We start from the raw sequence: 55,770 nt of genomic DNA on the forward strand, positions 1-55,770 counted from the left end.
GCCGCGCCGGAGCGCGGACACGATGCCGGTACCGACACCGGTGATCAGCCAGATGAACGCCGCACCACCCGCCAGCGAGGCGGTGACCGGTATTCGCGCGACCAGGTCCGGCCACACCGGCTGCTGGGTCAGGAACGAGTACCCGAAGCAGGGCGCCGGGCAGTGCTCGGTCGACGGCCCGTAGTTGTACTCCTGCCCCACGACCAGGCCCTTCACGAAGCGGCCGTACTGGACGTAGAGCGGGTCGGTGAAGCCGAGACGCTCCGCCGTCTGGTGAATCTGCTCCTGCCCGGCGCTCTTGCCGACGTAGCGCGAGGCCAGGTCGTCGGCGGACGCACCGCCCAGCTTGGGAACCAGGAAGAAGATCGAGAACGTCACGGCCGTGACGATGAAGAGCAGGATCACTGCTCCGATCACCCGGCGGACCAGATATGCGAACACGTGCTCGGCGGTGGTGGCCGGTGATCATCGCTGATCACCGGCCACCGTCAGCCTTCACCTACCTCTGCTGGCGAATGATGGTTGTTCAGGGCAACCGACTGCTACTTCTGCGCGAGCCCGATGCTGGCGTAGTCGTACATGTTCTGGCCGTCGTTGGAGAAGACGTTGGCCAGGGTGTCCGGACGGTACAGCAGGCCCTTGGCCCAGGTGCCCGGCAGCGCGCCGGCCTGCTCCATGACCTTCTTGTCGATGTCGACCCAGAGCTGGTTGCGCTTGGCCTCGTCGGTCTCGGCCAGCGCCTTGTCGATCATCGTGTCGACCTCGGGGATCCGGATCCCGAGGTTGGTGTTGCCACCGGTGGCCCGGATGGTCCGGGAGTCGACGATCTGGCTCAGGAAGCCGAAGCCGTCGGTCCAGTCCGCGCCCCAGCTGTAGACGATCAGGCCGAGCTTGTTCGCCTTGGCGAAGTCCGGCTTGCCGGCGTACAGCTTGGTGTAGTCACCGGTCGGGTACGGCTTGGTGGTCAGGTTGATGCCGACCTTCTTCAGCGACTGCTGCAGCGTCTCGGCGACCGCCTTCTCCTTGGCCCGGTCGGCCCGGTAGGAGATGTTGATGTTGAAGCCGTTCGGCTGACCGCACTTGGCCAGCGACTCCTTGGCCTTGGCGACGTCACCGTTCTTGTTGGCCTCGAAGCCGTAGTCGTCGAACTTCTCGGCACCGGTGACCAGCGGCGGCATCATGTTGGTGGCGATGTCGCCACCGATCGGGCCGCCGTACGCACGCTGGTAGCCCTCGTGGTCGGCGGCGTACAGGATCGCCTTGCGGCAGTCCAGGTTGTTCAGCGGCGGGACCTCGGTGTTCAGCACGGTGAAGTTGAGTCGCGGCGCGGCCACGTTGTCCGCGTGCGCCTTCAGCTTCGGGTCGGCCAGGATCTTGGCCTGGGTCTCCGGCTGGACGCCGGTACCCGCGATGTCGACGTCGAGGTCACCGGCGATCAGCCGGTTGTCGATGTCGGTGCCGTTCACGTTGAACGCGACGTTGATCTTGTCCGGCAGCGCCTTGCGGCCCGACTCCGGGTCGGTCGCCGGGTCGTACTGGTCGTTGCGGGTCAGCGTCAGGCCCTTGTTCGCGTCGAAGCTCTCGAACTTGTACGGGCCGGTCGCGATCGGGTGCTCCTGGTACTTCGTACCGGTGTCCTTGGCCTGCGGCACCGGGGCCGTCGACGGGAGCTGGGCGAAGTAGTCGAAGCCGGCGAACGACTTGTTCAGGTTGAACACGATGGTGTTCGCGTCGGGGGTCTCGATCGCCTTGGCGACGCCGGCCATCGACGGGTCCTTGTAGACGCTGTAGCCCTTCGGCACGTCCAGCAGGAAGTCGTTGAAGTACGTCGGGCCGCTGGGCAGCGTCGCCTTGTCGAGCGAGCGCGCGACGGCGTACTTGACGTCCTTCGAGGTGACCTCGGTGCCGTCCTCGAACTTGACGCCCTTGCGGATCTTGTAGGTCCACGTCTTGGCGTCGTTGCTCGGCACACCCGGCGCCTCGGCCAGGTCCGGCACCGGCTTGGCGCCCTCGGCGCCCGGCGCCGACTTGAAGACCATCAGCGGCCGGACGTAGTTGCGGACCAGGTTCCAGGACAGGCCGTAGTAGGTGTCACCGGGGTCGGTGGAGTCCCACTTCTCGGTGATCGCCATCCGCAAGGTGCCACCCTTTTTGTCGCTCGGGTTGAACACCTTGTTGTTGGCCGCGTCGAACGCGGCGGTGGCCCCGCCCGCCGAGCTGCCCCCACCGGGAGTGGCCTTGGGTCCCCCACCGCAAGCCACCAGGCTCATGGCGACGGCCGCAGCGACGGCGGTAGCCGTCGTGATGCGATTCCATCTCATCTGTTGTTGCACCCCTTTTTTCGTGAGAGCCAGGCTCCCTGGTTGGCGAGAAGTCGTTTTACCGCGAGCGTGGGTCGAGCGCGTCCCGCAGGCCGTCACCGAACAGGTTGAAGGCGAGCACCGTGACGAAGATGGCCAGACCGGGCCAGAGCATGTACGTCGGGTTGACCTGGTACCAGTTCGCGGCGATCGAGAGCATGTCGCCCCAGCTGGCCGTCGGCGGGCGGACGCCGACGCCGAGGTAGGACAGGCCGGCCTCGAACAGCACGTTGGTCGGGATCAGCAGCGTCGCGTAGACCAGGATCGGCGCGATCAGGTTCGGCAGCAGCTCGGTGAACAGGATGTACGGCCGGCGGGCGCCGAGGCTGCGGGCCGCGTCGACGAACTCACGCTCGCGCAGCGACAGCGTCTGGCCGCGGATGATCCGGCCGATGTAGGGCCAGCTGAAGAAGCCGATGATGAAGACGATCAGCGCCACCCGCAGCGCGTCGCCCTGCAGGCCGAGGATCGAGTCCGGCACCGCGCCGACCAGCGCCAGTGCGAACAGCACCAGCGGGAAGGCCAGGAAGATGTCCATCAGCCGGCTGATCAGGGTGTCGATCCAGCCACCGAAGTAGCCGGCCATGATGCCCATCGCGACCCCGATGACCACCGAGAGCAGCGTGGCCAGGAAGGCGATCAGCAGCGAGATCCGGGCGCCGTACACGATCCGGGCGAAGATGTCGCGGCCGTTGACCGGCTCGACGCCGAACGGGTGGTCGGCGCTCATCCCGCCGAGCTTGCCGATCGGGGTCTGCAGCGAGGGGTCGACCAGGTCCTGGTGGAAGTCGTTCGGGGTGACCCCGACGATCTTGCAGATCAGCGGCGCGAAGATCGCGACCACGATCAGCAGCAGCACGATGATGCCGCCGGCGATCGCGACCTTGTCGCGCTTCAGCCGCATCCACGAGATCTGCCACAGTGAGCGGCCCTCGATCTTGCGGACGCCCTCGAGAACGGCCTCCGGCTGTGCCGACGAAGATCCCGGCTCGACCTCGAGTGGCGTGCTCACGCGTTGTGTTCCCCTGCCTCGTTGTGGTGACCGACCGAAACCGGACATGGCTGCCGCCTTAACCTGCCGCCGAAACGGGCCGTAGTCAAACGGCGGAAGTGCTGCGTTGCCCGATCGTGATGACGTGGAGATCGTCCCGTATTGTGGACAGATCGCAGGGTCGCACGGAGCTTCCGGACAGTTACTTCCGTAACGTCGAGAAGGTCAGGTAGGACAGCGGGTTGAGGATACTGGTTGGATTTTTGATCTCTTTACCGGCCACCACTGTCAGCCGTGCCTGCCACACCGGGATCAGCGGAGCGTCGTGGGCGATCACCGACTGTGCCTGCTCCAGGACCTGCTCGCGCTTCAGCTGGTTCTGCTCCGCGACCTCCTGGTCGAGCAGCTTGTTCGCGGTCTGCGACCGGTAGCCGTTCTGGTAGATCGCGCCCTCACGGACGAACGGCACCAGGTAGTCGTCGGGGTCCGGGTAGTCCGGCAGCCAGCCCGAGTGGTACAGGTCGAACGCGCCGCTGCGCGCGAGCTGCTGGTACCGCGGCCACTCGACGCTGCGCAACGTGACCCGGAACAGACCGGACGCGTCCAGCTGGCGCTTCAGCTCGGTCACCTCGGCCTTCGCGCCGGCGCCGTACCGGGTCGGGGTCCAGCCGAGCGTCAGCGGGACCGGAGTGGTGACGCCGCCCTCGCGCAGGATCGCGGCCGCGGCGGCCTTGTTCGGGTCCTTGTACTCGGCGCGGAACGCGTCGACGTGACCACCGGCACCCGGCGGTACGACGGAGTACAGCGGGGTCACCTGGTCGCCGTACGCCTTCTTGGCGATCGCGCTGCGGTCGATCAGCTGCGCCACCGCACGCCGTACGGCGGGACGTCGCGACACCGCGGATTTGAAGTGGAACGAGAAGTAGCGGATCTCCGCCGACGGTGCGTCGACGACCTGGACCTTGTCACCGGCGCGCAGCTTGTCGAGATCGGTCGCACCGAAACCGTGGAAGGCGATGTCGGCCTTGCCGGACGTCACCGCGCTGCTCAGGGCGGCGGAGTCCGGCAGCAGCGTCAGGTCGATGCCGTCGTTCTGCGCGGCCCGCGGGCCCTTGTAGCCCTTGAACTTCGTCAGCGACGCGCTCGCCCCCGGCTTGTACGCCGTCAGCTCGTACGGGCCGCTGCCGACCGCCTTCGCCGGCATCAGCTTCGTCGCCGGGTAGACCTCTTCGTCGACGATCGAGGCGGCGGTGGTGGTCAGCAGGTACGGGATGCGGGCGTCCGGCTTCTTCAGCGTGAACACCGCGGTCAGGCTGTCCGGCGTACTGATCGAGGCGATCGAGCCGAACAGCCCGGCGATCCCGCCCGGTGTCTTCAGCTTGAGCAACCGGTCGAAGCTGAACTTCACGTCCGACGAGGTCAGCTCGTGCCCGTTCGGGAAGGTCAGACCGCTCTTCAGGCTGCACGTGTACGTCGTCGGCGCGTCGAACTGGCAGTCGGCCGCGTCCGGGACCGGCGTCGGTTTGTCGGACGTGATCGTCAGCAGGGTCTGGAAGAGGTTCGCCTGCAGGGTGCGGGAACCGATCTCGTACGGACCGGCCGGGTCGAGCGACGTCACGGTGTCGGTGGTGGCGACCTTGAAGGTGAGCTGCCGTGGCGGCTCACCGGTCTGCTGCGGCGCCGAACCGCCCGTCTTGTCCCCGCACGACGCCAGCGATCCCGCCAGAACGCCGGCGACGGCCGCAGCCATCACCCGGCGCGAGTACACCTTCACCACATCCACCCTCTCGTCCCCAGACACGCCCCCGCGGGCACCCAAAGACGGTACTGCCTCAGCGGAGCAGCGCGCGCAGCGACTCCGGCGTCAGCGGCTCCAGCGACTTGACCACCAGCCGCCGCGGCGCGTCCTCGATCTCCACCCACTGCGGTACGGCGACGACGAACGCGCCGGCCGCCGTACCGGCCGCGGTGCCGCCCGGGGAGTCCTCGATCACGACGCAGGACGCCGGGTCGACCCCGAGCGCCTTCGCGGCGGTCAGGTACGGCTCCGGGTGCGGCTTGCCGTGCTCGACCTCGTCACCGGCGACGACCGTCGCGAACAGGCCGTCCGGGAAGTGCCCGAGCACGGCGTCGATCATCACCCGGTACGACGCCGAGACCAGCGCGCACGGGATCTCCTCCTTCACACACGCCTGCAGCAGCTCCAGCGCGCCCGGCCGGAACTCCACCTCGCGGCGCAGCGTCTCCACGACCTCGGTGAACATCCGCTCGGCCAGCTCCTCAGCGGTGATCGCACCGGCCGGGATCCGCGCCATCCAGGCGGTGACCGCGTCGCGCAGGTCGGAGCCGACCAGGGCGACGCAGTCCTCCACGGTCCACTCGGCGCCGAGCTCGGCGAGCAGCGCGATCTGCACCCGCGCCCAGACCGGTTCGGAGTCGACCAGCGTGCCGTCCATGTCCCACAGCACCGCTTGCAACGTCAAGGGAGAGCTCCTCAGCTGGTCGTCCGGGATCGAGGGGTCGTAAGAATTTTACAAGGTCGGTCCGACACGTTCCGCTGGGCGTGAAACCGGACGCACGGCGGACAGCGGAGACGTAGGCTGGCAGTCCGGTACGAACCTCGTACCGGGAGACGAGTAGGACAGGGGGTGGCGAGTGGTCGACCTCGCGAACCTGCGGGACCCGGTCGTGATCGCCGCGTTCGAGGGCTGGAACGACGCGGCCGACGCCGCCACCGGGGCGGTGGACCACCTGATCGAGCAGTGGGACGCCGAACTGGTCACCGCGATCGACCCCGAGGACTACTACGACTTCCAGGTGAACCGCCCGACCGTCGCCTTCGACGACGACGGGCAGCGCCGGCTGACCTGGCCGACCACCCGGGTGTTCCTGGCCCGGCCCGAGGACACCGACCGCGACGTGCTGCTGATCCGCGGCATCGAGCCGAACATGCGCTGGCGCACCTTCTGCCGCGAGTTGCTCGCGGTGGTCGACGAGTCGAACGCGCAACTGGTCGTCGTCCTGGGTGCCCTGCTGGCCGACTCGCCGCACACGCGCCCGATCCCGGTCAGCGCCTCGTCCTCGGACCCGGAGCTGACCGCGTCCTGGAGCCTCGAGCCGTCGACGTACGAGGGACCCACCGGCATCTCCGGCGTCTTCGCCGACCTGTGCGGAACTCTCGGCGTACCGGCGGTGTCGATCTGGTCGGCGATCCCCCACTACATCGCCGGCACCCCTTGTCCGAAGGCGTCCCTCGCCCTCCTCGGCAAGGTCGAGGCCCTGCTCGACCTCCCGATCCCCGAGGGCGACCTCCCCGAGCTGGCCCGCGCCTGGCAACGCGGCGCCGACGAGCTCTCCGAGGAGGACCCGGAGGTCGCCGAGTACGTCGCGACCCTCGAGGAGCAGCGCGACACCACCGACCTCCCCGAAGCCTCCGGCGACGCCATCGCCGCGGAGTTCGAGCGCTACCTGCGACGGCGCAACAAGAACCATCCGGACTGACGCCGACGCAGAGTGACTGTTGCGGCTTTGTGACCCGCGATTTCGATCGTTCCAGTAACGCTGAGCGAGCATCCTGCGATGTAGGGGTCAACCACCCGGCCGCAGGGCCGGCCCGATCCCGACGGATCGGCAGGGTGTTGGCCGGCGTACGACGGAGCCGCAGTGGGGGGAACCGGGACGGGCCGTCCCGGCCGCCGCGGTGCCGTCGCCGTGCGACGCCCTGGTGATCTGTTCGCGTCCCGCGTGGACGCGGGCGCTTCATCAATCAGGGGGGCACGATGTCTCAGCAGTACCCGCAGTACCAGCAGTTCCCGGGGCAGCCGCAGCAGCCGTTCCAGCCACCGGTCCCGCCGCAGGCACCGAAGAAGAAGCACACCGTGCGGAACGTGTTCCTCGCGATCGGCGGGACATTCGTGCTGCTCGTCGGTGGTTGTACTGCCGCGGTGGTCGCGGCCGGTGGTGGGGACGAGCCGGCCAAGCAGACCGCGTCGGGCGGGGCCTCGACAGCGCCGGTCAGTGCGCCGGCGACCAGTGGGCCACCCGCCGCCGTGGAGACTCCGTCGGCCGCACAGTCCAGTGCGAGCTCCGATGTTGCCAAGGTCGGAGCCACCGAGTGGTTCGACTACACCGACGGGCTGCAGGTCCAGGTCACGAAGATGACCCGGTTCAAGATCTCGTCGTACGCCGCCGGCGGGCAGCCGGGCGATGTCGGCGTCGCGGTGACGGTGACGATCAAGAACGGCAGCAGCGAGACATTCGACGCCGCGCTGGCCAGCGTGAACCTCGCCGCCGGGCCGAACGGCGACGAGGCCGACAAGGTCTACGACTCCGGTAACAACGTCGGCGGCGGGTTCGAGGGAAGCATCCCGAAGGGCCGGTCGAAGACCGCCCGGTTCGGGTTCGCCGTCCCGAAGGCGCAGTTGTCGAAGCTGGTCGCCGAGGTCGCGCCGAGCTGGGACCACGACGGCTCGTTCTTCGAGGGTGCGGTCAAGTAGTGGTTCCTACGAAGGGCGACGACGCGGGCCGTCGTCGCCCTTCGGGCCGTAGTCAAATGGGGTGCGTACTGTGGCGTAACTTGTCGGATCGTTCTATCGTCAGGCGGACGACGGCGGTTGGTCGAGTGACGGGGACGTTGGGGCATGGCGCGGGAGCAGCGGGGTGGTGGGTCGGTGGCGGCGGTGGCCGTGCTGGCTGTGCTGGGGATCGCGGGGGCTGTCGCGTTGCTGGACGACGGGACGCCGGATGTTGATCTGAGCACGCTCGCGGCTTCGTCTACGCACGCGACGATCAGTACGGCGCCGTTGGACACGCAGCCGTTCTCTGGGACCGACGGGGTGGTCGTGCATCCGCGGGTGGAGACGGCGGTGTTCTCGGCGCCGGACGCGGAGCCGTTCGCGAAGGTCGGGCCGGAGCAGTTCGGGGCGACCTGGTTGCCGGTGGTGGAGCGGGTCGACGGGTGGGTGCGGGTGCTGCTGCCGTCGAAGCCCAATCGCTCGACGGGGTGGCTGGTCGATGAGGACCTGGATCACGCGTCGTCGGCGTACGTCATTCGCGTGCACACCGGGTCGCGGACGCTGGAGCTCTTCGAGAGCGGGAAGCGGCTCGGGAAGTGGAAGGCCGGTGTCGGGGCGCAGAAGACGCCGACGCCGTCGGGGCGGACGTTCCTGCTCGGGTCGATCATCGACCCGAAGCGGTCGGCGTCGCCCGTCGTGCTGCCGCTGGGTGCGCACAGCCCGACGCTCGACACGTTCGGCGGCGGGCCGGGCACGGTCGCGATCCACGGGTGGCCACGGCCCGACGTGTTCGGTGCGGCGGTCAGCGCCGGCTGCGTCCGGGTCCCGCAGACCGCGCTCGACCGGCTGCAACGCGTCCCGCTGGGGACGCTCGTTCTGATCGACAGCAAATGAGGGTGAGACTGATGCGACGACACATCGTTCCGGCGGTCACGACGGCCGCGTCCGTCACCGGGGTCGTGGTGCTGACCCTCGTCACCGCCGCCGCACCCGGCAACGCGACCGACCGGCCCTCGTCGGCGTACGCGATCGGGGCGGACGGTCAGGTCCCGGTCGACCGTACGCCGTACGTCGAGTCGCGCGACGGCCGCGAGCGCAGCTCGTCGGCGCTCGAGCTGCCGAAGAACCCGTTGCTCTCGGCCCGCACCGCGACGGTCACCGCGGGGAACGACAAGGCGTCGGTCGAGCTGCTCGACGTGACGCTCGGCAAGGGCGCGCTCGACGCCGTCCAGCTCCCGCCGGACCTGAAGAAGTCGTGCGCCTCGCTCCCGCCGACCGGCGCCGGCGACCTGCCGATCCCGGATCTCCCGCTGCCCGACCTCGGGCTGCCGCTGCCTGACTTGAGCACCGCCGACCTGCCGGTGAAGAACCTGCCGGAGCTGTGCGACCTGCTGCTCACCCCGCCGAGCTCGGTCCTCGGGATCGACGCGGTCAACGTCTGGTGCGCGGGCGACAAGGGCGGTGTCGACATCGGGTCGGTGACGCTGCTCGGACAGAAGATCCAGGTCCCGGAGACGAAGCAGGGCGCGGTCATCCCAGCGGCGCCGCTGGCGACGATCACGGTCAACCAGCAGTCGCAGCAGGCTGACGGGTCGTTCACCGTCACGGGTCTGACGATCAACCTCGGCGACGGTGCTCAGGTGATCCGGCTGGCCTCGGCGACCTGCGCGAAGCCTGCCGCGAAGGCCACGCCGAAGCCTCAGCCGACGCGTCCTCAGCCGGTTCCGGGGACCGACGTCGGCCGTCCTCCGGCCGCGCCCGTCCCCACCCCGGTGAAGACCCACCACCCGGTCACCGGCTGACGCTCAGACCGCGCACCGCCGCGGCGAGGCGCGGGAGCGGGAGCCGGGCGTGGGAGCCGGGCGTGGGAGCCGGGCGTGGGAGCCGGGCGTGGGAGCCGGGCGCGGGCGCCGGGCGCGGGCGCCGGGCGCGGGGCGCGGGGCGCCGACCGGCTAGAGCTTGATCCCCAACAGCCCGTCGACCGCCTGAGCAACCAGCGCCGGCGCCTCGGTGTCGTCGCCGTTGCTCTCGGCCCACGTGTCGATCGCCGACAGCGCGGCAACGGTGTCGAGGTCGTTGGTCAGCGCCGCCCGCAGCGCCTCGACCGCCGCCGTACCGTCCGGACCGGTGCCTCGGGCAACGGCTCCGCGCCACAGGTCGAGGCGGTTCTGGGCGTCGAGCAGATCCGCGTCGGTCCAGAACCACTCGGTCCGGTAGTGGTGCGCGAGCAACGCCAGCCGGATCGCCATCGGATCCGACCCGCCCTGCCGCTCGCGCGACACCAGGACCAGGTTCCCCTTCGACTTGGACATCTTCTCCCCGTCGAGCCCGACCATCGCCTGGTGCACGTACGCGCGGGCGAACGGGTGCTCGCCGGTCGCCACCTGGGCGCCGCTGGCCGACATCTCGTGGTGCGGGAAGATCAGGTCGGTCCCGCCGCCCTGGACGTCGAACGTCATCCCGAGGTGCTTCAGCGCGATCGCCGAGCACTCGACGTGCCAGCCCGGCCGGCCCCGGCCGAACGGCGACTCCCAGGACGGCTCCCCCGGGCGCTCCGCGCGCCACAGCAGGCTGTCCAGCGGGTCGCGCTTGCCCTCGCGGTCCGGGTCGCCGCCGCGCTCGGCGAACAGCGCGCGCATCGTCTCACCGTCGTAGTTCGAGACGCTGCCGAACGCCGGGTCGGCCTTCACCGCGAAGTACAGGTCGTCGTCGACGGAGTAGACCGCGCCCGCGCGCTGCAGGTCCGCGATCGCGTCGCTGACCAGGTCGATCGACTCGACGACCCCGACGTACTCCTGCGGAGGGATCACCCGCAGCGCGGTCATGTCGTCGCGGAACAGCTGGATCTCCTGCTCGGCCAGATCGGTCCACTCCACCCCGGTCGCGGTCGCGCGCTCGAGCAGCGGGTCGTCGACGTCGGTGATGTTCTGCGTGTAGTGCACCCCGTACCCGGCGTCCCGCCACAGGCGGTTGATCAGGTCGAACGTGACGTACGTCGCCGCGTGGCCCATGTGCGTCGCGTCGTACGGCGTGATGCCGCAGACGTACATCCGGGCCGTGCCGTCCGCGCCGGGCGGCACCTCGACGAACCCACCGGACGCGGTGTCGTAGAGGCGAAGACGCCGGGCCGGCCCCGGTACGACCGGGATGTCTGGATTCGTCCACGCCTGCATGAGACGGAGCCTATCCAGTCAACGAAGTGGGCCGGCCCGGAGGCCCACCCTGCGGTCCTCCCGACCTCGACCTCCGGCTGACGGTCAGCCCCCGAACGTCCGCTGCGCATACGTCGCGAAGCTCGCCGGCGGGCGGCCCAGCACCCGCTCCACACCGTCGCCCGGCGTCGTCAGCCAGCCGGCCCGCATCGCCGCGTACATCGTGTTCAGCGTCTCCACGACCTCCTCCGGGTACCCCGTGCCGCGCAGCTCGACGGCGTGCTCCTGCGGCGTCACCTCGGCGTACTCGATCTGTCGGCCGGCCGCTGCTCCGATCTGCGCGACCGCCTCCGCGAAGGTCAGCGACTCCGGCCCCGACAGCTCGTAGACCTGCTGCGAGTGCCCGTCCCGGGTCAGCACCTCGGCTGCGACCTCGGCCACGTCCTCGACATCGACGAACGGCTCCCCGACCGGCCCGATCGGCAGCTCCAGCCGTCCAGCGGCGATCGGCGCGCTCCACAGGTCCTCGGAGAAGTTCTGCGCGAAGTTGCTGGACCGCAGCACCGTCCAGTCCGCCCCCGACGCCTGCACCGCCCGCTCGGCGGCCAGTAAGCCCGGAAGCAGCACGATCCCCGCCGCGTTCACCGTGTCGATCGCCCGCCCGGACAGTACGACGAACCGCCGCACTCCCGCGGTCACGGCCTCGGCCACGAACGGCTCGACCACGCCGACCTCCTCGGGCGCGATCAGGTACACCGCCGAGATCCCCCGCAGCGCCGCCGCCCAGCTCCCCCTGTCGTCCCAGTCGAACCGCGTCCGCGCCGACCGCGACGCCGCCCGCACCTCGGCCCCCGCGGCGCGCAGCCGCGGCACCAGCCGCCGCCCGGTCTTGCCCGTTGCCCCCAGCACCAAAATCGTCATACCCGCAGTCAACCGCCGCGGCGCCACGGACCCCATGCCCGAGCGTCCGCACCGCATGTCCGGGCGTCCCGAGCGCCGGGTGCGCCCGTCGTCTCCGCCTATCGTGGGCCCGTGGAACCACTCGACGATCTCCTCCGCGGCGTCCGCGCCGACGGAGCCGTGCTCGGTACGCCGGTCCTCGCCGCTCCCTACGCGCTCCGCTTCACCGACGGCGCCGACCTCACCCTGATCGCCCCACTGCGCGGCGAAGCCTGGATCGTCGCCGACGGCACCGCGCTGCTCGTCCGGCCGGGCGACACGGCGGTCGTCAACGGCCCCGCACCCTTCGTCGTCACCGACGACCCGGCCCGCACCGGACCGACCCGGGACGTCAGCTGCGACGGCACGGTCGGCGGCACGCCGTACGACGAAGAGCGCGGCGGCACGGTCCTGCTGGCCGGCGCCGCCACGGTCCGCGGCGGGCTCCCGAACCGGCTGTTCCGCGAGCTGCCCCGGGCGATCGCCGTACCGTCGGACCACGACTGCGCGCCGCTGCGCGACTACCTCGAGTCGCGCATCGCGACCGGCGCCCACGGACGGCACGTCGTCCTCGACCGGCTGATCGACTGGCTGCTGGTGTGCGCGGTCCGCGACTGGTTCGACCTGAACACCCCACCGTGGTACCAGGCTGCTGCCGACCCGACCGTCGGCCCGGTCCTGCAGGCCCTGCACACGAGTCCCGCGGCGCCCTGGACCCTCGCGTCCCTGGCCGGCGTCGCGAACGTCTCCCGCACGACCCTCGCCCGCCGGTTCACCGAGCTCGTCGGCGAACCGCCGCTGACCTACCTGACCGATCTGCGGATGTCGCTGGCCGCGGAACTGCTCGGCGAGCCCGGCGCCACCGTCGGTCAGGTCGCGCGCAAGGTCGGGTACGCCGACGCGTTCAGCTTCAGCACCGCGTTCAAACGCGAACGCGGCACCAGCCCGAACCAGCTCAGAACGCCGGCCACGGGATCGCCGGCCAGTCGTCGCTCGGGTGCGGGAACACACCCGACTTCAGCAACGCCGCACACCGCTCGCGCGTCGCGCTCAGCTCGACAGCCGTGATCAGCGTGCACAGCTCCTGCCCGAACGCCCCGGCCAGCCCGTCCGCGAGCTTCCGTACGTCGTCCAGCAGCTCCTCGGCCACCGCCTCACCGGCCCAGCCCCACAGCACCGTCCGCAGCTTGTCGTCGGCGTTGAAGGTGACGCCGTGGTCGACGCCGAAGACCCTGCCGTCGCCCGGGTTCAGCACGTGGCCGCCCTTGCGGTCGGCATTGTTGACCACGGCATCGAACACCGCCATCCGCCGCAGCTGCTCGTTGTCGGCGTGCACCAGCGTCACCGGGTTGTGCCGGCCGTCGAGCGCGTCCAGGACTCCGACCCACCCGGCCGGGACACGGCCCTGCGGCACGATGTCGACCAGCTCGGTCTCCCCCGGCGGCAGCTCGGCCTCGTCGATCCAGAGCTGGACCATGCCCTCACCGAGCGGCCCGTCGCGCAGCAGCGTCGGCGGTACGACGTGCCAGCCGAGCGCCTCCGACACGACGTACGCCGCGTACTCGCGCTGGGCCAGCGTGCCGTCGGGGAAGTCCCACAGCGGGCGCTCGCCCTGGACCGGCTTGTAGACGACCGTGGCCGTCTCGCCGTCCAGGCTGACCTCGCCCTGGAAGGTGCCGTTCGACGCGGCGACCAGCCGCCCGTTCAGGGACAGCTCGCCGCGTGCGAGCAGGTCCGGGTTCATTCGCGGACGTGCCTGCGGTAGCCGTTGGCGCGCGGGCAGATGTGGCCCTCGGGGTCGATCGGGCGGCCGCAGAACGGGCAGCTCGGCCGGCCGGAGGCGACCAGCGCGACCGCCCGCCGGGCGAACGCCCGGGCCTGCTCCTCGCTGATCCGGACGATGAACACCTCGGAGTCCTCGGACTCCATCGCCGCGGCGACCGGGTCCTCCTCCTCGAGCTCGGCCTGCTCGCCGGTGACGACCGCGAACACCTCGATCACCACCCGCTCGGCGTCGGCCTCCCAGGCCAGCGTCATGGTGCCGGCCCGGAACTCCTCCTCGATCGGCTGCTCGAGCGGGTCGGTGTCGTCGACGCCGGTGACCGTGGCCGGCTCGCGGTCGAACCGCCGGGCCACCTCGTCCAGCATCACGTCGAGCCGCTCCGCGAGCGCCATCACCTGTTCCTTCTCGCAGGCCACCGAGGTGAGCCGGGTCCCGGCCCGGGCCTGCAGGAAGAAGGTGCGGGCCCCGGGCTCTCCCACGGTGCCGGCGACGAACCGGTCCGGGTCGTCGTACGAATGCACTACACGCGCCATGCCTCAGACCCTATCTACCGGCCACCGACAACCGCGTCCGAGGAGGGTGCGGCGGACTTCCTGGCGCCGCGCTTGGTCTTGGGCGGCGGCGGGACGAGCGAGGCCAGCTCGCTGCCGGAGTCGTTCAGCCGGACCAGGAACGGGCGGGTCGCGGTGTAGGTGATGATCGTCGTACTGGCGGTGTCGACGACGATCCGCTGGAAGGTGTCCAGGTGCTGGCCGAGGGCGTCGGCGACGATCGCCTTGATCACGTCGCCGTGCGAGACCGCGACCCAGAGCGCGTTCGGGCCGTGGCCGGCGGCCAGCGCGGCGTCGTGGGCGCGGACCGCGTCGACCGCGCGCTGCTGCATGCCGCGCATCGACTCGCCGTTCGGGAAGGTCACCGCGGACGGGTGCTGCTGGACGACCGCCCAGAGCGGGTCCTTGGCCAGCGTGCTGATCTTCTGGCCGGTCCAGTCGCCGTACCCGGCCTCGGTCAGCCGCCGGTCCGTTGCCGGACGCAACTCGGGGTGGTGCTTGGCGATCGCCGCGGCGGTCTGCTTGCAGCGGTCCAGCGGCGACGTGACGATCGCGGCCAGCGGCAGCTCGGCCAGCCGCTCGGCGACGGCAGCGGCCTGCTGCACGCCGGTGTCGTCGAGCTTGACGCCCGGAGTCCGGCCGGCCAGGACGCCGGACGTGTTGGCACTGCTACGGCCGTGCCGGACCAGAATCACCGTGGGCATAGACCGCACGTTATCCGGTCCGCGCAAGTGCTCGATGCGATAGTGGGTCTTGTGATCGTCGACTGCGGGGTGTACGCCGAGGGTGAGCGGATGGACCTGCCCGCCGACCCGGAGACCGTCGCGCAGGCGATCGACGACCACGGCGAGAGCTTCGGGTGGGTCGGCCTGCACGAGCCGTCGGAGCACGAGCTGACCCGGGTGCAGAAGCTGTTCGGGCTGCACCCGCTGGCCGTCGAGGACGCGCTGAAGGCGCACCAGCGGCCGAAGGTCGAGCGGTTCGGCGACTCGGTGGTCGTCGTCCTGCGCACGCTCTGGTACGTCGACGCCGGCGACGCGGTCGAGACCGGCCAGGTGAGCGTGTTCGTCGGGCCCCGGTACGTCGTCACCGTCCGGCACGGCGAGGGCGCGCCGCTGACCACCGCCCGGCAGGACCTGGAGGAACGCGCCTCGGTCCTCGGCCACGGCCCGGCCGCCGTCCTGTGGGCGATCTGCGACTCGGTCGTCGACGGCTACGAGTCGGTCGCCGAGCAGGTCGAGATCGACGTCGACGAGGTGGAGAGCTCGGTCTTCTCCCCCGAACGCACCAGCGACGCCGAGCGGATCTACCTGCTCAAGCGCGAGGTGCTGGAGATGCGCCGCGCGATCGGCCCGCTGCGCGACCCGATGGAGGCGTTCGCGCACGGCTCGGTCCCGCTGGTCTCGAAGGATGCGGCGCCGTTCTTCCGCGACGTCGCCGACCACGTGATCCGGGTCTCCGACCAGACCGACGCCCTCGACACGCTGCTGAGCTCCGCGCTGAACGCGCACCTGGCCCGCGTCTCGGTGCAGCAGAACGACGACATGCGCCGCATCTCCGCCTGGGTCGCGATCGCCGCCGCCCCGACGATGCTGGCCGGCATCTACGGCATGAACTTCACCAACATGCCCGAGCTGCGCTGGTACTACGGCTACTTCGCCTGCCTGGCCCTGATGGCCGTCGTCTGCACCACCATGTACGCCGGCTTCCGCCGCGCCGGCTGGCTGTAGCCCCCGGCGCGGCGTACCGGCGTACTAGGTCGCGGTGATCGTGCTCGTGGCCAGCAGGATGACGATCACGATGCCGAGCAGCACCCGGTAGAAGGCGAACACCTCGGTGGTGTGCTTGGCGACGAACTTGATCAGCCAGGCGACCGAGGCGTAGCCGACGACGAAGCTGACGACCGTCCCGACCACGACCGGGACGACGCCGACATCGCCGCTGAGGGCCTCGGGCAACTGGAAGATCGCGGCGCCGACCAGCGCCGGGATACCCAGCAGGAAGGCCATCCGGGTCGCCGCGACCCGGTCCAGGCCACGGAACAGACCCGCGGTGATCGTCGCGCCCGAGCGCGAGACACCCGGGATCAGCGCCAGGCACTGGATCACACCCATCACGATCGCGTCGATCAGCGTGATCCGGGTCAGCGGGCGGGCCTTGCTGCCCAGGCGCTCGGCCGCGACCATGAAGAACGACCAGCCGATCAGCGACCCGGCCACCCACCACATGCTGCGCAGCGGGCCGGAGATCAGGTCCCGGAAGACGAACCCGACGACGCAGATCGGCAGCGAGCCGACGATCACGAACCAGCCCATCCGGTGGTCGAACTCACCCCGGTACTCCGGGTGCCGCAGCCCCTTGAACCAGGCCACGGCGTACGTCCGGATGTCCTTCCACATGAACAGCACGACCGCCGCGATCGCGCCGAACTGGATCACCGCCGTGAAGGCCGTGATCGCCGGGTCGTCGATCTGCTGCCCCAGGATCTTCGAGGTGATGGTGAGGTGCCCGGTGCTCGAGACGGGCAGGAACTCGGTGAGCCCCTCGACGATGCCGAGGATGATGGCGTCCCAGATGGACAAGTCTCAGTCACCGATCCCGGCGTGGTCGAGGGCCTCGGACACCTGGCGCAGCGCGGCGACCCGCTCGTCCACCGTCGAGGCGAACGGGGTCAGGGCGAGCGTGGTCGCCCCGGCCTCGGCGTACGCCGTGAGCTTGTCGGCCATCCGCGCCTTGTCGCCGAGCAGCGAGATCGCGTCGATGAAACCGAACGGGACGGCCGCCATCGCCTCCCGGTGCTGCTTGGCCAGGTACAGGTCCTGGACCTCCTTGGCGGCGTCGGCGTACCCCATCCGCACCGCGAGCTGGTTGTAGAAGTTCTTCTCCCGGCTGCCCATCCCCCCGACGTACAGGGCGGTGTAGCCGCGGATCGGGTCGGCGGCGGCCTGCAGGTCGTCGCCGGTCATCACCGGCACGGTCGCGACGACGTCGAAGCCGTCCAGGCCGAGGCCGGGCTCGCGCGTGGCGCGGCCCGTCCGGATGTGGTTCAACTGTTCTCCCAGGTACGCGGGGTCGTTCAGGATGCCGAGCCAGCCGTCGGCGATCTCGCCGGCCAGTTCGAGGTTCTTCGGCCCGACCGCCGCAAGGTACACCGGGACGTGGTCACGCAGCGGGCGGGTGGACAGCTTCAGCGCCTTGCCCGGGCCGTCCGGCAGCGGCAGCGTGAAGTGCTTGCCGTCGTACGCGATGGTCTCGCGGCGGAGCGCGCGGTTCACGATCTCGACGTACTCGCGGGTGCGCTCCAGCGGCTTCGCGAACCGGACGCCGTGCCAGCCCTCGGACACCTGCGGGCCGGACACGCCGAGGCCGAGCCGGAAGCGACCGCCGGACAGCCGGTCCAGGGTCGCCGCGGTCATCGCGGTCATCGCCGGGGTGCGGGCCGGGATCTGCAGTACGCCGGCGCCGACGTCGATCGTCGAGGTCTGGGCGGCGATCCAGGTGAGCAGCGTCACCGCGTCCGAGCCGTACGCCTCCGCGGCCCAGGTGACCGAGAAACCGAGCGCTTCCGCCTCCTTCACCAGCCTCAGGTGGTCGAGGTGGTCGTCGCCACCGAGTACGAAGCCGATGTTGAGTCCGAGTCGCATGACAGGCGAGCCTAACGAGCCGTTCCCCGTCGTCGGCAATAGGCTCGGTGTATGCAGCAGCGCTATCTGGGTCACAGTGGTCTGGCGGTGAGCCGCCTCGGACTGGGCACGATGTCCTGGGGCCGGGACACCGACGAGCACGAGGCCCGTGAACAGCTCGCCGCCTTCGTGGCGGCGGGCGGGACCCTGATCGACACCGCGGCGGCGTACGGGGACGGTGACAGCGAGCGCCTGATCGGCTCGCTGATCAGCGACGTCGTCGACCGCGACGACCTGGTCATCGCGACCAAGGCGGGGTTCAGCGTACGCCGCGGCGAACGGATCACCGACACCTCGCGCGGGGCGCTGCTCCGCGACCTGGAAGGGTCGCTGCGGCGGCTGAACGTCGACCACATCGACCTGTGGCAGCTGCACACCTGGTCCGACGACGTACCGCTGGAGGAGACGCTGTCGGCGCTCGACCACGCGGTCAGCTCCGGCAAGGTCCGGTACGTCGGCGTGTCGAACTACGCAGGCTGGAAGTCGGCCCGGGCGGTCACCTGGCAGCAGGCGTGGCCCGGTCGCGCCGTACCGGTGTCGAACCAGGTCGAGTACTCGCTGCTCGCCCGCGACGCCGAAGCCGACGCGATCCGCGCCGCCGGTGGGCTCGGGATCGGCGTACTGGCCTGGTCGCCGCTTGGACGGGGCGTGTTGACTGGGAAGTACCGGACCGGGATCCCCGCGGACTCCCGGGCCGCGTCTCAGCATCTGTCCAGATTCGTCGACCCCTACCTCGACGGCCGCGGTTCGGGCATCGTGGAAGCGGTCGCCCGCGCCGCCGACGGGCTCGGCTGGAGCCCGCTCGAGGTCGCCCTGACCTGGGTCCGGGACCGGCCGGGCGTGACAGCGGCCATCGTCGGCGCCCGGACGGCGATGCAGTTGAAGTCGGTGCTGGGAACGGAGGAGCTCACCCTTCCGCCGGCCATCACGGCCGCGCTGGAGGATGTGTCGTGAGGTAACGCCTGAAGTGACGGAGGTGCGGATGGCCGAGTACGAGTTGCAGCAGTTCGAGGTGTCCCGAACAGAGTCCCGCGGCGCGGTCCGCCGCCTGCTCACCGAACACGCCGAGTACGGCGGCTGGGAACTCGCCCGGCTGCGGCGGTACCCGGACGGGCGCCGAAAGGTCTGGCTCCGGCGCCGCATCATCAAGGTGATGCGGACGCTCTGATCACTTTCTACAAGTCGTGCCGCACCCAGACATTCGGCTCGACGTACACCGCATGATCATGCTCCGCGTCGCACATCACCGGCGCCAGCGCCTTCGGGACCAGCACCGGCCCCGTGCGATCGAACGGCAACCCCGTCCACTCGCGCCACTCCCCCAGCGTTCCCGCGATCACCATCGAGCGCGGCGCGACCCCGATGATCGTGCCACCCGCCCGCACGTGCACCCGCAGCCACGGGTCCTCCGGGAGACCGTCGGCCCGCACCCGCTCGACGTACTCCGGCATCGGCACCGCCGGATCAGCCTTCCCGTTCGGCCGCACCGGCGCGTACAGCGTCGTGTGCCCTTTGGCCTTCACCGCGGCCTTCATCGCCGCGAGCATCTCGTACGACAACCCGCGCCCGGTGTGACTCGGCCGGATCATGATCTCCAGCGCACTCGACACGTTCACCGCCCGCCCGCGATCGAGGTCGTCGCACCCCCACTGCATCACCTGATCCCACCCGCCAGGCGGCAGCTCCGTCCGATCCCCGGAGCCGAAAGCAAACCCGATGCTCCGCGCATGCGCGACCAGCTCGCCGTCCTCGGTCGCGATCAGGCACTGATCGGCAAAGTCCTCCGTCACCCGCCACAGCAACGCATCCGCGATCAGGTCGTTCAGCATGAACCGCGGCCACACACCCCAGAAGTCCCCCAGGTACGGCGTGACCTCCGGCCGCTCGGCCAGCGTGGTGATGACGATCTCGGACATACCGGTCAGCATCCCACCGGCACGTCCGAGCCCCCAGCGGTTTTCAGGCCTCCGTCAGGAACCGGTCGAGCACCCGCGAGCCGAACTCCAGCGACGCGGTCGGCACCCGCTCGTCGATGCCGTGGAACATGCCCATGAAGTCCAGGTCCGGCGGGAGTTGCAGCGGGACGAAGCCGAAGCAGCGGATGCCGAGGCGGGACCACGACTTCGCGTCGGTGCCGCCGGACATCAGCAGCGGCGCCGTACGGGCCTGCGGGTCCTCGGCGGCGAGGCAGGACTTCATCGCCTCGACCAGGCCGCCGCTGAACTCGGTCTCCAGTGCGATGTCCTCGATCACCGTCTCGCGCTGCACCTTGTCGCCGAGCAGTTCGTCGATGGTCGCGAAGAACTCGTCCTCGTACCCCGGCAGGAACCGCCCGTCGATGTGCGCCTCGGCGTCGCCGGGGATGACGTTCACCTTGTAGCCGGCGTTCAGCATCGTCGGGTTCGCGGTGTTGCGGATCGTCGCGCCGAACATCCGGCTGAACGACCCGAGCTTCGACAGGACGCCCGACCGGTCCTCCGGGTCCAGCTCGGTGCCGAGCAGGTCCTCCAGCGTCTTCAGGAACTCCCGGACGGTCGGCGTGATCCGCAGCGGCCACTCGTGGTCGCCGATCCGGGTCACCGCCCGCGCCAGCTCGGTGACCGCGTTGTCCTCGTTCACCATCGACCCGTGCCCGGCGGTACCGCGGGCCTTCAGGCGCATCCAGTTCATGCCCTTCTCGGCCGTCTCGATCAGGTACAGCCGCAGGTCGTCCTGCACGGTGATCGAGAACCCGCCGACCTCACCGATGCCCTCGGTGCAGTCCGCGATCGTGTCCGGGTGGTTGTTGATCAGCCACTGCGCGCCGTACAGGCCGCCGGCCTCCTCGTCGGCGGTGAACACCAGCCGCACCGGCCGCCGCGGCTTGACCCCGGCCCGCTGCCGCGCCCGGACCACCGACAGCACCATCGCGTCGAAGTCCTTCATGTCGACCGCGCCCCGCCCCCACACGCACCCGTCGAAGATCTCCCCCGCGAACGGATCGACCTTCCAGTCCTTCGGGTCCGCCGGTACGACGTCCAGGTGCCCGTGCACGAGCAGCGGGTCGGCCGACTGGTCCTCCCCCTCCCAGTGCGCGACCAGCGTCGCCCGCCCCGGCTCCGACTCGTAGATCGTCGACTCGATCCCCACCTCGTCGAGCTTCGCCGCGACATACTCCGCCGCGCCCCGCTCCCCGTTGCTCTTCCCGTTGCCGTAGTTGGTGGTGTCGAACCGAATCAGCTCGCTGCAGAGCTCCACCACCTCCGCATCCGGCCGGTACGACGTGCTGTCGGGGGTCGTCGGAGAAGTCATGAGCCCATCCTGCCCCACGGGGCTGGTCGATCCACACCGACCTGCGCCGGGCGCTCCCCACCCCGGGCAGCCGGTCAGCTCCGCAGCGCGCCGTCGCGCAGGTACAAGCAGATGTCGTCGGCCAGCTCGTCCGGCAGACTCTCCGGCGTCTCGTCCGACCACCCGTCCCACCCACGCACGATCGCCTGCGCCTGACGCCGCGCCTCCCGCAGCCGCCCGGCCAGCGGATCCTCCTGCTGCACCGTCCGCACCAGTGAAGCCCCGAACCGGTAGATCCGATCCCGCTCCAGCTTCAGCGTCGCAGCGATCTGCGTGACGACCTCCGTCGCCAGCTCCGGCGGCAGGCTCGGAATCACCACCACCGCCCAGGAACCGTTCGCATGCACGCCGTACGCCAACTGCTTCAACCCCGCGACGGCGGCGCGGTCGGTCTCCGTACGACGCTCGATCGCGTACGGCTCGACCTGCAGCACGACGAGTGTCCTCCCCCCGGCCACCGAATCACCGGTCAAACGCCACGACGCCGACGAGGACGGCACCTCCGCGGCGGGCGACTCCTCCGGGATCTCCAGCCAGGCACCGGTCCGCGACGGTCGCCCGATCACGTGAACGACCGCCGGACGAGTGAGCTTGTCCGACGGAAGCACCCGCTCCGCCACCTGCGACCACACCTCTTCCGTCCCGCGGATCCAGGCCGAGGACGCGACGACCCCGACAGTCACCTTCGGCGGTCTGACCGGCGACACCGTGCCGGACGACTCGTTCGAGACCCGGCCGACGTACAACGGCCCCGAGGTGGGCCAGGTCGGCGGTCGCCCGTCGACCGCTGTCTCGACAGCCCGCTCCCACCCGAGCCCCGCCAGCTCCAGCGGTACGTCGAGGGAGATGCGCAGCACGGCCTTTCCCTGCGCTTCCCGAAGCTCCCGCAGCGGCCGCACGATCGCGGACGGCGGCGCGCCGACCCTGGACCCGACCTCCCACGACGCCGTCGCGGCCAGACGCTCGGTCGTCTCGAACAGCCGCGCCGGCCGGCGCCCCAGCATCGCGTTGTACAGGTCGAACATCAGCCTGACCGACTCGCCGAAGGACGCCTGCCGCCGGTGCATCCCCGCCTCCCGGATCCGCAGCTCGACGGTCACCGCCGCCCCGGTCGCCGCCGGCCGTACGACGAGACGCGCCGCGGTCCCCTGCCGCCCGAGATCGGTCACGGTCCGCGCCAGCAGCCGCGCGATCCACACGGCGCCGAGCGGCAGAGCAGCCAGTACGACGGCCGCCGCCACCGAGATCCCGATCGCCGGCAGCAACTCCTGCCCCGACCGCACCTGCACCACGGTCGCCGCAGCCACCCCCAGAGCAGCGACCACCCCGCTGACCACGTTCGCCGGCACCCGCGCGCCGCGTTTGGTGACTTCGAGGTCGTACCCGCCGTGCCACAGCTCCACCGGCAGCATCTCGTCCTCGGTGTCTCGCGCAGCCGACAACCAGGCCTGCACCGCTTCGACCCGCGCCCACCACCCCATCTCGTCGGGCGCCGCCGTACTGCCGGGTCCCGGCCTGCCGCCGATGACCGACTCCGCCGCCACGAGCACAGCCTCGAGCTTGGGCCGGTTCACCCCGCGGACCACCGGCACGTGGGACCTCGCGATCGCCGCGCACAGCGCGGCCTGGGTCGCCGCCCGCCGGTCGCCCGCCGCGAGGAACCACTCCTCCGCGAGGTCGAGCAGCCCGATCGCGTAGTCCGGCAGCCGCAGCGCCAGCAGCTCGCCGACCTCGAACGCCAGCTCACCCAACCGCCGTGGCCCGAGCGCCTCGGGGATCGGCTCCCGGGCTCTGCTCTCGTAGGCACTCAACCGCAGCCGTGCTCGGGCGGTGGCGATCGGGTCAGGCGGGAAGTCCACGGCGTACGTCGTGGTCTCGCTCCCCGTCAGCGCCCGCCACTCCAAACGGTCGAGCTCCTCGTCGAGCGGCCGGTCCGCGCGCGCCTTCCAGCCCTTCTCGTTGCCCAAGGCCCGCAAGCGCTCCCGGGAGCCCGCGCCGAACGCCGCCTGGAACTGCCACTCGTCGGTCGTCAGGCTCATCACCTCGCTCGGCGGCGCGGTCAGCGCCAGTACGGCGAGCGCCGCCTCGCGCAGTTCTTGATCCTCGGACCGCGCGCAGCGGTAGACAAGGTACCGCTGCGCCCCCATCCGGCCCCGGCGCAGCACGTGCAGCGTCGCCAGCTCAGCCGCGCGGACCGTCTCCAGGTCACCATCGTCGGCCGACGCGAGCCGATCGCCCAGGACCTGCAGTGCGCGCTCCGGGTCCCCGTCGGACAGCAGCGCGTACGCCGCCGACATGAACAGCGGCGGCGTCCGCCGGTGCACCCCGCAGACGGGTCGCGGGCGCATCTCGAACCGGTCCCACTCGAGCAGTTCCTCGGCGACTGCTCGGCTCACCGGGCGTCGCGCGAGTTGTTCTCGCAGGACCGCCGAGCGGAGGCGCTCGCCGTCGATGGTCCGGGTCGCCTCGTCCGACCACAGCGCCATCGTGTCGTCGTCGACCGGGCTCGCCAGGCCGAGCATCACCCGGTACAGGCGGATGCGGTCGCGCATCGAGTCCGGGACGACCAGGTCCAGCCAGACCTGGTCCGACTCCGCCCAGATCACCTCCGCGACGTCGAGCGCGAAGGTGTTCTCCGCCGACATCCTTGCCCGGAGCAACTGAACGTGGGCCCGCAGGTACGGCGGCAGGTCCACGAGCTCGGAGCGGTCCAGCCACTCGTCGAGGAAGCTCACCTCGCGGAGCTCGTCGAAGTCGGCGACGCGGTCCAGGGCGGCGCAGCACGAGGCGACGAGGTGAAAGGTCTCCGGCTCGACGGACAGGAAAGGGGGCGGCGGCGAAGCGTCCGGGCTGGACGAGGAGTTCGCCGTAGCGGGGGCCATCAGGTCGAGGGGCCGGAGAGTCTGGCGTAGCACCTGGCCGAGGTCGGCGATCTCGTTGGTGCTCAGGAGTGCCCGCTGCCCCAGCCAGACCGCCCGGGAGGCGTCGCTGTCCAGGTGCACGGTCCCGAGAACGAGCTGCCAGAACGTCCGCGCCTCTTCCTGCCGGCCCTCGTGGGTCAGCCACGCCGCGTGGGCCGCCTCGACCGACGCCCGCGTCGGGTGCCGCGGGCGGCGGCCGAGGAGGCCGTTGTCGCCGAGCAGCTGGCGGACCAGTTCCTCGATCCAGTCCCAGCGGGCGCCGGCGGCGGCTCGGAGGACCAGGTTGTGGACGTGGTCGGCGGCGGTGTCTTCCGGGAGGAGCTTCAGGGTGTCGTCGACGAGGAGTGGGGAGAGTTCGCCCAGGGGGCGATCGTCGAGGCGGTCTTCCAGGACCGGGATCAGGCCGCGGCGTACTCGGTCGAGTTCGTCGATGCGGTCGTTGTGTTCGTAGTACGCGCGGAGGCGGTCGTGCATGCGGGGCTCGAACTGGAGCTCCACGCGGGCCGCCGGGTCCGGGCCGGCGGAGCGGCGGATCCATTCGTGGTCGGCGAGGGCCTCGAAGGCTTCGCGGAAGGATTCGTGGTCGCCGTCGAAGACGGACTCCAGGAGTGCGGCGTCGGCTCGGTGGACCAGGGCCAGGGCGGGGAGGAGGGACTTGGCGGCCTCGGACTTCACGCGGGCGACGATGCGGCGGTCGATGTACGGGTCCACGCCGCCGCTGCGGATCTCCTCGGCGGTCAAGGTGCTGTCGGCGAGCAGCCAGTCGGCGTACAGGGCGAGGTCGAAGGGGAGGTAGCGCTGATCCCGGGGCGTCTCCGTCGAGCGCGCCGGCTCGTCGAGCAGCCGGCTTTCGCGCCAGCGCACGCGCGGGTCCTGTCGTTGCTCGCTTCGGGCGAGGACCTCGGCCTCGACCTCCGCTGGTACGTCGAGCTTGCGGATCCTCCGCAGGTACTCGCGGGCCTCCGGCTCCGTGAAGCCGCGGATCTCGTGGACGCGCAGGTACGAGCGCGCCGGCAGGTCGTCGACGGAGCCCTCCACGGTCCACGCTTCGGGCCCTGGACCGTTGCCGCTGGCCAGGGGGCGGCGGCCGGCGAAGACGACCTTGAGGTCTACGCCGGCCCGCTCGAGCATCGCTCGGACCGTCTCCAGGATCGTGAAGGTCGCGGTGACGCTCGGGAGGTGGGTGTCGCCGGGTTGCCAGCGGACCAGCTCCTCGCAGGTGTCGAGGAAGATCACCACGCGACGCCGGCCCAGGAGGGTGAGGTAGTCGCAGAAGGTGGTGAGGAGGGCCTGGAAGTCGGGGTCGTCGACGGGCTCAGGGCGTTCGGAGGCCGGTACGGCGTTCCAGGTGCGGTGCAGGGTGGAGACGTTCTGGTGGAAGGCCGCGACCGTGGACTCCTCGTGGCCGGCGCGGGCGTACAGCTGCAGCTCGGCCATCAGTTCGAGGAGCAGCTGGCCGGGGCGTTCGCGCGGGTAGTCGGGGGTGAGGTAGTCGAAGTCGACACGGCCGACGGCCATCTCGTACTCGTCGGCGGAGCGGATCAGGTGGCTGAGCAGAGTGGTCTTGCCGACGCCGCCGGAGCCGAGATAGTGCAGCGCCCAGGCTTCGCCGTCGTCGGCGAGGAGGTCTTCGAAGGCGTTGATCTGTTCGTCGAGCAAGAGCAACGGGACGGCTCGGCGGGCATCCTGGCGCTGGCGGTACAGCAGCTCGACGCGGCGGGCGGCGTACCGGACGGAGCCTTCGAGCTCGTTGCCGAGCGTCGCCGCCAGCAGCTTCGCGGTGTCGATCCAGTCGAGGGCTCCGGGGAGGTCGCGGGCCGTGAGCGCGCGGCCGACCTCGTGGTCCAGGAAGCGCGCGGCCTCAGCTGCGGAGAGGCGTTGGCCGGTCGCCTTTGCGAACCGCGCCCAGCGCTGGACGGGGGCGGGGACTTGCGTGCCGGTCAGGCTGATCGCGAAGGCGATGTCGTGGACGACCTTGTGGAGAAGGGATTCGGGGACGTCGAGTTGAGCCAGTACGTCGTGACGCACGGCGTCGGGCATCCAGAAGGAGTCGGCGGTGCCGCGGTTGCGGACTACGCGGAGGGATTCGTTGATGAGGTGGGCGCGGTCGGGGTCGTCGAGGTGAGGGATCAACCGCGCGAGGAGGCGGAGACGGGTGGGGAAGTCCTCGATGGAGTTGACGGTGGCGGCGTAATCGGCGAGTACGTCGGGTGGGAGGGCCGGGGCGAAGTTCAGGCCGGCCTGGAGGCGGCGGGCGGGTTCGCCGATCTGCGCGACGGCGCGGAGTCCGCGGTCGACGAGCGGGGCGGCGGAGGGGGCGCCGTCGAGGGCGGAGGCGAGGGCGGCGAGCGGGCCGGCGGATTCGGCGGTGTCGGGCAGCTCGGCGGCAGCGCGCAGGGCGAGGTCGACAACAGCCGTCTCCCGTTCGGAGGCGAGGATCGAGGCCGCAACGGTGACCCGAGTGGCCGGGTCGGCGAGACCTTCGAGCAGCTGGGTCAGTCTGACAACCTCAGACTCCGTCGCCGCCCCCGCACAGACCCGGAGTCCGTAGGCCAGAGCCCGTGTCTGCGGATCCTGAATCGCCAGGTCCACGCCCTGCGGGGGATCTGCCCGGCTCACCGCAAGCAGCAGGAGATCGCGTTCCATCACGTCCAGCACCTCTACCGCGTCCCCATGCGCCCGGCGCGCCAAGGCCGATGACTGCTCAGGCCGGTGCCGGATCAGATCGAGCCGAAGCCTGGCTCGGTCCGCAGGATCCTCCACTCCATCGATCGCACCCTCGACGTCCCCCAGCAGCAAGTCCGCGACCTCGACCTGTGCGGTCGCTCGATCCATCGGATCAACCAGTGAGTTCAACGCGCCGGCAAGAGCGCTCATCACCGGCCGATCATCCGCGAGGTGCCGGGCCAGCTCCCCCAGCAACCCCGGCCGCTGATCCGCCCGCGGCACCTCCAACACCGCCGCCACCGCCTCCGGCAGCAGCCGAACCCGCTCCTCCTCAGGCAAGTACCCGAAGATCCCCACGAAAGCCGTTGCCCGAGGCCCCGGTCGGTCGATCGCCGACACACACTCGACAACCATCCCCCACTGCGAAGCAACCGGCGCCAGCGCGACCACTGCGCTCGCCCGCAGCGCAGCATCCTCAGCCCCCACCGCGAGCTGCAGCGCATCCTCAACCAGGTCAGCCGGCAGCCACTCCGCCAACCCCGCCAGCAGCCTCAGCTCCTGATCCCCACCACCCCGCCCCGACCGCGCAACCCGGCAGATCCCCGCCTGCACCGCCCGATCGACGAACGCATCCAGGTCACCAGCAGGAAACGAGCACGACTCCGCCAACGGCCAAGTCCACGAAGGCGTCACCGCCAGCCACAGCAGCGCCTGCCGCCCGAGCTCGTCCAGCTCCGCTCGCCGTCGCCGTACGACGTCGGCCGTGATCCGCCGCTCCAGCTCCGCGATCCTCGGCTCGGCGCTCATCGGCCCGCCTTCAGCCACTCCAGGTGGTCCTCGTCCCGCGCCGGCACGACGAACCCGGTCTGCTGCGCGAGCTTCACCCAGATCTCGTACGCCGGCTGGTGGAAGTTGAACGGGATCCCCTTCAGCGTGTTCCGCGCGTTGTCGCGCACGGCGTGGAACAGCCCCTGCGCGATGTCGGGGTTGAACACCCACGACTTCCCCAGCACATGATCCGCCGCGACCCCGGCGCCGGCGAACGGGTGCAGCAGCACCGTCTGATAGGCCATCAGGTCCTCACCGTTCAGCATCGAGAACGGCGCCAGCTCGACCACCTCGAGCCACGGATGTGCCTGCTGGTTGGGGATCAGCGAGCGCACCCACTGGTCCCCGCTGCGCCCGTGCGTCCAGGTCAGCACCACCGGCACCGGCGAGGCCTTCGTCCCCAGCCCGTACGACGTGAACAACCCGTTCGTCCGATCCAGTACGTCGTCCAGCAGTCCGCCGTACTCGTCGATGTCGTCCATCAGCACCACGATCCGGCTCTGCGGCCCCGCGAAGTACGGGATCTGCCGCGCGACGTCGCGACGCAGGTTCTTGAGATCGGTCTGCAGCGCGCGGTTCAGCACCAGGGCCGTCACCTCGCCGGCGCGCTCCAGCGCCATCCGCACGTTCAGCTCCAACCGGTCCCGCGCGTCGGCCTCGAGCGCCAGCAGCTGGGTGTCCTCCTCGTCGATCCCGAGCACGTTCACCCGCACCCGCGAGATCTCGTCGAGGAACAGCTTCCCGAGCCCGGACGCCGTCCGCGGATGATCGCGATCGGACGTCAGCAGCAACGGCAGGTGCCCGTCGCGCAAGGCATGAGCCGCCAGCTCCCGCAGCAGTCTGGTCCGCCCGGTCCCCTTCAGCTGCGAGCCCGTGTACGCCGCCAGCCCGTACTTCGTCGTCCCGGGCTCGAACATCCGGCGGAACGGTGGCAGGAAGTTCTCCCGCGCGCAGAACACCGGGAGGTGCCCGTCGTCGTACCCGCGGATCCAGCCGTCGAGCTCGTCCCAGCGTTCCTGGGTCGCGGTCGTGTCGAGCGGCCGGTAGTCGGTCGGGACCTGGCTGGACAGGAACACCGCGGGCAGCGCCCAGTCCATCCCCGCGACCGGATCCTCGGTGGTCGCGAACGCGGCGGCCCGCGCCTCGGCAGTGGACCGGACCAGCGGCTCGCCGTGCACGACCGACTCGGCGAACGTCCGCGAGAACAGCCGGCTGGCCAGATCCGCGACCCGCCCGGCCATGCCGACGACGACCGGGATGCCTCCGGCAACCAGTTCGGCCGCCATCGAGGTCGCGTCGTTCGCGCCGAAGAGCCGTTCGGAGCCAGGCGCGCCGGCGGTCGAGCAGGCGCTCAGGACGACGATCGTCGCGGGCGTCGCAGCGCGTCGCAGGTCGGAGAGGATCTGGTCGGCGTACCGGCGTTCGTCGGCTTCCTGCTCGTCGGGTTTGAGCAGCAGGTAGCCGCGGCGGGTCTCCGCGTCGATGCCGCCGTGCGCGACGAAGTGCACGATCTCGGGCTGGAACTCCTCGATCTCGTGGCGGATCTGGCTCGGCCGCGCGTGCTCCAGCACCCGGTAGCGCAGCGCGCGCCCGTGGTGGCCGAGCTTCAGCAGCGCGAGCAGCTCGGCGGCCGGCCGCAGGGTCTCGTCGTGCCACGACGCGCCGATCACGAACAACGCCCGCGGCGGTACGCCGAGCGGCGGCGGCGCGGCGTACGCCGTCTCGACCAGGCGGGTGATCGCGACCTTCGTCGTCGGCGTGCCGGCGACGAGGAACCCTCCGCCGGCGCAGAGCATCTCCCAGTTCAGCCGCGCGAGGTCGATGTCGTCGGGGCGCAGCGCCAGCGCCAGCTCGATCGCCTGGTGGCCGTGGGCCTGCGCGGTCTGCAGGATCTCGGACCAGCGGTCGTTGCCGAGCAGGACGTCGAACAGGTAGTGCCCGAAGCGTTCCTGCTCGTCCCGGGTCGCCCGGCGTTCGCGCAGCGCGTCGTACAGGGCCATCACTTCGGCCGCATCGAACGCCTCCGCCAGACCGTCGTGGTCGGCATCCCGATGATGCAGCTCGTACGGCGGCCTCGGGATCGTGTGGCCGGTCCCGTCATCGATCCGGATCAGCTCGTCCGGCCCGGCCGACTCGGGTTCCCACGTGGGCAGGTCAGGGCAGGTCGTGGTGACCTTCCACGCCTGATCGACCTTCACCACGAACCGGAGCGTCATCGGGCTGGCTTCCTGCTCGAAGCGGTGTCACTGTGGCGCCCATGGGGGACGAACTGATCCGTTGCTGTGTCGACCGGACGCTCGAGGACGACCTCGTGCTGGAGGCGGCCGAGCGAGCCGTCGACGAACGCCCGGCCAACGCCCCCGACGCCCCGAAGCCGAAGACCAAGCACCAAAGGCTGCGTCTCGCGCTGGAGACCAAGCGGATGTGGAGCAACGGCCGGACGCTGCGGATCGCCTTCCTGGACGGCTCCGCGGCGCAACGCGACGGCGTGCGGGCGCTGGCGACCGAGTGGACGAACCACGCGAAGCTCCGGTTCGCGTTCGTCGACGATCCGCGCAGCGCCGAGGTCCGGATCGCCTTCGTGCCGGGCGGTTCCTGGTCGCTGGTCGGGACCGAAGCGCTGACCGCGGCGCCCAGCGAGCCGACGATGAACTTCGGGTGGCTCCGCGAGGACGAGCCCGACGAGTGGCAGCCGGTGGTCCTGCACGAGTTCGGGCACGCGATCGGCTGCGTGCACGAGCACTCCAGCCCGGCCGCCGGCATCCCGTGGGACCTGCCGGCCGTCTACCGGCACTACGGCGGCCCGCTCAACGGCTGGAGCGACGAGGAGATCGAGCGCAACCTCCTCACGAAGTACGCGACCAGTCAGACCCGGCACACGGCCTTCGACCCGCGGTCGATCATGCTCTACGCGATCCCGCCCGAGCTCACCGCCGGCCGGTACGAGGTGAAGGCCAACCGGACGCTGTCCGTGCTCGACCGCGAGTTCATCGCGGAGAGCTATCCGGCGACCGACGCGGCAGCGACCGCGCTGCTCTGCGACGGTCCACCCCAAGAAGCCCGGATCGCGATGCCGGACGCCACGAACGCCTTCCACTTCACGATCGACCACCCCGGCGAGTACCGGCTCGAGACCTCGGGCTACACCGACCTCAAGCTGCAGGTCTTCCGCGGCGGCACCAAGGCACCGATCGCCGACGTCGCCGAGGGCGGGCTCGGCGGCAACGTCCGGGTCGAGCTCGCGCTGATGGAAGGCGGCTACCGGGTCGAGGTCCGGCACCGCCGTCCGACCGGGACCGGCCGGTACAGGATCGCGCTGCATGAGGTGCCTGCCCGCTAGTCCGTGGCGTCCTCGGTCAAGTCGCCGTCAGGACGCTCCGCACCGCGACGCGGCGTCACCCCGGGTTCGGTCGGCGGCAGCGCCGCGCGAGCACCGGTGATCTTCGTGCCGAACAGGCTCTTCTTGATCCGTACGGCGCGGAACAGCGGACTCAGCCCGCCTTCGCCGATCAGCTGCGTGTGCATGCCGTACGACGACACGACGCTCAGGTCCCCGGTCAGGTCCCCGATGTCGACCGGCCCGGCCTGCACCGCCGCGCTGACCCCGAGCTCCACCTTGCCGTACCGGCCTTCCGAGATCAGCACCGTGGTCCGGTCCGCCTTCACCAGCTCGGTGATGACCACCCAGTCCGGGTTCCAGATGCCGCGGTCCCACAGGTCCCAGATCGCCGCTTCCAGGCCGATCACGTCGCTGACCCTGCTGATCGTGATGCCCCGGGCGTGGAAGACCACGCCACTGCTCGCCCCGAACGAGACCGCGGCACCGGCCTGGGCCTCGGGCAGCGCCGGGACGAGCTTGGACACCTCGCCGGCCACCTTGACGTCGACCTTGATCTCGCTGGACGACTGGAACTGCAGCGACTGCTGCGGACCCGGCTCGCTGGTCGTGCTGAACTTCACCCCGAACGTCCGGATCGGCGACTTCGGCACGAACGTCTTGCCCTGCAGCACCCCGATCAGCCCGAGCTTCAGCGGCGTACCGGGCAACCAGTTGGCCAGGTAGCTGAACTGCCCGAACATCGATTCCGTGTAAGCCTCTTCGGCTGTCGGCATCTCCCCCACCCCCGCTGGTGAGTGTAGGACGCTGCGTGACCACTGTCGACAACCCGTGACCGTCCGGCGGTCAGTTGATCGGGGAGATCATGCCGCCGTTGACGTACACCGTCTGGGCGGTCACCCAGCGCGTCTCCGGCGCGGTCAGGAACCGCATCACCGGGACCACGTCGTGCGGGTCGCCGAGCTCGCCGGTGACGGTCATGCCGCTCAGCCAGGCGATCGTGTCGGGGGTCTCGGCGTCGAAGAAGAACGGGGTCTTCTGCGGGCCGGGGGCGATGCAGTTCACCGTGACGCCGCGGGCGCCGACCTCCTTGGCGAAGGCCTTGGTGAAGTGCTCGACCGGGGCCTTGCTGCCGGCGTACGCCGAGTAGGTGGCGGCGGTGACCGCGACCTGGGTGGTCACCATGGTGACGATCCGCCCGTTGTCGGCCATCTTGCCGGCCGCCTCGGACATGAAGAAGAACGGGATCTTGGCGTTGATCGCGAACGAGCGGTCGTACTCGTCCTCGGTGGTCTCGGCCAGCGGCTTGCGGATGATCAGACCGGCGGTGTTGACCAGGATGTCCCAGCTGCCGAACCGGTCGATCGCGGTGTCGACCAGCCGGGTGATCTCGGCGTTGCTGGTCAGGTCGGCCTGGTGCGAGAACGCCCGGACCCCGCGGTCGGCCAGGTCCTTGACCACCACGTCGGCCTCGTCGGACCGGCGCGGGCTGTTGTAGTGCACGACCACGTCGGCGCCGTCGTCGGCCAGTGCCTCGGCGAACAGCTTGCCGATGTTCGCCGAGCCGCCGGCGACGATCGCGACCTTGCCAGAGAGCTTGCCCGTCATGTCACTGTCCTTTCGTGAGGCTGGGTCGCCCCCCAGCGTGCGGACGGCGCCGGGCCCCGGCATCGGTCAAATGACGGTGGAAATCCGTAACGCTGTAACGGGTACTACCCCGGGTAGGTGGATGTAGTCTTTGCTACATCCGTGGGGTGGCTCGGAGAAGAACGTGAACGGCTCGAGGACGAGGGCCTGCCTGATCGGCCGCGAGGTCGAGCAGGCGGAGATCCGGAAAACGGTGGAATCCGGCGACGCGCTGCTGGTCGTCGGCGAGGTCGGTATCGGCAAGAGCGTGCTGCTCGACGACGCAGCCGCGTACGCCGCCGGGCAGAACCAGCGGGTCCTGCGCGCGGCCGGGGTGGAGTTCGAGGCCGACCTCAGTTTCGCCGGACTGAACCAGCTGCTGCTGCCGGTCATGCGTGGCCGCGGCAGCCCACCGCTGCGCGTCGCGCTCGGGCTCGACAGCGGCCCGGTCCCGAACTTCCTCACGGTCTCGAACGCCGTGCTCGACCTGCTCGCCAACCTGTCCGCCGCGACGCCGGTGCTGCTCGTGGTCGACGACATCCCCTGGCTCGACCGGTCGAGCGCCGTCGTCCTCGGCCTGGTCGCCCGGCGCCTCGCCGAGCTTCCGGTCGGCCTGCTGATCGGCCGCCGGACCGGCAGCACCGCCTTCTTCGAGTACGGCGGGATGCCGCAGCTCGTCGTCGGCCCCCTCGACGACGCGGCCAGCGGCGAGCTGCTCCGGCACCGCCACCCCGACCTCACCTCGCGCGACCGCCGCCGGATCGCCGAGGAGGCGCAGGGCAACCCGCTCGCCCTGGCCGAGCTGCCCTCGGTCCGGCACGGATCGGCGACGATCACGACGCTCCCGATCGGCAGCCGGCTGCAGGACATGTTCGCCGAGCGGATCAGCGGTCTGCCCGAGGCGACCCGTGAGCTGCTGCTGCTCGCCGCGCTGTCCAGCCCGATCGACCAGCGGGCCGTCGACGTCCACGGGCCGGTCCGCGCGGCGCTCGACGAGGGTGTCGTCCAGCTCCACGAGCGCAACGGCAAGCTGCTCTTCCGGCACCCGCTGAGCCGCCTGGCCGTCGTCGAGCTGTCCGCGATCGGCGACCGCCGCCGCGCGCACAAGCTGCTGGCCGACCGCTGCACCGATCCCGTCCGCCGGGCCTGGCACCTCGCCGAGGCCACCATCGAGCCGGACGAGACGGTCGCCGAGATCGTCGACCAGGCCGCGCACATCGTGCTCGGCCGCGGCGACGCCGTGGCCAGCGTCGAGACCCTGACCCGTGCGGCCGAGCTGAGCGTCGACCGCGACGCGCGCGTCCGCCGGCTGGCCCAGGCCGCGATCATCGGCGCCGAGGTGATCGGCGAGCTCGGCAACGCCGCCGAGCTGCTGGAGACCGCGAACCGTTCGCTGATCGACCCGACCTGCTCGCTGCAGCTGTCGACGGCCGCGGCCTGCGTGCTGTTCAACCGCGACTGCGCGATCGACACCCCGCACCGGCTGCTCACGCTCGCCCTCGAAGCGCACGCGCACAAGGTCGACGCCAAGACGCTGACCGACGCGCTCGCCCTGCTCGCGACGGTCTGCTACTTCAGCGGCCGGGCCGAGCTGTGGGCGCCGTTCGACGCCCAGATGGAACGGCTCGGTCCCGACGCACCGGCCGACCTCACGATGCTGGCCGGCAACTGGGACCCGGCGCGGCGCGGCCACGCCGTACTGCCGCTGCTCAAGGCCGAGACCGACGGCCTGGCCCGGACCGACAACCCGTGGGCGATCATCCGGCTCGGCGTCGCGTCGGTCTACCTCGACCGGCTCAGCGCGTGCCGCGAGGCGTTGTGGCGGGTCGTCGAGGACGGTCGGCAGGGCGGCGCGGTGTCGGCGGCGATCAACGCGATCGTGTCGCTGTCGGTCGACGCCTGGATGCACGGCCGGTGGGACGAGGTCGAGCGGCTCGTCGACGAGGGCCGCACGCTGGCCACCGAGCACGGCTACCTGCGCTACACGTGGGTCTTCGACGGGTACATCGGCTACCTGGTGAACGCCGCCCGCGGAGTCGGTACGGCGGAAGCGGCCGCCGACGAGCTGGACCGCTGGGCCGGTGCGCGCGGCGCCCTGCTGGTGCAGGGGATGGCGCGGCAGATCCGGTGCCTGACGGCGCTCGGTCGCGGCGACTTCGAGGCGGCGTACCGGCATGCTGCGGAGGTCTGCCCGGCCGGTTCGTTCCCGCCGCATCTGCCGCACGCGTTGTGGGTCCTGTTCGATCTGGTCGAGTCGGCGGTGCGGTCGGGCCGGGAGCCGCAGGCGCGGGCACATGTCGCTGCGGCCAAGGCTGCGTCGTTGGACGAGTTGTCGCCGCGGTTGGCGTTGGTGATCCGCGGTGCGGAGGCGTTGGTGGCGCCGGAGGACCGGCGTACGGCGTGCTTCGAGCGGGCGCTCGCCGTACCGGGGGCCGAGCAGTGGCCGTTCGACCTGGCGCGGGTGCGGCTCTGTTACGGCGAGGCGTTGCGGCGGCAGCGGCAGATCGTGGCGGCTCGGCGGGAGCTGACGACGGCGCTCGCGGTGTTCGACGGGCTGAGCGCTGCGCCTTGGTCGCGGCGGGCGGAGAACGAGCTGCGGGCGACCGGGTTGACGCGGGCTGCTGCTTCGCGGCGGCCGGACAGCGGGCTGACCGGGCAGGAGCAGGAGATCGCACTGCTGGCCGCGACCGGGCTGACGAACAAGGAGATCGGGGAACGGTTGGCGTTGTCGCCGCGGACTGTCGCGGCCCATCTCTACCGGGTGTTCCCGAAGCTCGGGATCACCGCACGGGCTGCGCTGCGGGACGCGCTCTCGCGAGCTTGAGCTTGTTGCCCTGGCGGGCCTGATTTGTTCCCGGTCGGGCGGAAAGTCGCCGTCCTGCACGGACTTCGGCGCTGACCGTCCGTCGCCGGGCGCATACTCGCGGATGCCCGGTTGAGGACCGGGTGTCCTGTTCCCGCCCGAGTACGGAGTCCCCTGTGTCCCTGCCTGTGTCCCGTCGTGCCCTGCTCCTCGGCGTCCCCGCGACCGCCGCCGTACTGGCCTCGCCGTCACTGCTCACCAGCGCGTCCGCGCAGACGCCGCACCAGAGCCCGATCGACATCCGGACCGCGCACGCCGTGACCAGCCCCGCGCTGCCCGCGCTGCACGTCCACTACCCGAGCTCGCTCGCGCTGAAGATCCGGTACGAGAGCCGCGACGCCGGTCAGCCCGGCGGCTGCGACAACCGGACCGCGGAGGAGACGATCCTCGCCGAGATCCCGGCCGGCGCGGCCTGGGTCACGGTCGGCGGCGTGCGCCACGACCTGGTGAACTTCCACTTCCACACCCGCTCCGAGCACCGGCTCAACGGCCACCAGTACGCGCTCGAGCAGCACTTCGTGCACAGCGGCCCGAACGGCGAGAAGCTCGTCGTCGCGCTGTTCATCAGCACCGGCGGGCACGACGGCGGGACGCTGCAGGACAAGGTGCTCGCGACGGTCCCCGAGGAGTGCGACGAGGAGGTCGACCTCGGGCACGTGAACCTCGCGACGGCGCTGCCGCACGACCTGTCGACGTACCGGTACGACGGCTCGCTCACCACCGCGCCGTACTCCGAGCCGGTCTCCTGGCTGGTGCTCGCACACCACCGCGAGATCCTCCCGGTCTCGCTGCAGCACTTCCAGTCGCGCTTCCCCGACGGCGACAGCCGCGCCCTCCAGCCGCTCAACGGCCGCACGGTCCGCTACCGCCCCCAGCACTGATCCCCCGATCGGCGGGCCGGCCTTTGGGCGCCGGCCCGCCGGTCAGCGGGTGTTCCTCACTCAGGCCTCGGAGCGCTCCGCCTTCAACTGCGCGGCTTCGCGCTGAACCTCCGCGTGCGTGTTGCGCTCCCGCCGCAACCACTCCGGGAACTCTTCCTTCAGCGCCTCGATCTGGTCCGTGGTCAGCGGCTCGGTCATCCCAGCGCGCGCCAAGCCCGAGATCGACACCCCGAGCTTCGCCGCGACCACCGGCCGCGGGTGCGGCCCGGTCTTTCGCAGCTCGCGCAGCCACTCCGGCGGGTCGGCCTGCAGGGCGTTCAGCTGGTCGCGCGAGACCACACCGTCCCGGAACTCGGCCGGGGTTTCCTCGAGCAGCACACCGAGCTTCTTCGCCGCAGTCGCGGGCTTCATCGTCTGAGGGGATTTCTGCGACGTCATGGCGCCAGGGTATCGAGGGTTGACGGCCTCCCGGACCACCGCCGGATAACCTGACCCGGTGACCGACCCCATCCCCGCGTCCTTCCGGCTCGCCTACGTCCCCGGCGTGACACCGGCGAAGTGGGTGCGGATCTGGCAGGAGCGCCTCCCCCGGGTCACCCTCGCCCTGGTGACGGTCACCGCGGCAGAGGCAGCGGACGTCGTACGGCGGGGTGAGGCGGACGCCGGGCTCGTCCGGCTGCCGATCGACCGTACCGGGCTGAACGCGATCCCGCTCTACACCGAGACCACCGTCGTCGTGGTCCCGAAGGACCACCTGGTGACCGCGGCCGAGGAGGTCACCGCCGCCGACCTCGCCGACGAGTTCGTGCTCTACCCGCAGGACGACACCCTCACCTGGACCGACCGCCCCGGCGAGGCCGCGACCATCGTCCCCGCGACCACCGCGGAGGCGGTCGAGCTCGTCGCGGCGGGCGTCGGCGTACTGATCGTGCCGCAGTCGCTGGCGCGACTGCACCACCGCAAGGACCTGACGTACCGGCCGCTCGTCGAGGCGCCGGAGTCGAGCGTCGTCCTGACCTGGCCCGAGGGTGACCCGAGCGACCTGATGGAACAGTTCATCGGCATCGTCCGCGGCCGGACGGTGAACAGCACCCGGACGCCGCAGCGCGCGGAGAAGAAGCAGCCGAAGAAGAAGCCGGCGCAGGCGAAACAGGGCGCCCCCGCGAAGAAGGCGGCCGCGCAGCGCCGGCCGGCCCGCCGAGGCAAACCGCGCCGCTAGGTTCCCGATCCCGTCGAGGGGTACCGGGCGACGAACACATCGTCACCCATCGAGGGGAACGTCATGTCCGCAGTACTCCTGACCGGTGCCGGCAGCGGGATCGGCGCGGCGACCGCGCTCCGGCTCGACCAGCTCGGGATCCGCGTCTTCGCCGCCGTGCACGACCCGTCCGACGGCGAGATCCTCGGCAAGCAGACCTCGGAGAAGCTCTCGGTCCACCAGGTCGACGTCACGGATACCGACTCGGTCCGCGCCCTGATCACCGAGGTCGACACCGCACTGGGCGAGGACGGCCTCGACGCGGTCGTGAACGTCGCCGGCGAGGGCATCGCCGGCCCGTTGGAGCTGCTCCCGATCGACAGCCTCCGCCACCAGCTGGACGTCAACGTGGTCGGATCCGTCGCCGTCACCCAACTGGCTCTTCCTTTGCTTCGACGGACGACTTCAGGCCGGATCGTCTTCGTCGGTTCCATGGGCGGCCTCGTCTCCGTCCAGCTCGCCGGCGCCTACCACGCCTCGAAGTACGCCATGGAAGCGATCGCCGACGCCTGGCGCCAGGAGCTCGCCCCCGACGGCATCTCCGTCAGCCTCGTCGAGCCCGGCCCGATCGCCACTCCCCTGTGGGCGAAGGCGATCCAGACCCTCGACCGCCTCCCCGCCAACGACCGGTACGCCGAGCGCATCGACGCGTTCCGCGAGAGCCTGCGGCACGCCTCGAAGCACGGCGCCAGCCCGCAGAAGGTCGCCGAGCAGATCGAGCACGCGGTCACCGCGGACCGCCCGAAGACCCGCTACCCGATCGGCGCGGCCGCGTACGTCGTACCGAAGGTCCGTCGGCTCATCCCGGACCGCCTGTTCGACAAGGCCGCTCAGCGCGTCACGAGCTAGGGCGTGTCTCCTAATTCCCGCCGTAGCGAGCAGGTGCTCGGTGCGGTAGCTCGGAGTGCTGGCGGGAAGCCCTCGATGTTTTTCCATCGTGGGCTTTTCGCCAGTGCTCCGAGGTGCCGTGCCGAGTGCCGCGCAGTAGGCGGGAATTAGGAGACACGCCCTAGGCCGGCAGCGCCTGGTTCAGCAGCGGCGCGATCTTCCCGGTCAGGTACTTGATGCCGAGCGGACCGCCGATCGAGAACGCGCTGGAGAACTGACCGCTGTCGGAGTTCGAGTTGATCACCGGCGCGCCGCCGAAGTACGCGACGTGCCCGGCCTTGACCGTCGCCAGGTTGTTGTAGACCGGGTTGGCGGTCACCTTCGGGTCGACCTTGCCGTCCTGGTCGGCGGCGGCGAGCAGGATCAGGTCGGCGTTCAGCTTCTCCAGCCGCTCCTGCGCGATCTTCACGTAGAAGTCACCGTTGTCCAGGGCATCGATCTGCGGGTTGGTCCTGAAGCCGAGCGCGGTGAGCAGCCGCATCCGCGGGTCCGACGGCAGCCACGCGGAGAACTGGTCGGTGCTGAACACCCCGGCGGTGATCGTCTTGCCGGCCCAGCCAGGGTTCGCCTTCGCGGTCGCGGAGAGCAGGCCCTCGGTGTCGGCGATCACCTTCTGGCCGTCGGCGGTCCGCCCGGTCGCCTTCGCGATCGTCGTCACCTGGTCCTGCCAGGCGACGCCGTACACGTTCTCGGTCCCGGCCGGGGCCGCGACCGTCGGCGCGATCCCGCTGAAGGTCTCGTACTGCTTGCGGTCGTTGATCGAGTTCACGTAGAGGATCAGGTCCGGTTTCAGCGCCGCGATCTCCTCGAACTTCGGCTCGAACGACGCGACCAGCTTCGGCGCCGGCCGGTCGCCGAGCGCGTCCTTGACCCAGCCGCGCGTCTCGGTGAAGCCGAACCAGTCCGCACCGGCGACCGGTACGGCGCCGATCGCGATCGCGCTCTCCATGTCGCCGCCGCCGATCGCGACGATCCGCTCCGGCTTCGCCTTGATCGTGGTCGAGCCGAACAGGTGGTCGATCGTCACCGGGAACCCGTCGCCGCTCGCGACCGGCGCTTCGTCCGCGTCGCTCCCGCTGCCGCACGCCCCCAGCGCCAGGACCAGCGCCGCCGCGATCGCCACCACCCGTGCCCGCATGCCCCAGCTCCCTCACCGATCGGTCGAAGGGCAGCCTAACCTAATTCCTGACGGCTCAGCGGAGCGGGTTGGTGGCCTTCCCGTCCAGCCACAGCTCGTTGCTCGCGTCCCGGTGCACCCCGGTCGTCCCCACGTGCTTGTCGCTGATCGCGGTCCCGTTCTTGATCACGTGCAGCAGCGCCATCGCGTGCCCGCGGCCCACGCCGTACTCCTCCTTCAACCACGCCGCGAGCGGTGCGATCTTGGTCTCCGGCCCCTCGAACCCCTGCTCCCGCGCGATCTCCAGCAGGGCTCGCGGGGTCATGCCGGTCTTGTCCTCGATGGTGTCCAGGTACGCCTGAAAAGACATGGGTCCAACCTTTCGTCGATGTCGTCACCCCTGCGTCGGACGAGCCGGCGCGGAATCGACATCAGTCCTCGACCCACTCCAGAAGATCTCCGGGCTGGCAGTCCAGGACGCGGCACATCGCCTCGAGGGTGCTGAACCGGACCGCCTTGGCGCGGCCGTTCTTGAGCACGGCGACGTTGGCGGGGGTCAGGCCGACGAGCTCCGCGAACTCGCCGACGCCCATCTTGCGTTTGGCGAGCTCGACGTCGATCCGGACCACGATCGGCATCAGATCACCGCTTCCATGTCGGTCTGCAGCGTGGTCGCCTGGCGCAGCAGCGCGCGCATCACGACCATCAGCATCAGCACGACACCGCCGGCCAGCACCAGCCCGATCAGCAGGATCGGCAGGCCGGGGTCGTCGGCACGCACCGACAGGTAGATCGTCATCCCGAGCAGCAGCACCCAGCCGGCCACCATCGCGACCAGGATCACGTTCACCCAGCCGAACGCCTTCTCGCTGAAGATCCGGTCCGACTTCACCAGCGTCAGCAGCCGCCAGATGCAGACGATCACCACCTGGACGCAGACCACCTCGACGATCGAGAACACCGTCAACGGCCAGCGCAGGTCGGCGCCGTCGCCCTTCAGCTGCCCGAACTGCCCCGGCAGGCTGACCACCTGCGCGAACACCAGCCCCACGAACAGCAGCACCAGGAACACCCTGAGCGGAACCACGACCCGATCCATCATCTGCACGGCTCGACTATCACCGCCTTCCTATCGACTGTCAATCGACGCCACGGAAAGGCGAGAACGTGTCGGCGTGGTCACGTTGTGCATTCGGACCGACACACCTAGCGTGAGGTCATCGGGTACAGCCGCGTTGCCCGCGTTCGATTTCTGGGGAATCGGGGGCCTTCGTGGCCGTACGCCGTGTGCTCGCTCTACTGCTCTTGATCTCGCTTCCCGTCGGCTGCTCCGACGTCGCCGCGGACGTCGCGCCGTCCGACCAGCCTTCGAGACCGACCCAGGCCACTCCTTCGGCCGCACAACCTCCGAAGCCGAAACCGAAGCCTCTCCCGCAACTCCCCCGCGGTGGGCGCACCTTGTTCCCCACCCACCAACTCGTCGCCTTCGTCGGCGCCCCCGGCGCCCCCGCGCTCGGCCCCCTCGACAGCAACCTCGAGGAACGCGCCACCCGCCTGGAGAAACTGGCGACGTCGTACCGTGGCGGCCGGACGATCCTCCCGGTGATGGAACTGATCGTCGTCACCGCCCAGGGCTCCGCCGGCCGCGACGGCAAGTACCGCTCGCGGATCGACCCGAAGCAGATCGACCGCTACCTGGCGGTCGCCCGCAAGCACAAGATGCTCCTGATGCTCGACGTCCAGCCCGGTCAGGCGAAACCGATCGACGAGGTTCGCCGCCTGGAGCCGTGGCTGCGCCAGCCGGATGTCGGGCTGGCCGTCGACCCCGAGTGGCAGGTCGGCCCCGGCCAGGTCCCCGGACGCGTCTTCGGCCGTACGTCGGGCGCGGAGCTGAACGAGATCGGCGCCTACCTCTCGGCGGTGACCACCAAGTACCGGCTCCCGGAGAAGCTGTTCGTCTTCCACCAGCTCACCAAGCGCATCGTCACCAACGAAGCCGCGCTGCGCCCGCACCCCGGCGTCGCCCTGGTGAAGTCCGTCGACGGCATCGGCACCCGCGGCGCGAAGGAGGCGACGTACCGGGGTCTGGTGACGAAGCTGCCGCGCGGCGTGCACACGGCGTTCAAGCTGTTCTACGAGGAGGACACCCGGCACGGCCCGCTGATGAAGCCGGCCCAGGTCCTCGCGCTGAAGCCGCGCCCGGAGCTGGTGATCTACGAATGAGCGGGCCGGTAGCCCGCCGCACGCTCCTCGCCGCCGCCGCGGCGGCAGTCGTTGCCGGATGCAATGACATCGACGAGCCGGATGCAGCGCCGGTGGTCACTGATCACAAGTCTTCTCAATCTCCTCCTTCTGCTGGCACCTCGCATCCCGCCGCGAAGCCGATCACCTCTCGTCCACCAGCGCCCAGCGAGCTCGGTGTCGTCCCCGTCCTCATGCACCACCGCCTCACGGCGAACGTCAGCGGCGAGTACGACATGACCCCCGCCTTCTTCCGCGCCGAGCTCGAGCGCCTGCACCGCGAGGGCTACCACCCGATCCGCACCCTCGACCTGGTCCGCCGCGACCTCTCCTCCGTCCCCGCGGGCAAGACCCCCGTCGTGCTCACCTTCGACGACAGCACTCCCGGCCAGTTCGCCCTCGACAAGTCCGGCCGCGTCGTCCCGGACACCGCGATGGGTATCCTGCTCGCTTTCCAGACCCGCTTCCCCGACTTCCCCGCGGTGGCGTCCTTCTACCTCAACAAATCCCCGTTCGGCCTCACCGGCGCCGACATCCCCCGCGCCCTGAAGTACCTGAACGACGCCGGCTGCGAGCTGGGCAACCACACCTGGGACCACCCCAACCTCCGCCACCAGACCACCGCCCAGGCCGAGACCGAGATCGCGCGGCTGGCGGCGATGATCACCGCGGCAGTTCCCACCGCTCCCCCGCGCACGCTCGCGCTCCCGCTCGGCGTGCACCCGCGCGACCGCCGCGTCCTCGCGAGCGGAGGACGCGGCGGTACGGCGTACCGCAACGACGGCGTGCTGCTGGTCGGCGCCGGGCCCTGCCCGTCGCCGTACCGCAAGACCTTCGACCCGATGGCCATCCCGCGGATCCGCTGCAGCTCCTACCAGGGCGGCCGCGGCGACCTGCTGATGGACTACTGGCTCGACCGCCTCCCGCGGCAGAAGTTCGTGGCCGCGAGCAACAACAGCAAGGTGGTCCCGCAGACCTAGAACTGGACTCCGCGGGTCAGCGCGCCGTCGATCACCAGGTTGGTGCCGCTGACGAAGCTGGCGGCCGGGCTGGCCAGGAAGACGACGCCGCGGGCGATCTCGTCCGGGCGGGCCATCCGGCCGGTCGGGTTCAGCGCGAGCGAGTCCGCGAAGAGCTGCGGGTTGCCGCTCTCGACCGACTCCCAGACGCCGCCGGGGAAGTACGTGTTGCCCGGGGAGACCGTGTTGGCGCGGATGCCCTTGCCGGCGAGCTGGAAGGCCAGGCCCTGGGTGTAGTGCACGATCGCGGCCTTGAACGTCCCGTACGGGCCGGCCGCGAAGTCGATCTCACGCGCCGAGACGCTCGACACGGTCACGATCGACGGCCACTCGCTCCGGCCGAGGAACGGCATCGCCGCGTCGACCATCCGGACCGTGCCCATCATGTCGACCTCGAAGCTCTGCTTCCAGGGCTCCTCACCCTCGATGCCGATCGCCAGCGCGCTGACGTTGGCGACCACGATGTCGATCCCGCCGAGCTCGGCGGCGCTGTCGTTCACCCAGCGGATCAGCTCCGGTCCGTCACCGATGTCGAGTGCCGTCCCGCTCACCGTCGCGCCGCCCGCGCGCAGGTCCTCGACCGCCGCGGTCACGTCGCTCTCGGTCCGGGCGCAGAACGCCACCGAGGCACCCTCCGCGACCAGCCCCTCGACGACCGCGCGCCCGATGCCCTTCGTCCCGCCGGTGACCAGGGCCCGCAGGCCCTTCAGCTGGAGATCCACCGTCAACCACTCCTTTGCCGAGTCCGCTCTTGTGCACAGTATGCGGTCAACCGGCGACGGGCTTGCGACCGACCGAGACCAGGTACTCCGCGGCGATCCGCAGCGACCCGTCGGTGGCCGTGTTCCACTCGTTGTCGTAGGCAAGCAGGTCGTCGTGCAGCGCCGGCCAGCCCGGCCCGAGCGCCTCGCGAGCGACCACCAGGGGGCCGAAGTTCCCGGCGTAGAACGCGGCGAACTCCTCGACGCTCGGCGCGGTCAGGTCGACGCTGTCGGTGTGGAAGGTGAAGTCCACGCCGGGGACCATCGCGCGGACGTGGTCGGCCTCGCCCCACGCGGCCGGTGACGCTCCACCGGGAGCCGGCGGGAGGTGCCGGCCGATCACGCCGAACAGCTGTCCGGCGTACCCGGACGGCGTCCAGGTGGCGAGCGCGATCGTGCCGCCCGGCTTGCAGACCCGGACCAGCTCGGCGCCGGCCTTCGCCTGGTCCGGCGCGAACATGTGCCCGAACGTCGAGAACACCCGGTCGAACCGCCCGTCCTCGAACGGCAGGTCCTCGGCGTCCGCCTCGACCCACTCCAGCTCGACGCCCACCTCGGCGGCCCGTCGCCGTCCGGCCACGAAGTGCTGCGGCGTCAGGTCGCTCCCGACGACCGTGGCGCCGCGCTGCGCGGCCGGGATCGCGACCGAGCTGCCCGAACCGGTCGCGACGTCGAGCACTTCGACGCCCGGCCCGACCGGCACCTCGTCCAGCAGCTTCGGCCCGACGGACGCGACCAGCGTCGCCACCGCGTCCCAGGTCCCCGCGCTCCAGATCACCCTGTTCAGCTCGTGCTCGTCCATCTGCTCATCATCGGACCGGAATCGCGGAAGGGGAATGTCCGGCAACGGTCTTATCGTGGCTGCCATGGACGACAGACAACTCGTACGCAAGGTCGACTTCAGCGATCTCGTGGTCCGCGGCGGCGGCCTCTACCGCAGCACGCTGCACGGCGTCGAGCTGCACGACGTGGAGATCCACGGCGAGCTGATCAACGTGGTCGTGAACGGTGTCGACATCGCACCGCTGATCGACGCCGAGCTGAACCGCCGTACGCCGGAACGCACGAAGATGCGCCCGGAGACCGCCGACGGCTACCGCGAGGCCTGGGCGATCCTCGAACGCCTCTGGGCCGGCACGGTCGAGCGCGCCCGCAGCTTCCCCGAGGAGGACCTGCACCGCAGCGTCGGCGGCGAGTGGTCGTTCATCCAGACCCTGCGGCACCTGAGCTTCGCCAGCGACGCCTGGGTCGGCCGGATGATCCTCGGCAACCCGGCACCGTGGCACCCGCTCAGCCTCCCCTGGGACGAGGCCCCCGGCTGGCCCGGCATCCCGTGGGACCGCGAGGCGCGCCCGTCGCTCGACGAGGCGCTCGCCCTCCGCACCGAGCGCCAGACGATGGTCCGCGATTTCCTCGCCGACCTCACCGACGCCCGACTCGCCACGACGGTCAGCCAAACCGCCCCCGGCTGGCCGGTGATCGAAGACCTCCCGATCACCGAGTGCCTGAACATCGTCCTCATCGAGGAGTGGGAACACCGCCAGTACGCCGAACGCGACCTCACCCTGCTCGGCAGCTAGGGCGACGCTTACGCGGTCGCGCCGGCGCCTAGACCCGGGAGATCCCCACGCCGCTCTTCGCCTCGCGCCCGTACTTCTCCAGCTCGGCCGCGAGGTCCAGCGGCGCCACCCCCGCTTTGTTGCGGTCGGCATCGGTCAGCAGATCCGCCGGGATGATCCACACGATCTCGAACTCCAGCCCGTCCGGGTCCTTCCCGTACAGCGACTTCGTCGTCCCGTGGTCGGACTTGCCGACCAGCGCGCCGGCCGCGGTCAGCCCCTGCTCGAGATCCGCGAGGTCGCCGAGCGTGTCGACCTCCCACGCCAGGTGGTACAGCCCGACCGTCGCGCGCCCGGCCAGCGACGGCCCGGCCTGCGCGCCGATCTCGAACAGCCCGAGGTCGTGGTCGTTGGTCGAGCCCGGCGCGCGCAGGAACGCGGCACCCTGGAAACCGTCACCACCCTCGGTGTACCCGAAGCCGAGCACGTCACGGTAGAACGCGACACTCCTCGCCACGTCCCCGACGTACAGCACCGCATGATTCAGCCTGAAGATCGCCATCTTCCCCAACTCCCTCGGTCGCCTCCGACCATGATAGTTGAACACTCAATCTGAGCGGAGCCCGGTGAGCCGGAATCAGCAGACAATGGGCTGATGCACCCTCGGGACGAGCGCGCGCCGATGATCCTGGTCCCCCACCTCGGCGCCGGCGTCACGACAGCCGTCATCGCGGTCGTCCCCTCAGGACCGCTCACCGCCGAGCTCGTCGGACCCGGCACGACCCATCAGCTGGTCCCAGGAAAGATCGAGAAGGTACCGGGGTGGACGGGCGGTCCGTACTCCCGGATCCCCCTCCCGCAATCCCTTGCCCCCGGCACCTATTTCGTGCGCGCCCGGACCGGCGACCTCGAGCTCACCTCCGAGCCCTTCGTGATCGCCCCCGAGCGCCTCCAGCGCCAGACCATGTCCGACGTACTGGCCTACTTCAAAGCCATGCGCTCCAGCGGCGAGATCGACCGCAAGGACCGGACCGCGCATCGCTGGGACGACGACTCCGGTACGACGGTCGACGCCCGCGGCGGCTGGCTCGACGCGAGCGGCGACACCAGCAAGTTCCTCTCCCACCTCACCTACACGTCGACGATGAGCCCGCAGCAGATCCCCCTCTGCGCCTGGGCCATGCTCGCCGCCCGCGACGAACTGGGCCCCGCGCTCACCAAGATCCTCGGCCCCCGCCTCCGCGACGAGGCTCTCTGGGGCGCCGACTTCCTGGTCCGCCTCCAATCGCCCGACGGCTACTTCTACACCGGCATCTTCGACGCCCTCACCAAGCAACTCGACGAACGCGTGATCACCGCGCCACTCCAGAACTGCGTCCGCACCAGCCGCTACCAAGCGGCGTACCGCCAAGGCGGCGGCCTGGCCATCGCCGCCCTGGCCCGCGCGGCGACAGCCGACGACGACGGCGACTTCCCCCGTACGACGTACCTGACGGCGGCCCGCGAAGCGTTCGAGCACCTCGAGGAGCACAACCTCGTTTACCTCTTCGACGGCAAGGAGTCGATCATCGACGACTACTGCGCCCTCCTCGCCGCCACCGAACTGACCGCAGCTCTGGCCGCAGCCGGGCAGCCGCACGAGGTGAGCACCGAAGCCGCCCGCCGCCGAGCCGCTTCCCTCATCAGCCGGTACGAGCAGCCCGCCGACAACGGCCCCGGGACCTCCCGCAACAACCACTCCGGCTGTTTCCGGGCCGACGACCTGGGCCGGCCCTTCTTCCACGCCGCCGAACCGGGCCTCCCGATCCTCGCCCTGCTCCGCTTCGCCGAGCTCGTCCCCCACGCTCCCGAAGCCGCCGCCGCACGCCGTACGGCGATCACCGCGATGCACGCGATCCTCGACCGCACCGCATCCGTCCCCAACCCTTTCGGCTACCCCCGCACCCTCAACCAACCAACCGGTTGCACACCCCGCGAGGCCTTCTTCTTCCCCCACGCCAACGAAACCGGCTACTGGTGGCAGGGCGAGAACGCCGCGATCGCCTCCTTGGCGGCCGCCGCACACGCCTGCGCGAAACACCCCGGGGCCCGCACCGCGGACCTCCACACCTTCGCCGCCGACCAACTCGCCTGGATCACCGGCCGAAACCCCTTCGACACCTCGATGCTCCACGGCCGCGGCCGCAACAACGCCGACTACTCGTCGGACTTCCCCAACCTCCCCGGCGGCATCCTCAACGGCATCACCGCCGGCTGGACAGACGAGAACGACATCGCCTTCCTCCCGGACGACGCGCCCGAGGGCGACAGCTGGCGCTGGGCCGAACAGTGGATCCCGCACACCGGCTGGTTCCTCCTCGCGGTCGCCTCGGCCCGCTGAGGGACGGCGCCTCGCCCCGTGCGTGAGGCGCCGTCCTCGGGGTCAGGCCCGGCAGCGGTTGTCGGGGTGCACGCTGCCGCCGTCGTTGAGGTTGCCGTTGTACATCCAGCCCTCGACGTTGGTGTTCGCGACCCGGACGTAGGTCCACTTGTTGCCGGCCGTGTTCTCGACCCAGCAGTGGTAGAACAGGTCGGTCCCGGTGCCGATCGTGCGCACCACGCCGCATCCCTCCGACGGCCCGACGCGCAGCGGCGACGCGGACTTGACCCGCCCGGCGGCCGGGCTGAGGTTCTGCGTCGCCGGGCGGTTGCAGGCCGCCTCGGCGGTCTGCGTGCTGACGACCACGAAGCCACCGACCAGCAACGGCACGGTCAGTACGGCGGCAGCTCCACGCTTGATCTCGAACATGATTCCTCCAGTGGGCGGTTTGCCCCCGGCGGGGGCCTGGTCCGCACACGCTCGCCGCCGCACCCGAAACCGGCAAACCCGTTGCAGGTTCCTGCAACGCACCAGCCGAGCAGGGCTCAGCCGAGCAGCGCCGCCAGCAGCGGAGCTGTATCTGGTTCCTCGCCGTGGGCTCCGGCGTGGGCGAGCGTGACCTGCCGGGTGAGGTCAGGTGCGTGGTAGCTGATGGTGCGATAGCCGAAGATCCCGCCGGTGTGGCCCCACAGGACCTGGCCGTCGGGCAGAGTCTCGCGCGCGATGCCCAGGCCGTACGCCGAACCGTCGCCAGTGGGCACGGCGGTGAGCATCTCGTCCAGGGCTTCCGCGTCGAGCAGTTCGCCGCCGAGCAGCGCCGAGTAGAAGCGGTTCAGGTCGGCCGCCGTGGACATCAGCTCACCGGCGGCCCACGCCTGGGAGACGTTCACCCGGGCGACGTCCACCAGGTCGCCGTCGACCTCCAGGTAAGCGTGCAGACCGGGCGCGGGAAGCTCCAGGTCGTCGCCGGGGAGACGGGTGTGCTCCAAGCCGAGCGGCTCGAGGATCCGGTCGTGCACAAGATCGGCGTACGGGCGGCCGGTGACCGCTTCGATCAGCAGGCCGAGGGCGATGTAGTTGGTGTTCGAGTAGGACCACTCCTCGGCGACGCGGGGCTTTCCCACCACGCGAGCCAGCGTCTCCCGAGGGTCCCAGTGGTCGAAGCGGCCCTCGACGATTCCTGCCACGTCCGGGAGGTCGTCGGTGTAGCTGTAGAGGCGACTCGTGTGGTTCAGCAACTGCCTCACCGACACGTCCGCCGGCAACCAGTCCGCTGCCGGGCCGTCGAGTCGTACCAGTCCTTCGGAAGCCAACTGCAGTACGACGGCCGCGGTGAAGGTCTTCGTGATGCTTCCGGCTCGGAACCAGCTCGACGGGTCCACAGGTTGCCCACCCGCCCGTTCGCCCACCCCGCTGCTGCCGGCCCACTCCCCCTCGGGCCCGCGCCAATGCAGCAGTACGCCCGAAGCGCCGTCAGCCACCAAACCGTCGAGTACCCGCTGCAGCTTCTCGACCCGGGGAGGTTACCCGCGACCCAGCACCGACGGTGGGTGAATACCAAGCCCCGGGCACCTACTCCCGCGGCTGCTTCTCCGGGCTCTCCACCGTCGCCTTGATCCCGGCCAGCGTCCGCTCCAAGCCCTCGTCGATCGACGGCCCCTCCACGTTCGCCGTGTGCAACCGCACCGTCAACCGCGCCGTCCCGTCCGCCACGAAGTCCACGTCCAGCTCCCCGTGGTACTCGTGCGGCCCCGGCGCCGACCACCGGATCTTCCGGCCCTCCTCGACGATCTCCAGCTCCGCCTCGCTCCGCACCTCACGCGCCGAGTCGCCTTCCACCGCAGCCACCTCGACCCGCTCATGGACCGCCTCCCCCGGAAGCCTCGCCTCCGCACCCTGCGATTCCACCGACGGCTCCTCCAGCCGATGGGCCGAGGTCATCTGCGGCAAGTACTCCGGCAGCCGCTCGACATCCGACAGGTAGTCGAACAGCACGTTCGGCGCGACATCCACCACGGTCGACGCCTCGTAGTCACCCATCGAACCGGTCCTTCCCTCCGAGAAGTGCTGACCCGTCGCCGGTTCCCGCGCCGAACCACCGGAAACAGCGCCCAACGCGCCGGTAACGACTCGGGACCATCACCCGGAGTTATGTGGCGCGAAGGGAGCGGCCGTGCATCATATGGGGCATGACTGAGCACGCTTCGGCCCCGGCGGTGGACCAGCAGGTCCTGCAGGAGGCTCTCGACGGACCGGAGCCGCTGCTCGCCACGGTGTTCGCGCAACTGGCTGTAGAGCTCCACGACGCCGACGGTGTCGACGAAACGGTCGACGCCGTCGTCCAGTTCGCGCTCCAGGCCGAGGCCTGCACGTACGCCGGGGTGGTGCTGACCGCGCACGGCGGCTGGGAGATCGGTGCCGTCACCGACCAGCTGGTCACGCAGATCTACCAGGAGCAGATCGACTCCGGCGAAGGCCCGCTCGTCGCGGCCCTCACCGGCGGCACCACCGTGTACGTCGCCGACGTCGCGACCGAGACCCGCTGGCCCGCCTGGAGCCGCCGGCTCACGTCGTACGGCGTGGGCTCGGTGCTGCACGTCCCGATGTGGGCCGCCGAGCAACTGGTCGGCGTACTGAGTCTCTACAACGGCAACCCCGACGCCTTCTCCGCCGACGACGAGGCGATCGCGCACATCCTGGCCCGGCACGCGTCGGTCGCGGTCGCCGCGGCACGCGATGGCGAGACCATGACGGCGGCGGTCGACGCCCGCAAGCTGGTCGGGCAGGCGATGGGGATCCTGATGGAGCGCTTCGACCTGGACGAGGGCCGCGCGTTCGAGATCCTGAAGCGCTACTCGCAGGACACCAACACCAAGCTCCGGGACGTCGCCCAGCAGCTGATCGACACCCGTAAACTTCCCCAGTGAGCGATTTCCAGCTGCTGACGGTCAGCACCGAGGACCGCGGGACCGATGTGGTCGTGACGGTCTCCGGCGAGCTCGACTTCGGTACGACGAACGACCTGCTGGCCGCGGGCGAACCCGTGGTCTCCGCGGGCCGATCGCTGATCCTGGACCTGAGCGGCCTCTCGTTCTGCGACTCCAGCGGCCTCGGCGCGCTGGTCCAGCTGCACCGCGCGGCCGATGCCGCGGGCGGCTCGCTGACCCTCGCGGCGCTGCAGCCGCGGGTCGGGTCCGTGCTCCGGGTGACGATGCTGCACAAGCTGCTGACCGTCGTCGACCAGGTCCCGGCCGGCTCGTGACGGATCCGTCGTAGACCGGATGCGTACGACAACCTTGCTGTGGGCACCTAGGAGGGCGAGCGCAGACCAGCCTGGAGGACGACGCCCGTGACGGATCCGTACGCCGAGATCAACGGTCACCAGGTGGTCGACCTGCACCGGGTCACCGCGCAGGGCCGGTTCTCCGCCGGCCCGGTCTGCATCCGCTGCGACATGCACTTCGCGGACCGCCTGGAGATCGAGCACACGGCCTGCCCGGTCCCGTTCCAGACCGGCAACCACGACCTGCTGGTCGACCCCGACGACGGGCTGCTCTACTGCACCCGCTGCCCGCTGGTCGCGTACGACCTCGCCGACGCCGCCGGTGAGGAGCCCTGCCCGGGTCCCCTGTACGACAAGCAGCGCGGGCGCCGGTAAGCCGTCCCGGCGAGACCTGGCCCCGGCTGCGAAGATGTCCGGGTGGACACACTGCGCCGGAACAACGTCACCATCACCGGGAACCCCGACGGCCGGACGGTCCTGCTCGCGCACGGCTTCGGCTGCGACCAGAACATGTGGCGCCTGACCGTCCCCGCGCTCACCGACGACTACCGGGTCGCCCTGTTCGACTACATCGGCTCCGGCCAGTCCGACCCGACCGCCTTCGACGAGCACCGCTACTCCAGCCTCGAGGGCTACGCCGACGACGTGGTCGAGGTCTGTACGGCGCTCGACCTGCACGACGCGGTCTTCGTCGGGCACTCGGTCAGCGCGATGATCGGCGTCCTGGCCGCCCGCAAGGCGCCGGAGCGGATCGGCGCGCTGGTGATGGTCGCGCCGTCGCCGCACTACCTGAACGACGGCGACTACCGCGGCGGTTTCGGCCGTGACGACATCGACGAGCTGCTCGCCTCGCTGGAGTCCAACTACCTCGGCTGGTCGTCGGCGATGGCACCGGTGATCATGGGCAACGCCGACCGTCCCGAGCTCGGCGAGGAGCTGACGACGAGCTTCTGCGCGACCGACCCGGCGATGGCGCGGGTGTTCGCCCGGACGACGTTCCTGTCGGACTCGCGCGAGGACCTGGCCTCGGTGCGGGTGCCGACGCTGATCCTGGAGGCGACCGAGGACGTGATCGCGCCGCGCGAGGTCGGGGCGTACACGCACGCCGCCGTCGCCGGCTCGACCCTCGTCACGCTGGACGCGACCGGCCACTGCCCGCACCTGTCCGCGCCGGAGGCGACCAACCTCGCGATCACCGGCTTCCTCGCGGGCCTGAGGTGAGCCAGGGCGACAGCGCCGAGGAGGTCTACGAGTCCGCGCCGAGCGGTCAGGTGTCGACGGCGATGGACGGCACGATCGTGATGATCAACGCGACCCTGCTCGGCTGGCTCGGGCTGCAGCGTGACGAGGTGGTCGGCCGGAAGCGCTTCACCGACCTGCTGACGATCGGCGGCCGGCTGTACCACGAGACGCACCTCGCACCGCTGCTGCGGATGCAGGGCGAGGTCAGCGGCGTCGCCCTCGAGCTCAAGCAGACCGACGGCGGCCGCCTCCCGGTCCTGGTCTCGTCGATCGTCAAGTACGACGACAACGGCGAATCGGCGCTGATCCGTACGACGGTCTTCGACGCGCAGATCCGCCGGGCGTACGAGGAGGAGCTGCTGAGAGGCCGCAAGCTGGCCGAGGAGGCCCAGCGCCAGGCCGAAGCCGATCGCGCTCAGCTCCAGGACGCGCTGGCCGTTCTCCAGCAATCCCTGCTCCCCGCGCAGCTCCCCGACATTCCCGGCGTCGAGACCGCGGCGTACTACCACACCGCCTCCGCGATCCAGCTCGGCGGCGACTTCTACGACGTCTTCGCCGTCGACCGGGAACGCTGGGGCTTCTTCCTCGGCGACGTCTGCGGCAAGGGCCCGGCCGCCGCGGCCGTCACCTCGCTCGCCCGCTACACCCTGCGCGCCGCCGCGCTGCACGATCCCGGCTCCGCGCTCGCGACGCTCAACGCCGTCCTCAACGAGCGCTTCGCGACCGGCGACCCGCGGTACTGCACCGCCGTCTTCGGCACGCTGACCCGCGACCCCGGCACCGGCCAGGTCGAGATCGAGTTCGCCTCCGGCGGACACCCGCCGCCGCTGCTGATCTGCGCCGACGGCACCGCCGGGTTCCTCCCGAGCGCCGACGGCACGCTGATCGGCATCCTCCCGACCGGCGAGTTCCCCCCGACCCGCCTGCGCCTGCAACCCGGCGACACGCTCCTGCTCTACACCGACGGCCTCACCGAGGCCCGCGTCGACGGCGACTTCTACGGCGAGCAGGCCCTGCGCAACCTCGCCGTCCAGTACGCCGGTACGCCGGCCAGCGAGCTGGTCAAAGCCCTCTCCGACCTGCTCACCAGCTTCGGCGAACCGCTCGCCGACGACACCGCCCTACTCGCGATCAGCGCGAAGCGCTAGCCCGTCGCTCCACGAGGACCGCACCCCGCCCTGCTGACGAGGCGAGCGCTGAGTGGGTCACTCCACCACCGCTGGGCTGAGCTCCGCCACCGCTGGACTGAGCTCGGCCGCCATCCCGCGGGCGGCGGCCAGCTCCAGCGCCTCGCGCGCCGGAGCCGTCATCCAGCGCAGCGGCTGGTCCAGCACCCGGGCCACGGTCGACTCCTCCAGGTGCAGGATCTCCGACACCCGGCGCAGCGCGTCCGGCTCATCGGTTGCCGAGTACAACAGATGGATCACCTCGTGCCGGTGCGCGTAGACGCTCAGCGTCGCCGCCGCGAGCCCGGGATCGACCGTGTCCGGCCGAACCTCCTCAACACTGTCCCCGTGAGTCTTCATGCCCTGACAACGCGCCAGTGGTCCCCTCCGTCACGCAAGCGCTCTCACCGAAGCTGGAACCCCTTCACCCGGAGCGCCTCGCGCAGGTGCTCGCGGCCCTTCAGCCCGGCCACGCTCCCGAACCGCGAGGCCACCCGCCGGACCCAGCTCATCGGCAGCCCGGCCGCGGCGTAGTACTCGTTCAGCACCTCCTCGTACGCGTCCACGTGCGCGGCCTGCGGCTCCAGCGCGTACCGCTCGTGGTGCAGCACGGCCTCCTGCGGGAGCCGCGGCTTGACCGTCGTCTCGGCGTACCGGTCGGGGTAGCCGACGGTCAGCCCGAAGACCGGGAACACGTTCGCCGGCAGCTCCAGCTCGGCCGCGACCTCGAGCGGCCGGTTCCGGATCGCACCGACGAACACCGTGCCGAGCCCGAGCGACTCCGCGGCCAGCGCCGCGTTCTGGGCCGCGAGCGCGACGTCGACGAAGCCGAGCAGCGCCGCCTCGACGAAGTCCGCCCCCTCCGACGACGCCTGCCCGATCTGCTCCGTCACGTGCCGGGCGCGGGCCAGGTCCGCGAGCCACACCAGCAGCAGCGGCGCCTCCGCGATGAAGTCCTGCTCCCCCGCGAGCTCGGCCAGCCGCGTACGACGCGCTTCCTCCCGTACGGCGACCACGCTCCACAGCTGCAGGTTGCCCGACGTCGGCGCCGACTGCGCCGCCGCGATCAGCGCCGTCAGCGTCTCGTCCGAGACCGGGTCCGGCCGGTAGCTCCGCACCGACCGGTGCGCGAGCTGCTGCGCGAGCACCTCGGTCCACACGGCCGACGAGGTCTCCTCCGAGCCGTAACGCAGCCGGTAGGAAGCTTCAGGGGAAAGGGTCACGAACGCCTCCACAGATCAGGACCGCTGGCCGGTGCCGTGCACACCATGCTCGTCGATCAGCGCCAACTCGGCATCGGTCAGCGGCGGGAAGCTCAGCGCCGCGAGGTTGTGGTCGAGCTGATGACAGGAACGCGCTGTTCGCCGCCCGGGCGCCTTCGGGGATCGTGCCGTCGAGGTACTTGCCGGTCAGCAGCCCCTGCGCCAATGGGCTGTAGGCAACCAATCCGAACCGTCTCCGGGTCGGGCCGGTGGTGGTAGGAGACGTCGACGTACTCGGTCCCGAGATCGCGCAGGCTGTGGTCGAGCGAGCTGAGCATCGACTTGCGCGACCCGCCCTTGGCGTACGGCCCGGGCGCGATCGGGCTGCCGGCCTTGGTGGTGATCACCGGCTCGTCGTCAACGAATCTACTGGCTTGACCGAGGCATAGTCAGGTCGTACATTGATTTGGACATCAAATATCCAGAATAGAACGAAGGGCTGTCTGCGATGAGGATTTTTCTGGCCGGAGCATCCGGTGTGATCGGGCAGCGGCTGGTCCCGCTGCTGGTCGGGGCCGGGCACGTGGTCGGCGCGATGACCCGCTCGGCGGGCAAGGCGGAGCTGCTGCGCGAGCTCGGTGCGGAGCCGATCGTCTGTGACGTGTTCGACCGCGAGGAGCTGATCCGGGCGGTCAAGGAGTTCCGGCCGGACGTCGTCCTGAACGAGCTGACCGACCTGCCCGACGACCTGGCCGACATCGCCGCGCACGACGCGCTGAACGCGCGGATCCGGACCGAGGGCAACCAGAACCTGCTCGAGGCCGCCCGGCAGAGCGGGTCGCCGAAGGTCCTGGCCCAGACCGTCGCCTGGCAGCTGGCCGACGGCCCGGACGCGCGGGCCGTCGCCGAGCTGGAGGCGTCGGTGCTCGCCGAGGGCGGCGTCGTCCTCAGCTACGGCCAGTTCTACGGCCCCGGCACCTACAACCCCGAGAAGGTTCCCGCCGAGCCGCGGGTCCATCTCGACCGCGCCGCCGAACTGACGGTGAAGGCCCTGGACGCGCCGTCCGGCGTCGTCCTGATCACCGACTAGGAGCTTCCGTGTCCACCTCGACCCAGTCCCCCGTCGTCCAGCGCCGCTGGACCCTGCCCGCCGGCGTCGCGCTGGCGGGCGTGGCGATCACGTTCACGAGCCTGAACCTCGCGGCCGGATCGCTCACCCCGATGCTCGTCGAGTACCGGGACCGGTGGA

General features: G+C 70.6%; 56 protein-coding genes (2 of these 56 running past the window's edge). 24 read left to right on the forward strand and 32 right to left on the reverse strand.

What is annotated here, in order from left to right; all coding sequences use genetic code 11:
• From ACZ6Z4_RS11705 to ACZ6Z4_RS11725, 5 genes are all read right to left on the reverse strand, one after another.
• Positions 1-441 carry the 5' portion of an ABC transporter permease gene (locus ACZ6Z4_RS11705; protein ID WP_465561711.1) on the reverse strand. Its footprint begins 573 nt before the window's first position, so only the first 441 of its 1,014 coding nucleotides appear in the window; it begins with the start codon at positions 439-441; its stop codon lies off the left edge, out of view.
• 101 nt (positions 442-542) lie between these two features.
• Positions 543-2,321, reverse strand: a complete 1,779-nt coding sequence (locus tag ACZ6Z4_RS11710; RefSeq protein WP_465561715.1) for an ABC transporter substrate-binding protein — start codon at positions 2,319-2,321, stop codon at positions 543-545.
• Positions 2,322-2,379: 58 nt separating this feature from the next.
• Complete coding sequence (locus tag ACZ6Z4_RS11715; protein ID WP_465561717.1) at positions 2,380-3,372, reverse strand: ABC transporter permease; 993 nt, start codon at positions 3,370-3,372, stop codon at positions 2,380-2,382.
• Between the two features lie 181 nt (positions 3,373-3,553).
• On the reverse strand, positions 3,554-5,125 hold the full coding sequence (locus tag ACZ6Z4_RS11720) for an ABC transporter substrate-binding protein (RefSeq protein ID WP_465561719.1): 1,572 nt from the start codon (positions 5,123-5,125) through the stop codon (positions 3,554-3,556).
• Between the two features lie 58 nt (positions 5,126-5,183).
• Positions 5,184-5,834 carry an HAD family hydrolase gene (locus ACZ6Z4_RS11725; RefSeq protein ID WP_465561721.1) on the reverse strand — a complete coding sequence of 217 codons (651 nt, stop codon included), beginning with the start codon at positions 5,832-5,834 and terminating at the stop codon, positions 5,184-5,186.
• A gap of 172 nt (positions 5,835-6,006) precedes the next feature.
• Between ACZ6Z4_RS11725 and ACZ6Z4_RS11730 the strand changes: the two genes are divergently transcribed.
• From ACZ6Z4_RS11730 to ACZ6Z4_RS11745, 4 genes are all read left to right on the forward strand, one after another.
• A complete protein-coding gene (locus ACZ6Z4_RS11730) occupies positions 6,007-6,852 on the forward strand; it encodes a PAC2 family protein (RefSeq protein ID WP_465561723.1) in 846 nt (281 codons plus the stop codon).
• Between the two features lie 278 nt (positions 6,853-7,130).
• The gene (locus ACZ6Z4_RS11735) at positions 7,131-7,847 is read left to right on the forward strand and encodes a hypothetical protein (protein WP_465561725.1); all 717 of its coding nucleotides are present in this window, start codon (positions 7,131-7,133) and stop codon (positions 7,845-7,847) included.
• Positions 7,848-7,991: 144 nt separating this feature from the next.
• On the forward strand, positions 7,992-8,759 hold the full coding sequence (locus tag ACZ6Z4_RS11740) for a L,D-transpeptidase (protein ID WP_465561727.1): 768 nt from the start codon (positions 7,992-7,994) through the stop codon (positions 8,757-8,759).
• 11 nt (positions 8,760-8,770) lie between these two features.
• A complete protein-coding gene (locus tag ACZ6Z4_RS11745) occupies positions 8,771-9,667 on the forward strand; it encodes a hypothetical protein (RefSeq protein ID WP_465561729.1) in 897 nt (298 codons plus the stop codon).
• Between the two features lie 150 nt (positions 9,668-9,817).
• Here the strand turns inward: ACZ6Z4_RS11745 and mshC are convergent, their stop codons facing one another.
• Positions 9,818-11,038 (reverse strand): cysteine--1-D-myo-inosityl 2-amino-2-deoxy-alpha-D-glucopyranoside ligase, encoded by a 1,221-nt coding sequence (gene mshC, locus ACZ6Z4_RS11750; protein WP_465561731.1) that lies wholly within the window; start codon positions 11,036-11,038, stop codon positions 9,818-9,820.
• A gap of 84 nt (positions 11,039-11,122) precedes the next feature.
• On the reverse strand, positions 11,123-11,938 hold the full coding sequence (locus ACZ6Z4_RS11755) for an NmrA family NAD(P)-binding protein (protein WP_465561733.1): 816 nt from the start codon (positions 11,936-11,938) through the stop codon (positions 11,123-11,125).
• Between the two features lie 111 nt (positions 11,939-12,049).
• Here ACZ6Z4_RS11755 and ACZ6Z4_RS11760 point away from each other — a divergent pair, with 111 nt between their 5' ends.
• Entirely contained in the window at positions 12,050-13,024 is a 975-nt protein-coding gene (locus ACZ6Z4_RS11760) for an AraC family transcriptional regulator (RefSeq protein WP_465561736.1), read from the forward strand.
• Here the strand turns inward: ACZ6Z4_RS11760 and ACZ6Z4_RS11765 are convergent.
• From ACZ6Z4_RS11765 to ACZ6Z4_RS11775, 3 genes are read right to left on the reverse strand one after another with little or no spacing between them, the layout of a single operon-like run.
• Complete coding sequence (locus ACZ6Z4_RS11765; RefSeq protein ID WP_465561738.1) at positions 12,912-13,700, reverse strand: SCO1664 family protein; 789 nt, start codon at positions 13,698-13,700, stop codon at positions 12,912-12,914. The genes ACZ6Z4_RS11760 and ACZ6Z4_RS11765 overlap by 113 nt on opposite strands.
• Positions 13,697-14,272 carry a DUF3090 domain-containing protein gene (locus ACZ6Z4_RS11770; RefSeq protein WP_363673909.1) on the reverse strand — a complete coding sequence of 192 codons (576 nt, stop codon included), beginning with the start codon at positions 14,270-14,272 and terminating at the stop codon, positions 13,697-13,699. The genes ACZ6Z4_RS11765 and ACZ6Z4_RS11770 overlap by 4 nt, the downstream gene beginning before the upstream one ends.
• A gap of 14 nt (positions 14,273-14,286) precedes the next feature.
• Complete coding sequence (locus ACZ6Z4_RS11775; protein ID WP_465561741.1) at positions 14,287-14,994, reverse strand: histidine phosphatase family protein; 708 nt, start codon at positions 14,992-14,994, stop codon at positions 14,287-14,289.
• 51 nt (positions 14,995-15,045) lie between these two features.
• Between ACZ6Z4_RS11775 and corA the strand changes: the two genes are divergently transcribed.
• On the forward strand, positions 15,046-16,020 hold the full coding sequence (corA, locus tag ACZ6Z4_RS11780) for a magnesium/cobalt transporter CorA (protein WP_465561743.1): 975 nt from the start codon (positions 15,046-15,048) through the stop codon (positions 16,018-16,020).
• Between the two features lie 24 nt (positions 16,021-16,044).
• Here corA and ACZ6Z4_RS11785 read toward each other — a convergent pair whose 3' ends face one another.
• Together ACZ6Z4_RS11785 and ACZ6Z4_RS11790 are read right to left on the reverse strand one after the other, a co-directional pair.
• Positions 16,045-16,872, reverse strand: a complete 828-nt coding sequence (locus ACZ6Z4_RS11785; RefSeq protein WP_465561745.1) for an undecaprenyl-diphosphate phosphatase — start codon at positions 16,870-16,872, stop codon at positions 16,045-16,047.
• Between the two features lie 3 nt (positions 16,873-16,875).
• Positions 16,876-17,934, reverse strand: coding sequence for an LLM class F420-dependent oxidoreductase (locus ACZ6Z4_RS11790; protein WP_465561747.1), 1,059 nt, complete (start codon positions 17,932-17,934; stop codon positions 16,876-16,878).
• 51 nt (positions 17,935-17,985) lie between these two features.
• Between ACZ6Z4_RS11790 and ACZ6Z4_RS11795 the strand changes: the two genes are divergently transcribed.
• Entirely contained in the window at positions 17,986-18,927 is a 942-nt protein-coding gene (locus ACZ6Z4_RS11795; RefSeq protein WP_465561750.1) for an aldo/keto reductase, read from the forward strand.
• Positions 18,928-18,955: 28 nt separating this feature from the next.
• On the forward strand, positions 18,956-19,141 hold the full coding sequence (locus ACZ6Z4_RS11800) for a DUF5703 family protein (RefSeq protein ID WP_363673895.1): 186 nt from the start codon (positions 18,956-18,958) through the stop codon (positions 19,139-19,141).
• A 7-nt stretch (positions 19,142-19,148) separates the two neighbouring features.
• Here ACZ6Z4_RS11800 and ACZ6Z4_RS11805 read toward each other — a convergent pair whose 3' ends face one another.
• From ACZ6Z4_RS11805 to ACZ6Z4_RS11820, 4 genes are all read right to left on the reverse strand, one after another.
• Positions 19,149-19,889 (reverse strand): N-acetyltransferase, encoded by a 741-nt coding sequence (locus ACZ6Z4_RS11805; protein WP_465561753.1) that lies wholly within the window; start codon positions 19,887-19,889, stop codon positions 19,149-19,151.
• Between the two features lie 43 nt (positions 19,890-19,932).
• A complete protein-coding gene (locus ACZ6Z4_RS11810) occupies positions 19,933-21,264 on the reverse strand; it encodes a M20/M25/M40 family metallo-hydrolase (protein ID WP_465561755.1) in 1,332 nt (443 codons plus the stop codon).
• 74 nt (positions 21,265-21,338) lie between these two features.
• On the reverse strand, positions 21,339-27,698 hold the full coding sequence (locus tag ACZ6Z4_RS11815) for a hypothetical protein (RefSeq protein WP_465561757.1): 6,360 nt from the start codon (positions 27,696-27,698) through the stop codon (positions 21,339-21,341).
• Complete coding sequence (locus ACZ6Z4_RS11820) at positions 27,695-29,935, reverse strand: CHAT domain-containing protein (RefSeq protein ID WP_465561759.1); 2,241 nt, start codon at positions 29,933-29,935, stop codon at positions 27,695-27,697. Before ACZ6Z4_RS11820 ends, ACZ6Z4_RS11815 begins: the two co-directional genes overlap by 4 nt.
• Positions 29,936-29,976: 41 nt before the next feature.
• Between ACZ6Z4_RS11820 and ACZ6Z4_RS11825 the strand changes: the two genes are divergently transcribed.
• On the forward strand, positions 29,977-31,059 hold the full coding sequence (locus ACZ6Z4_RS11825) for a hypothetical protein (protein ID WP_465561761.1): 1,083 nt from the start codon (positions 29,977-29,979) through the stop codon (positions 31,057-31,059).
• Here the strand turns inward: ACZ6Z4_RS11825 and ACZ6Z4_RS11830 are convergent.
• Complete coding sequence (locus tag ACZ6Z4_RS11830) at positions 31,056-31,832, reverse strand: hypothetical protein (RefSeq protein WP_465561763.1); 777 nt, start codon at positions 31,830-31,832, stop codon at positions 31,056-31,058. The two genes, ACZ6Z4_RS11825 and ACZ6Z4_RS11830, sit on opposite strands and share 4 nt — an antisense overlap.
• 70 nt (positions 31,833-31,902) lie before the next feature.
• Positions 31,903-32,664, reverse strand: coding sequence for an SDR family oxidoreductase (locus ACZ6Z4_RS11835; protein ID WP_465561765.1), 762 nt, complete (start codon positions 32,662-32,664; stop codon positions 31,903-31,905).
• Between the two features lie 163 nt (positions 32,665-32,827).
• Between ACZ6Z4_RS11835 and ACZ6Z4_RS11840 the strand changes: the two genes are divergently transcribed.
• Entirely contained in the window at positions 32,828-35,506 is a 2,679-nt protein-coding gene (locus tag ACZ6Z4_RS11840; protein ID WP_465561767.1) for an AAA family ATPase, read from the forward strand.
• A gap of 155 nt (positions 35,507-35,661) precedes the next feature.
• Positions 35,662-36,426, forward strand: coding sequence for a carbonic anhydrase family protein (locus ACZ6Z4_RS11845; protein WP_465561769.1), 765 nt, complete (start codon positions 35,662-35,664; stop codon positions 36,424-36,426).
• Positions 36,427-36,486: 60 nt separating this feature from the next.
• On the opposite strand, the gene ACZ6Z4_RS11850 is transcribed toward ACZ6Z4_RS11845, so the two are convergent.
• Complete coding sequence (locus tag ACZ6Z4_RS11850) at positions 36,487-36,864, reverse strand: DUF5997 family protein (protein ID WP_465561771.1); 378 nt, start codon at positions 36,862-36,864, stop codon at positions 36,487-36,489.
• Positions 36,865-36,922: 58 nt separating this feature from the next.
• Here ACZ6Z4_RS11850 and ACZ6Z4_RS11855 point away from each other — a divergent pair, with 58 nt between their 5' ends.
• Together ACZ6Z4_RS11855 and ACZ6Z4_RS11860 are read left to right on the forward strand one after the other, a co-directional pair.
• Complete coding sequence (locus ACZ6Z4_RS11855) at positions 36,923-37,645, forward strand: LysR family substrate-binding domain-containing protein (RefSeq protein WP_465561773.1); 723 nt, start codon at positions 36,923-36,925, stop codon at positions 37,643-37,645.
• A gap of 63 nt (positions 37,646-37,708) precedes the next feature.
• Positions 37,709-38,533 (forward strand): SDR family oxidoreductase, encoded by an 825-nt coding sequence (locus ACZ6Z4_RS11860; protein WP_465561776.1) that lies wholly within the window; start codon positions 37,709-37,711, stop codon positions 38,531-38,533.
• 160 nt (positions 38,534-38,693) lie between these two features.
• On the opposite strand, the gene ACZ6Z4_RS11865 is transcribed toward ACZ6Z4_RS11860, so the two are convergent.
• The 4 genes from ACZ6Z4_RS11865 to ACZ6Z4_RS11880 all read right to left on the reverse strand — a co-directional run bounded on the left by ACZ6Z4_RS11865 (position 38,694) and on the right by ACZ6Z4_RS11880 (position 40,776).
• Positions 38,694-39,710 (reverse strand): iron-siderophore ABC transporter substrate-binding protein, encoded by a 1,017-nt coding sequence (locus ACZ6Z4_RS11865; protein WP_465561779.1) that lies wholly within the window; start codon positions 39,708-39,710, stop codon positions 38,694-38,696.
• Between the two features lie 55 nt (positions 39,711-39,765).
• On the reverse strand, positions 39,766-40,059 hold the full coding sequence (locus tag ACZ6Z4_RS11870) for a DUF4287 domain-containing protein (protein ID WP_465561781.1): 294 nt from the start codon (positions 40,057-40,059) through the stop codon (positions 39,766-39,768).
• 61 nt (positions 40,060-40,120) lie between these two features.
• Positions 40,121-40,327: a helix-turn-helix domain-containing protein gene (locus ACZ6Z4_RS11875; RefSeq protein ID WP_184794626.1), complete on the reverse strand. Its 207-nt coding sequence runs from the start codon at positions 40,325-40,327 to the stop codon at positions 40,121-40,123.
• Positions 40,327-40,776, reverse strand: coding sequence for a DUF2975 domain-containing protein (locus tag ACZ6Z4_RS11880; protein ID WP_363673846.1), 450 nt, complete (start codon positions 40,774-40,776; stop codon positions 40,327-40,329). Before ACZ6Z4_RS11880 ends, ACZ6Z4_RS11875 begins: the two co-directional genes overlap by 1 nt.
• A 371-nt stretch (positions 40,777-41,147) precedes the next feature.
• On the opposite strand from ACZ6Z4_RS11880, the gene ACZ6Z4_RS11885 reads away from it, so the two are divergent.
• Both ACZ6Z4_RS11885 and ACZ6Z4_RS11890 read left to right on the forward strand, forming a co-directional pair.
• The gene (locus tag ACZ6Z4_RS11885; protein ID WP_465561784.1) at positions 41,148-41,912 is read left to right on the forward strand and encodes a hypothetical protein; all 765 of its coding nucleotides are present in this window, start codon (positions 41,148-41,150) and stop codon (positions 41,910-41,912) included.
• Positions 41,913-42,124: 212 nt separating this feature from the next.
• Positions 42,125-42,910, forward strand: coding sequence for a polysaccharide deacetylase family protein (locus ACZ6Z4_RS11890; RefSeq protein ID WP_465561787.1), 786 nt, complete (start codon positions 42,125-42,127; stop codon positions 42,908-42,910).
• On the opposite strand, the gene ACZ6Z4_RS11895 is transcribed toward ACZ6Z4_RS11890, so the two are convergent.
• Together ACZ6Z4_RS11895 and ACZ6Z4_RS11900 are read right to left on the reverse strand one after the other, a co-directional pair.
• A complete protein-coding gene (locus tag ACZ6Z4_RS11895; RefSeq protein WP_465561789.1) occupies positions 42,907-43,671 on the reverse strand; it encodes an SDR family NAD(P)-dependent oxidoreductase in 765 nt (254 codons plus the stop codon). The two genes, ACZ6Z4_RS11890 and ACZ6Z4_RS11895, sit on opposite strands and share 4 nt — an antisense overlap.
• 46 nt (positions 43,672-43,717) lie before the next feature.
• On the reverse strand, positions 43,718-44,512 hold the full coding sequence (locus ACZ6Z4_RS11900; RefSeq protein ID WP_465561792.1) for a class I SAM-dependent methyltransferase: 795 nt from the start codon (positions 44,510-44,512) through the stop codon (positions 43,718-43,720).
• 64 nt (positions 44,513-44,576) lie between these two features.
• Between ACZ6Z4_RS11900 and ACZ6Z4_RS11905 the strand changes: the two genes are divergently transcribed.
• Positions 44,577-45,290, forward strand: coding sequence for a DinB family protein (locus ACZ6Z4_RS11905; protein WP_465561795.1), 714 nt, complete (start codon positions 44,577-44,579; stop codon positions 45,288-45,290).
• Positions 45,291-45,318: 28 nt separating this feature from the next.
• Here the strand turns inward: ACZ6Z4_RS11905 and ACZ6Z4_RS11910 are convergent, their stop codons facing one another.
• Positions 45,319-45,831 (reverse strand): VOC family protein, encoded by a 513-nt coding sequence (locus ACZ6Z4_RS11910; protein WP_465561797.1) that lies wholly within the window; start codon positions 45,829-45,831, stop codon positions 45,319-45,321.
• A 93-nt stretch (positions 45,832-45,924) separates the two neighbouring features.
• Here ACZ6Z4_RS11910 and ACZ6Z4_RS11915 point away from each other — a divergent pair, with 93 nt between their 5' ends.
• Complete coding sequence (locus ACZ6Z4_RS11915; RefSeq protein WP_465561799.1) at positions 45,925-47,649, forward strand: glycoside hydrolase family 9 protein; 1,725 nt, start codon at positions 45,925-45,927, stop codon at positions 47,647-47,649.
• 42 nt (positions 47,650-47,691) lie between these two features.
• On the opposite strand, the gene ACZ6Z4_RS11920 is transcribed toward ACZ6Z4_RS11915, so the two are convergent.
• The 3 genes from ACZ6Z4_RS11920 to ACZ6Z4_RS11930 form a co-directional block, all read right to left on the reverse strand.
• The gene (locus tag ACZ6Z4_RS11920; RefSeq protein ID WP_465561801.1) at positions 47,692-48,057 is read right to left on the reverse strand and encodes a hypothetical protein; all 366 of its coding nucleotides are present in this window, start codon (positions 48,055-48,057) and stop codon (positions 47,692-47,694) included.
• A 116-nt stretch (positions 48,058-48,173) separates the two neighbouring features.
• The gene (locus ACZ6Z4_RS11925) at positions 48,174-49,133 is read right to left on the reverse strand and encodes a serine hydrolase domain-containing protein (protein WP_465563749.1); all 960 of its coding nucleotides are present in this window, start codon (positions 49,131-49,133) and stop codon (positions 48,174-48,176) included.
• Between the two features lie 67 nt (positions 49,134-49,200).
• On the reverse strand, positions 49,201-49,668 hold the full coding sequence (locus tag ACZ6Z4_RS11930) for an SRPBCC family protein (protein ID WP_465561803.1): 468 nt from the start codon (positions 49,666-49,668) through the stop codon (positions 49,201-49,203).
• A gap of 149 nt (positions 49,669-49,817) precedes the next feature.
• Between ACZ6Z4_RS11930 and ACZ6Z4_RS11935 the strand changes: the two genes are divergently transcribed.
• From ACZ6Z4_RS11935 to ACZ6Z4_RS11955, 5 genes are all read left to right on the forward strand, one after another.
• Complete coding sequence (locus ACZ6Z4_RS11935) at positions 49,818-50,555, forward strand: GAF and ANTAR domain-containing protein (RefSeq protein ID WP_465561805.1); 738 nt, start codon at positions 49,818-49,820, stop codon at positions 50,553-50,555.
• Positions 50,552-50,890, forward strand: a complete 339-nt coding sequence (locus tag ACZ6Z4_RS11940) for an STAS domain-containing protein (protein ID WP_465561807.1) — start codon at positions 50,552-50,554, stop codon at positions 50,888-50,890. Before ACZ6Z4_RS11935 ends, ACZ6Z4_RS11940 begins: the two co-directional genes overlap by 4 nt.
• Positions 50,891-50,977: 87 nt before the next feature.
• Positions 50,978-51,286, forward strand: coding sequence for a hypothetical protein (locus ACZ6Z4_RS11945; RefSeq protein WP_465561809.1), 309 nt, complete (start codon positions 50,978-50,980; stop codon positions 51,284-51,286).
• A 42-nt stretch (positions 51,287-51,328) separates the two neighbouring features.
• Positions 51,329-52,132, forward strand: coding sequence for an alpha/beta fold hydrolase (locus tag ACZ6Z4_RS11950; RefSeq protein WP_465561811.1), 804 nt, complete (start codon positions 51,329-51,331; stop codon positions 52,130-52,132).
• The gene (locus tag ACZ6Z4_RS11955; RefSeq protein ID WP_465561813.1) at positions 52,129-53,301 is read left to right on the forward strand and encodes a PP2C family protein-serine/threonine phosphatase; all 1,173 of its coding nucleotides are present in this window, start codon (positions 52,129-52,131) and stop codon (positions 53,299-53,301) included. The genes ACZ6Z4_RS11950 and ACZ6Z4_RS11955 overlap by 4 nt, the downstream gene beginning before the upstream one ends.
• Positions 53,302-53,358: 57 nt before the next feature.
• On the opposite strand, the gene ACZ6Z4_RS11960 is transcribed toward ACZ6Z4_RS11955, so the two are convergent.
• The 3 genes from ACZ6Z4_RS11960 to ACZ6Z4_RS11970 form a co-directional block, all read right to left on the reverse strand.
• The gene (locus tag ACZ6Z4_RS11960; protein WP_465561815.1) at positions 53,359-53,679 is read right to left on the reverse strand and encodes a hypothetical protein; all 321 of its coding nucleotides are present in this window, start codon (positions 53,677-53,679) and stop codon (positions 53,359-53,361) included.
• A gap of 44 nt (positions 53,680-53,723) precedes the next feature.
• Positions 53,724-54,542, reverse strand: a complete 819-nt coding sequence (locus tag ACZ6Z4_RS11965) for an NADPH-dependent oxidoreductase (protein WP_465561817.1) — start codon at positions 54,540-54,542, stop codon at positions 53,724-53,726.
• 92 nt (positions 54,543-54,634) lie between these two features.
• On the reverse strand, positions 54,635-54,928 hold the full coding sequence (locus ACZ6Z4_RS11970) for an aldo/keto reductase (protein WP_465561819.1): 294 nt from the start codon (positions 54,926-54,928) through the stop codon (positions 54,635-54,637).
• Positions 54,929-55,029: 101 nt separating this feature from the next.
• Between ACZ6Z4_RS11970 and ACZ6Z4_RS11975 the strand changes: the two genes are divergently transcribed.
• Both ACZ6Z4_RS11975 and ACZ6Z4_RS11980 read left to right on the forward strand, forming a co-directional pair.
• Positions 55,030-55,611 (forward strand): NAD-dependent epimerase/dehydratase family protein, encoded by a 582-nt coding sequence (locus ACZ6Z4_RS11975; protein ID WP_465561821.1) that lies wholly within the window; start codon positions 55,030-55,032, stop codon positions 55,609-55,611.
• Positions 55,612-55,619: 8 nt separating this feature from the next.
• Positions 55,620-55,770: the beginning of an MFS transporter gene (locus ACZ6Z4_RS11980; RefSeq protein ID WP_465561823.1), read on the forward strand. The gene runs 1,079 nt beyond the window's last position; only the first 151 of its 1,230 coding nucleotides appear in the window; its start codon is at positions 55,620-55,622; its stop codon lies beyond the right edge, outside the window.

The organism is Kribbella sp. NPDC104740, from assembly GCF_055583505.1.

Bases quoted from the DNA above. Each gene is read 5' to 3' on its own strand.
- ACZ6Z4_RS11710 (WP_465561715.1), bottom strand. From the start codon at position 2,321: ATGAGATGGAATCGCATCACGACGGCTACCGCCGTCGCTGCGGCCGTC.
- ACZ6Z4_RS11800 (WP_363673895.1), top strand. From the start codon at position 18,956: ATGGCCGAGTACGAGTTGCAGCAGTTCGAGGTGTCCCGAACAGAGTCC.
- ACZ6Z4_RS11770 (WP_363673909.1), bottom strand. From the start codon at position 14,272: ATGGCGCGTGTAGTGCATTCGTACGACGACCCGGACCGGTTCGTCGCC.
- ACZ6Z4_RS11810 (WP_465561755.1), bottom strand. From the start codon at position 21,264: ATGACTTCTCCGACGACCCCCGACAGCACGTCGTACCGGCCGGATGCG.
- ACZ6Z4_RS11870 (WP_465561781.1), bottom strand. From the start codon at position 40,059: ATGTCTTTTCAGGCGTACCTGGACACCATCGAGGACAAGACCGGCATG.
- ACZ6Z4_RS11775 (WP_465561741.1), bottom strand. From the start codon at position 14,994: ATGCCCACGGTGATTCTGGTCCGGCACGGCCGTAGCAGTGCCAACACG.
- ACZ6Z4_RS11735 (WP_465561725.1), top strand. From the start codon at position 7,131: ATGTCTCAGCAGTACCCGCAGTACCAGCAGTTCCCGGGGCAGCCGCAG.
- ACZ6Z4_RS11790 (WP_465561747.1), bottom strand. From the start codon at position 17,934: ATGCGACTCGGACTCAACATCGGCTTCGTACTCGGTGGCGACGACCAC.
- ACZ6Z4_RS11745 (WP_465561729.1), top strand. From the start codon at position 8,771: ATGCGACGACACATCGTTCCGGCGGTCACGACGGCCGCGTCCGTCACC.
- ACZ6Z4_RS11805 (WP_465561753.1), bottom strand. From the start codon at position 19,889: ATGTCCGAGATCGTCATCACCACGCTGGCCGAGCGGCCGGAGGTCACG.
- ACZ6Z4_RS11830 (WP_465561763.1), bottom strand. From the start codon at position 31,832: ATGCCGACAGCCGAAGAGGCTTACACGGAATCGATGTTCGGGCAGTTC.
- ACZ6Z4_RS11910 (WP_465561797.1), bottom strand. From the start codon at position 45,831: ATGGCGATCTTCAGGCTGAATCATGCGGTGCTGTACGTCGGGGACGTG.
- ACZ6Z4_RS11825 (WP_465561761.1), top strand. From the start codon at position 29,977: ATGGGGGACGAACTGATCCGTTGCTGTGTCGACCGGACGCTCGAGGAC.
- ACZ6Z4_RS11795 (WP_465561750.1), top strand. From the start codon at position 17,986: ATGCAGCAGCGCTATCTGGGTCACAGTGGTCTGGCGGTGAGCCGCCTC.
- ACZ6Z4_RS11835 (WP_465561765.1), bottom strand. From the start codon at position 32,664: ATGACGGGCAAGCTCTCTGGCAAGGTCGCGATCGTCGCCGGCGGCTCG.
- mshC (WP_465561731.1), bottom strand. From the start codon at position 11,038: ATGCAGGCGTGGACGAATCCAGACATCCCGGTCGTACCGGGGCCGGCC.
- ACZ6Z4_RS11920 (WP_465561801.1), bottom strand. From the start codon at position 48,057: ATGTTCGAGATCAAGCGTGGAGCTGCCGCCGTACTGACCGTGCCGTTG.
- ACZ6Z4_RS11930 (WP_465561803.1), bottom strand. From the start codon at position 49,668: ATGGGTGACTACGAGGCGTCGACCGTGGTGGATGTCGCGCCGAACGTG.
- ACZ6Z4_RS11860 (WP_465561776.1), top strand. From the start codon at position 37,709: ATGTCCGCAGTACTCCTGACCGGTGCCGGCAGCGGGATCGGCGCGGCG.
- ACZ6Z4_RS11815 (WP_465561757.1), bottom strand. From the start codon at position 27,698: ATGAGCGCCGAGCCGAGGATCGCGGAGCTGGAGCGGCGGATCACGGCC.
- ACZ6Z4_RS11935 (WP_465561805.1), top strand. From the start codon at position 49,818: ATGACTGAGCACGCTTCGGCCCCGGCGGTGGACCAGCAGGTCCTGCAG.
- ACZ6Z4_RS11765 (WP_465561738.1), bottom strand. From the start codon at position 13,700: ATGAACCCGGACCTGCTCGCACGCGGCGAGCTGTCCCTGAACGGGCGG.
- ACZ6Z4_RS11960 (WP_465561815.1), bottom strand. From the start codon at position 53,679: ATGAAGACTCACGGGGACAGTGTTGAGGAGGTTCGGCCGGACACGGTC.
- ACZ6Z4_RS11890 (WP_465561787.1), top strand. From the start codon at position 42,125: ATGCACCACCGCCTCACGGCGAACGTCAGCGGCGAGTACGACATGACC.
- ACZ6Z4_RS11865 (WP_465561779.1), bottom strand. From the start codon at position 39,710: ATGCGGGCACGGGTGGTGGCGATCGCGGCGGCGCTGGTCCTGGCGCTG.
- ACZ6Z4_RS11975 (WP_465561821.1), top strand. From the start codon at position 55,030: ATGAGGATTTTTCTGGCCGGAGCATCCGGTGTGATCGGGCAGCGGCTG.
- ACZ6Z4_RS11900 (WP_465561792.1), bottom strand. From the start codon at position 44,512: ATGGACGAGCACGAGCTGAACAGGGTGATCTGGAGCGCGGGGACCTGG.
- ACZ6Z4_RS11905 (WP_465561795.1), top strand. From the start codon at position 44,577: ATGGACGACAGACAACTCGTACGCAAGGTCGACTTCAGCGATCTCGTG.
- ACZ6Z4_RS11755 (WP_465561733.1), bottom strand. From the start codon at position 11,938: ATGACGATTTTGGTGCTGGGGGCAACGGGCAAGACCGGGCGGCGGCTG.
- ACZ6Z4_RS11875 (WP_184794626.1), bottom strand. From the start codon at position 40,327: ATGCCGATCGTGGTCCGGATCGACGTCGAGCTCGCCAAACGCAAGATG.
- ACZ6Z4_RS11850 (WP_465561771.1), bottom strand. From the start codon at position 36,864: ATGACGTCGCAGAAATCCCCTCAGACGATGAAGCCCGCGACTGCGGCG.
- ACZ6Z4_RS11740 (WP_465561727.1), top strand. From the start codon at position 7,992: ATGGCGCGGGAGCAGCGGGGTGGTGGGTCGGTGGCGGCGGTGGCCGTG.
- ACZ6Z4_RS11915 (WP_465561799.1), top strand. From the start codon at position 45,925: ATGCACCCTCGGGACGAGCGCGCGCCGATGATCCTGGTCCCCCACCTC.
- ACZ6Z4_RS11820 (WP_465561759.1), bottom strand. From the start codon at position 29,935: ATGACGCTCCGGTTCGTGGTGAAGGTCGATCAGGCGTGGAAGGTCACC.